Annotated in this window: 51 protein-coding genes, 1 tRNA gene and 2 pseudogenes (1 of these 54 running past the window's edge); 21 read left to right on the top strand and 33 right to left on the bottom strand. The window is 72.3% G+C overall.

The features are described 5' to 3' along the window. Window positions 1–363 carry the 5' portion of a permease-like cell division protein FtsX gene (locus tag ACY34I_RS27275; protein WP_462757880.1) on the bottom strand. It extends 168 nt beyond the left edge of the window, so only the first 363 of its 531 coding nucleotides appear in the window; the start codon lies at window positions 361–363; its stop codon lies off the left edge, out of view. A gap of 128 nt (window positions 364–491) precedes the next feature. On the opposite strand from ACY34I_RS27275, the gene ACY34I_RS27270 reads away from it, so the two are divergent. Then, entirely contained in the window at window positions 492–995 is a 504-nt protein-coding gene (locus ACY34I_RS27270; RefSeq protein ID WP_462757879.1) for an O-acetyl-ADP-ribose deacetylase, read from the top strand. A 268-nt stretch (window positions 996–1,263) separates the two neighbouring features. Then, window positions 1,264–3,435: a hypothetical protein gene (locus ACY34I_RS27265; protein WP_462757878.1), complete on the top strand. Its 2,172-nt coding sequence runs from the start codon at window positions 1,264–1,266 to the stop codon at window positions 3,433–3,435. A gap of 214 nt (window positions 3,436–3,649) precedes the next feature. On the opposite strand, the gene ACY34I_RS27260 is transcribed toward ACY34I_RS27265, so the two are convergent. Continuing rightward, the gene (locus ACY34I_RS27260) at window positions 3,650–4,660 is read right to left on the bottom strand and encodes a DUF3800 domain-containing protein (RefSeq protein WP_462757877.1); all 1,011 of its coding nucleotides are present in this window, start codon (window positions 4,658–4,660) and stop codon (window positions 3,650–3,652) included. 253 nt (window positions 4,661–4,913) lie between these two features. On the opposite strand from ACY34I_RS27260, the gene ACY34I_RS27255 reads away from it, so the two are divergent. Beyond that, the gene (locus tag ACY34I_RS27255; RefSeq protein ID WP_462757876.1) at window positions 4,914–5,408 is read left to right on the top strand and encodes an N-acetyltransferase family protein; all 495 of its coding nucleotides are present in this window, start codon (window positions 4,914–4,916) and stop codon (window positions 5,406–5,408) included. 201 nt (window positions 5,409–5,609) lie between these two features. Here ACY34I_RS27255 and ACY34I_RS27250 read toward each other — a convergent pair whose 3' ends face one another. Next, the gene (locus tag ACY34I_RS27250) at window positions 5,610–6,005 is read right to left on the bottom strand and encodes a VOC family protein (RefSeq protein WP_462757875.1); all 396 of its coding nucleotides are present in this window, start codon (window positions 6,003–6,005) and stop codon (window positions 5,610–5,612) included. A 416-nt stretch (window positions 6,006–6,421) separates the two neighbouring features. Here ACY34I_RS27250 and ACY34I_RS27245 point away from each other — a divergent pair, with 416 nt between their 5' ends. After that, window positions 6,422–7,084: a hypothetical protein gene (locus ACY34I_RS27245; protein WP_462757874.1), complete on the top strand. Its 663-nt coding sequence runs from the start codon at window positions 6,422–6,424 to the stop codon at window positions 7,082–7,084. Between the two features lie 134 nt (window positions 7,085–7,218). Here the strand turns inward: ACY34I_RS27245 and ACY34I_RS27240 are convergent, their stop codons facing one another. From ACY34I_RS27240 to ACY34I_RS27220, 5 genes are all read right to left on the bottom strand, one after another. Beyond that, window positions 7,219–8,187 (bottom strand): hypothetical protein, encoded by a 969-nt coding sequence (locus ACY34I_RS27240; protein WP_462757873.1) that lies wholly within the window; start codon window positions 8,185–8,187, stop codon window positions 7,219–7,221. A 233-nt stretch (window positions 8,188–8,420) separates the two neighbouring features. Further along, window positions 8,421–9,227, bottom strand: coding sequence for a hypothetical protein (locus tag ACY34I_RS27235; protein ID WP_462757872.1), 807 nt, complete (start codon window positions 9,225–9,227; stop codon window positions 8,421–8,423). Window positions 9,228–9,309: 82 nt separating this feature from the next. Then, a complete protein-coding gene (locus ACY34I_RS27230) occupies window positions 9,310–10,305 on the bottom strand; it encodes a hypothetical protein (RefSeq protein WP_462757871.1) in 996 nt (331 codons plus the stop codon). A 159-nt stretch (window positions 10,306–10,464) separates the two neighbouring features. Then, window positions 10,465–11,271 carry a hypothetical protein gene (locus ACY34I_RS27225; protein WP_462757870.1) on the bottom strand — a complete coding sequence of 269 codons (807 nt, stop codon included), beginning with the start codon at window positions 11,269–11,271 and terminating at the stop codon, window positions 10,465–10,467. A gap of 18 nt (window positions 11,272–11,289) precedes the next feature. Further along, window positions 11,290–12,501: a hypothetical protein gene (locus ACY34I_RS27220; protein WP_462757869.1), complete on the bottom strand. Its 1,212-nt coding sequence runs from the start codon at window positions 12,499–12,501 to the stop codon at window positions 11,290–11,292. A 777-nt stretch (window positions 12,502–13,278) separates the two neighbouring features. Between ACY34I_RS27220 and ACY34I_RS27215 the strand changes: the two genes are divergently transcribed. The 13 genes and pseudogenes from ACY34I_RS27215 to ACY34I_RS27155 all read left to right on the top strand — a co-directional run bounded on the left by ACY34I_RS27215 (window position 13,279) and on the right by ACY34I_RS27155 (window position 22,690). After that, window positions 13,279–13,524, top strand: coding sequence for a DUF6284 family protein (locus ACY34I_RS27215; protein WP_462757868.1), 246 nt, complete (start codon window positions 13,279–13,281; stop codon window positions 13,522–13,524). After that, complete coding sequence (locus tag ACY34I_RS27210) at window positions 13,524–13,892, top strand: RRQRL motif-containing zinc-binding protein (RefSeq protein WP_462757867.1); 369 nt, start codon at window positions 13,524–13,526, stop codon at window positions 13,890–13,892. The genes ACY34I_RS27215 and ACY34I_RS27210 overlap by 1 nt, the downstream gene beginning before the upstream one ends. Next, the gene (locus ACY34I_RS27205) at window positions 13,889–14,557 is read left to right on the top strand and encodes an NUDIX domain-containing protein (protein WP_462757866.1); all 669 of its coding nucleotides are present in this window, start codon (window positions 13,889–13,891) and stop codon (window positions 14,555–14,557) included. The genes ACY34I_RS27210 and ACY34I_RS27205 overlap by 4 nt, the downstream gene beginning before the upstream one ends. Before the next feature lie 13 nt (window positions 14,558–14,570). Next, window positions 14,571–15,413 (top strand): ABC transporter permease, encoded by an 843-nt coding sequence (locus tag ACY34I_RS27200; protein ID WP_462757865.1) that lies wholly within the window; start codon window positions 14,571–14,573, stop codon window positions 15,411–15,413. A gap of 93 nt (window positions 15,414–15,506) precedes the next feature. Beyond that, window positions 15,507–15,863: a hypothetical protein gene (locus tag ACY34I_RS27195; RefSeq protein ID WP_462757864.1), complete on the top strand. Its 357-nt coding sequence runs from the start codon at window positions 15,507–15,509 to the stop codon at window positions 15,861–15,863. Then, on the top strand, window positions 15,856–18,030 hold the full coding sequence (locus ACY34I_RS27190) for a cell division protein FtsK (RefSeq protein WP_462757862.1): 2,175 nt from the start codon (window positions 15,856–15,858) through the stop codon (window positions 18,028–18,030). The genes ACY34I_RS27195 and ACY34I_RS27190 overlap by 8 nt, the downstream gene beginning before the upstream one ends. Before the next feature lie 148 nt (window positions 18,031–18,178). After that, window positions 18,179–18,418 (top strand): hypothetical protein, encoded by a 240-nt coding sequence (locus ACY34I_RS27185; RefSeq protein ID WP_462757860.1) that lies wholly within the window; start codon window positions 18,179–18,181, stop codon window positions 18,416–18,418. Beyond that, on the top strand, window positions 18,415–18,708 hold the full coding sequence (locus ACY34I_RS27180) for a hypothetical protein (protein WP_462757859.1): 294 nt from the start codon (window positions 18,415–18,417) through the stop codon (window positions 18,706–18,708). The genes ACY34I_RS27185 and ACY34I_RS27180 overlap by 4 nt, the downstream gene beginning before the upstream one ends. Then, window positions 18,705–19,004 (top strand): hypothetical protein, encoded by a 300-nt coding sequence (locus ACY34I_RS27175; protein WP_462757858.1) that lies wholly within the window; start codon window positions 18,705–18,707, stop codon window positions 19,002–19,004. Before ACY34I_RS27180 ends, ACY34I_RS27175 begins: the two co-directional genes overlap by 4 nt. 8 nt (window positions 19,005–19,012) lie before the next feature. After that, on the top strand, window positions 19,013–19,921 hold the full coding sequence (locus tag ACY34I_RS27170) for a bifunctional DNA primase/polymerase (RefSeq protein WP_462757857.1): 909 nt from the start codon (window positions 19,013–19,015) through the stop codon (window positions 19,919–19,921). Then, window positions 19,918–21,014, top strand: a pseudogene (locus ACY34I_RS27165) (AAA family ATPase). The gene ACY34I_RS27170 and the pseudogene ACY34I_RS27165 overlap by 4 nt, the downstream one beginning before the upstream one ends. 288 nt (window positions 21,015–21,302) lie before the next feature. Continuing rightward, window positions 21,303–21,485 carry a helix-turn-helix transcriptional regulator gene (locus ACY34I_RS27160; RefSeq protein ID WP_462757887.1) on the top strand — a complete coding sequence of 61 codons (183 nt, stop codon included), beginning with the start codon at window positions 21,303–21,305 and terminating at the stop codon, window positions 21,483–21,485. Further along, a complete protein-coding gene (locus ACY34I_RS27155) occupies window positions 21,485–22,690 on the top strand; it encodes a tyrosine-type recombinase/integrase (RefSeq protein WP_462757856.1) in 1,206 nt (401 codons plus the stop codon). Before ACY34I_RS27160 ends, ACY34I_RS27155 begins: the two co-directional genes overlap by 1 nt. 84 nt (window positions 22,691–22,774) lie before the next feature. Here ACY34I_RS27155 and ACY34I_RS27150 read toward each other — a convergent pair. The 9 genes from ACY34I_RS27150 to ald form a co-directional block, all read right to left on the bottom strand. Beyond that, window positions 22,775–22,848: transfer RNA gene (locus tag ACY34I_RS27150), tRNA-Pro, on the bottom strand. A gap of 158 nt (window positions 22,849–23,006) precedes the next feature. Beyond that, complete coding sequence (gene der / locus ACY34I_RS27145; RefSeq protein WP_462757886.1) at window positions 23,007–24,401, bottom strand: ribosome biogenesis GTPase Der; 1,395 nt, start codon at window positions 24,399–24,401, stop codon at window positions 23,007–23,009. Window positions 24,402–24,409: 8 nt separating this feature from the next. Then, a complete protein-coding gene (gene cmk, locus ACY34I_RS27140; RefSeq protein ID WP_462757855.1) occupies window positions 24,410–25,090 on the bottom strand; it encodes a (d)CMP kinase in 681 nt (226 codons plus the stop codon). A gap of 240 nt (window positions 25,091–25,330) precedes the next feature. Further along, window positions 25,331–26,101 carry a pseudouridine synthase gene (locus ACY34I_RS27135; protein ID WP_462757854.1) on the bottom strand — a complete coding sequence of 257 codons (771 nt, stop codon included), beginning with the start codon at window positions 26,099–26,101 and terminating at the stop codon, window positions 25,331–25,333. Continuing rightward, window positions 26,088–27,008 (bottom strand): SMC-Scp complex subunit ScpB, encoded by a 921-nt coding sequence (gene scpB, locus ACY34I_RS27130; RefSeq protein ID WP_462757853.1) that lies wholly within the window; start codon window positions 27,006–27,008, stop codon window positions 26,088–26,090. The genes ACY34I_RS27135 and scpB overlap by 14 nt, the downstream gene beginning before the upstream one ends. Window positions 27,009–27,013: 5 nt before the next feature. Then, on the bottom strand, window positions 27,014–27,970 hold the full coding sequence (locus ACY34I_RS27125; RefSeq protein ID WP_462757852.1) for a segregation and condensation protein A: 957 nt from the start codon (window positions 27,968–27,970) through the stop codon (window positions 27,014–27,016). Window positions 27,971–28,011: 41 nt separating this feature from the next. Beyond that, window positions 28,012–28,935, bottom strand: coding sequence for a ParA family protein (locus tag ACY34I_RS27120; protein ID WP_148802060.1), 924 nt, complete (start codon window positions 28,933–28,935; stop codon window positions 28,012–28,014). Window positions 28,936–29,125: 190 nt separating this feature from the next. After that, a complete protein-coding gene (locus ACY34I_RS27115; RefSeq protein WP_462757851.1) occupies window positions 29,126–30,100 on the bottom strand; it encodes a site-specific tyrosine recombinase XerD in 975 nt (324 codons plus the stop codon). Window positions 30,101–30,123: 23 nt separating this feature from the next. Continuing rightward, window positions 30,124–31,239 carry an alanine dehydrogenase gene (gene ald, locus ACY34I_RS27110; protein WP_462757850.1) on the bottom strand — a complete coding sequence of 372 codons (1,116 nt, stop codon included), beginning with the start codon at window positions 31,237–31,239 and terminating at the stop codon, window positions 30,124–30,126. Between the two features lie 292 nt (window positions 31,240–31,531). Between ald and ACY34I_RS27105 the strand changes: the two genes are divergently transcribed. Further along, entirely contained in the window at window positions 31,532–31,789 is a 258-nt protein-coding gene (locus ACY34I_RS27105) for a TM2 domain-containing protein (RefSeq protein WP_462757849.1), read from the top strand. Window positions 31,790–31,855: 66 nt separating this feature from the next. Here the strand turns inward: ACY34I_RS27105 and ACY34I_RS27100 are convergent, their stop codons facing one another. From ACY34I_RS27100 to recN, 9 genes are all read right to left on the bottom strand, one after another. Continuing rightward, entirely contained in the window at window positions 31,856–32,461 is a 606-nt protein-coding gene (locus ACY34I_RS27100; protein WP_462757848.1) for an NUDIX domain-containing protein, read from the bottom strand. A gap of 37 nt (window positions 32,462–32,498) precedes the next feature. After that, window positions 32,499–34,256 carry a CTP synthase gene (locus tag ACY34I_RS27095; protein WP_462757847.1) on the bottom strand — a complete coding sequence of 586 codons (1,758 nt, stop codon included), beginning with the start codon at window positions 34,254–34,256 and terminating at the stop codon, window positions 32,499–32,501. Window positions 34,257–34,406: 150 nt separating this feature from the next. Next, window positions 34,407–36,737 (bottom strand): hypothetical protein, encoded by a 2,331-nt coding sequence (locus tag ACY34I_RS27090; RefSeq protein WP_462757846.1) that lies wholly within the window; start codon window positions 36,735–36,737, stop codon window positions 34,407–34,409. Next, entirely contained in the window at window positions 36,737–37,870 is a 1,134-nt protein-coding gene (locus tag ACY34I_RS27085; RefSeq protein WP_462757845.1) for a glycosyltransferase family 4 protein, read from the bottom strand. The genes ACY34I_RS27090 and ACY34I_RS27085 overlap by 1 nt, the downstream gene beginning before the upstream one ends. Before the next feature lie 116 nt (window positions 37,871–37,986). Continuing rightward, on the bottom strand, window positions 37,987–39,660 hold the full coding sequence (gene murJ / locus ACY34I_RS27080) for a murein biosynthesis integral membrane protein MurJ (RefSeq protein ID WP_462757844.1): 1,674 nt from the start codon (window positions 39,658–39,660) through the stop codon (window positions 37,987–37,989). Window position 39,661: 1 nt separating this feature from the next. Further along, window positions 39,662–40,525, bottom strand: coding sequence for a hypothetical protein (locus tag ACY34I_RS27075; RefSeq protein ID WP_462757843.1), 864 nt, complete (start codon window positions 40,523–40,525; stop codon window positions 39,662–39,664). 59 nt (window positions 40,526–40,584) lie between these two features. Next, window positions 40,585–41,526 carry a copper transporter gene (locus ACY34I_RS27070; RefSeq protein ID WP_462757842.1) on the bottom strand — a complete coding sequence of 314 codons (942 nt, stop codon included), beginning with the start codon at window positions 41,524–41,526 and terminating at the stop codon, window positions 40,585–40,587. A gap of 29 nt (window positions 41,527–41,555) precedes the next feature. Beyond that, on the bottom strand, window positions 41,556–42,734 hold the full coding sequence (gene steA, locus ACY34I_RS27065) for a putative cytokinetic ring protein SteA (RefSeq protein ID WP_462757841.1): 1,179 nt from the start codon (window positions 42,732–42,734) through the stop codon (window positions 41,556–41,558). Window positions 42,735–42,852: 118 nt separating this feature from the next. Next, window positions 42,853–44,610 (bottom strand): DNA repair protein RecN, encoded by a 1,758-nt coding sequence (gene recN / locus ACY34I_RS27060; RefSeq protein WP_462757840.1) that lies wholly within the window; start codon window positions 44,608–44,610, stop codon window positions 42,853–42,855. A gap of 90 nt (window positions 44,611–44,700) precedes the next feature. On the opposite strand from recN, the gene ACY34I_RS27055 reads away from it, so the two are divergent. Beyond that, window positions 44,701–45,687 (top strand): helix-turn-helix domain-containing protein, encoded by a 987-nt coding sequence (locus ACY34I_RS27055; protein ID WP_462757839.1) that lies wholly within the window; start codon window positions 44,701–44,703, stop codon window positions 45,685–45,687. A gap of 120 nt (window positions 45,688–45,807) precedes the next feature. On the opposite strand, the gene ACY34I_RS27050 is transcribed toward ACY34I_RS27055, so the two are convergent. The 5 genes from ACY34I_RS27050 to ACY34I_RS27030 all read right to left on the bottom strand — a co-directional run bounded on the left by ACY34I_RS27050 (window position 45,808) and on the right by ACY34I_RS27030 (window position 52,737). Further along, window positions 45,808–49,548, bottom strand: a complete 3,741-nt coding sequence (locus ACY34I_RS27050) for a S8 family serine peptidase (protein ID WP_462757838.1) — start codon at window positions 49,546–49,548, stop codon at window positions 45,808–45,810. 631 nt (window positions 49,549–50,179) lie between these two features. Beyond that, complete coding sequence (locus tag ACY34I_RS27045) at window positions 50,180–51,064, bottom strand: NAD kinase (protein WP_148802032.1); 885 nt, start codon at window positions 51,062–51,064, stop codon at window positions 50,180–50,182. Continuing rightward, on the bottom strand, window positions 51,061–51,921 hold the full coding sequence (locus tag ACY34I_RS27040; protein WP_462757837.1) for a TlyA family RNA methyltransferase: 861 nt from the start codon (window positions 51,919–51,921) through the stop codon (window positions 51,061–51,063). Before ACY34I_RS27040 ends, ACY34I_RS27045 begins: the two co-directional genes overlap by 4 nt. Window positions 51,922–51,943: 22 nt before the next feature. Next, window positions 51,944–52,207, bottom strand: a complete 264-nt coding sequence (locus tag ACY34I_RS27035) for a hypothetical protein (protein WP_462757835.1) — start codon at window positions 52,205–52,207, stop codon at window positions 51,944–51,946. Continuing rightward, the gene (locus tag ACY34I_RS27030) at window positions 52,204–52,737 is read right to left on the bottom strand and encodes a phasin family protein (RefSeq protein WP_462757834.1); all 534 of its coding nucleotides are present in this window, start codon (window positions 52,735–52,737) and stop codon (window positions 52,204–52,206) included. The genes ACY34I_RS27035 and ACY34I_RS27030 overlap by 4 nt, the downstream gene beginning before the upstream one ends. 112 nt (window positions 52,738–52,849) lie before the next feature. Here ACY34I_RS27030 and ACY34I_RS27025 point away from each other — a divergent pair, with 112 nt between their 5' ends. Further along, a complete protein-coding gene (locus tag ACY34I_RS27025) occupies window positions 52,850–53,185 on the top strand; it encodes an alkyl sulfatase C-terminal domain-containing protein (protein WP_462757833.1) in 336 nt (111 codons plus the stop codon). A gap of 43 nt (window positions 53,186–53,228) precedes the next feature. On the opposite strand, the gene ACY34I_RS27020 is transcribed toward ACY34I_RS27025, so the two are convergent. Both ACY34I_RS27020 and ACY34I_RS27015 read right to left on the bottom strand, forming a co-directional pair. After that, window positions 53,229–54,248, bottom strand: a complete 1,020-nt coding sequence (locus ACY34I_RS27020) for an HAD-IIA family hydrolase (protein ID WP_462757831.1) — start codon at window positions 54,246–54,248, stop codon at window positions 53,229–53,231. Window positions 54,249–54,597: 349 nt separating this feature from the next. Beyond that, a pseudogene (locus ACY34I_RS27015) lies at window positions 54,598–55,348 on the bottom strand (tetratricopeptide repeat protein); the annotation flags it as partial. Here ACY34I_RS27015 and ACY34I_RS27010 point away from each other — a divergent pair. Then, complete coding sequence (locus tag ACY34I_RS27010; RefSeq protein WP_462757830.1) at window positions 55,325–56,893, top strand: hypothetical protein; 1,569 nt, start codon at window positions 55,325–55,327, stop codon at window positions 56,891–56,893. The pseudogene ACY34I_RS27015 and the gene ACY34I_RS27010 overlap by 24 nt on opposite strands. Window positions 56,894–57,005: the final 112 nt, after the last annotated feature.

The raw sequence follows: 57,005 nt of genomic DNA, 5'->3' as shown, positions 1-57,005 counted from the left end.
CTGCCCGACCAGGTCCGGCCGGTCCTCCACCATCTCCTTGAAGTGCTGCCACGCCTGCTCACGACTCTCGAACCGAATGCCCTCCACCGGTTCCAGGCCGGCCAGCGCCGACTCGATCGCCGCCTTCTGCTCGGCGGTGACATCGTGGGCCAGGAACACGTTGACCGCGTACTGGTGCTGCTCGCCCCGGCCGACGACCAGGAAGACCGTGGTCGCCGCGGCCGCACCGACGAGCATCGCCACCGCGGCGACGACCAGGACCAGGACCCACCGCCGGCGCGGGGTGGGCGACTCCGACGCGACAGGCGGCGTACCCGTGGCTGACGGCCCGTCCAGGGACGGCGGGGGAAACGGCTCCGACACGGCGCACAGTAAACCAGCCACCGCCAGTCCGCGTTGCCCCGCGAAGCTTCCGCCCTCCGCGCCGACACGCAGCCGACCCGTCAATCAGCTGGCCAGCCCGGGGCGAGGCCGAGTGGCATCATCGGCCCATGCCGACAGTCGAAGTGATGCTGGGCGACATCACCAGCGAAGACGTCGACGCCATCGTCACCGCGGCGAACGAGTCGCTGCTGGGTGGCGGCGGGGTGGACGGGGCGATTCATCGGGCGGCCGGGCCGCGGTTGGCCCAGGCGGGCGCCGCGCTCGCACCCTGCGCCCCAGGCGACGCGGTGGCCACGCCCGCGTTCGACCTGGACCCACCGGTACGCCACGTCATCCACACGGTCGGTCCGGTGTGGGAAGGTGGCCGCCACGGCGAGGCCGGCATCCTGGCGTCGTGCTACCGGCGCAGCCTCGAGGTCGCCGATGAGATCGGTGCCCGCAGCGTGGCCTTCCCCGCCATCGCCACCGGCGTCTACGGCTTCCCGGCCGATCAGGCGGCGACGATCGCGATCGCGACCATCCGGGCGACGCCGACGAAGGTCGAGCAGATCCGCCTCGTCGCCTTCGACCAGGCCACGTACGACCTGCTGACCGCGGCGCTGCACAGCTGACGCCGGCGCGGCCGCCACCAGCAGCCCGGCCGGAGGCACGCCTCGCGCCCCCGGGCGTCGCGAACTTCGGGTCAGGCCACCAGCGTGACGGGGCCGCTGTCGAGGTCGTACCGGGCGCCCCGCCCGCAGCGCGCGCTCGTGCACCCTGATCGACTGGCCTCGATCAGCCGCCGGAATCAGCAGGCCGGCAGTGAGTATCGCCCCGGCTCGCCTGGTCCGGCTGTTCGGGTCGTGGCGGCGCTGGTCCCGGTCCGGCACACTGCCTGGCATGTCTGGTAGGCACCGCCGTTGGGTGTGGCCGGCCCTGTTGATCTGGTTGGTCGGCGTCGTGGGCGTTCTGGGCTACCTGTTCCAGGCCAAGGACCGTAGCCTCGCCGGCACGGTGATCCAAGCGGTCACGGCCGTGTTGGCCCTTGCCGTACCGGTCACGCTCTGGCTGTGGCGTGCCCGGACCGCCAGAGCTGCACCGGCAGCGGACGGCCTGGACCGTGCGGCGGACGCGTTGGCGGCTGCGGTTCGGGCAGAGTGGGAGACGCAGGCCAGGGATCGCCTGCTGCGGTATCCAGCGCCGGTTCCGGTGCGCTGGCGCTGGTCGACGCTGCCGGTGACCGGATCGGTGGCCGATGCCGTGTCCAGCGCCAGTGGGCTCGGGTTTGCGCCGCTGCCCGGGCTGCCACGGGTCACCTCGGTCGACCTGGACGAGGGCGGACTGGCCGACCTGCTGGGAGTGTACGGCGGCGTCGACTCGGGCCGGCTGCTGGTGATCGGTGCCCCGGGGGCGGGCAAGTCGGGTGCGGCCGTCCTGCTGACACTGGACGCGTTGGCCCACCGGTTCGAGCTGGCGGACGAGCAGCGGCGACGCACCCCGGTGCCGGTGCTGTTCACCCCGCACGGCTGGGATCCGGCGACCCAACCGGTCGAGGACTGGCTGGCGGGCCGGCTGGGGACGCTCTACCCCTTTCTCAATGCGGCCGAGTACGGCCCCGACGCGGCGGCGGCGCTGGTGCGCCACGGTCGGGTGGCGCTGTTTCTGGACGGATTGGACGAGCTTCCCGAGGCGGTTCGGCCGGTGGCGCTGCGGGCCCTGGATGAGCAGGTCACGGCGATGCGGTTGGTGGTGACGACCCGCAGCCGGGAGATGGTCGACGCCGCCGCGGAACGGCATCTGCACCGGGCCGCGGCGGTGCAACTGCAGCCGGTCCCGCCCAAGCAGGCGGCGGCGTATCTGGCGCGATGCCGCGTACATCCGGCGCCGGCCGCCTGGCAACGGCTTGTCGAGCACGTCCGGGACTGCCCGGACAGCGTGGTGACCCAGGCGTTGGACACTCCGCTGATGCTCGGCCTGGTCCGCGACACCCTGTCCGACGGCGAACAGGTTAACGTCCTGCTGGATGCGAGCCGGTTCACCGGACGGGACCAGGTGGAAGACGAACTTCTGGACCGGGTCCTGCCCGCCGCCTACGCGACCCGGCCGGGCCAGCCGCCATCGCGATACACCGTGGAGCAGGCACAGCAGTGGTTGGGCTACCTCGCCGACCGGATGCGGCAGGACGGCATGCGCGATCTGGCCTGGTGGCAGATCCCCACCTGGGCGCCCGCGTTTCCCCGCGTCATCACCACCATGCTCATGTTCGGGCTCGCGGGCGTCGTGTTCGGACTCGCACAAGGGCTCTCGGTGGGGCTCGCCGGCGGACTCGCCATCGGGCTCGTGATGGGACTCGTCGTTGCGCTCGTGTGCGCCCGGGGCGGCGGCGAGCCGGAACAGCTCGGATCGGTCCGCTGGTCCTCCCTCGGCGCCCGCCGCTACCTGTGGGACTGCCTCGTCGGCGGACTCACGTCCGGGCTGGCGTTCGGGGTGATGGCCTGGCTCTTCGGCGGCCTCGTGTTCGGGCTCATGGTCGGACTCGTGAGCGGTCTCGCGATCGGGCTCACCACCGTACTGGTGTTCGCCATCTCGCGCTCCTCAGTGGAGCCAGGCAGTCCTATCGATCCGATCACCTGCTGGCGACGGGCTCGTCAGCACGGGTTCGGGCTCGGGCTGGTGCTCGGGCTCGGGTTCGGGTCCGTGTTCGCGTTCGTGTCCGGGCTCGTGTTCGGGCTCCTGACCGGGCTCGCGGACGGCCTGCTGTTCGGGCTCGCGTTCGGGCTCGCGGCCGGGGTTTCGTATTCAGAGACCTGGCCGGCCGGGCTGGCCTTCCTCCAGCTGCGTCGATCGGGGGTCGTCCCGGTGCGGCTGATGAGCTTCCTGGAAGATGCCCGCACCCGCCACGTCCTACGTACCGCGGGTCCCGTCTACCAGTTCCGCCACGCTCGTCTACAGGACCGCCTCGCGACGTGGTACGGCGGCACCGCTGCGACTCCCGGCCCTGCTCCTGTGCCGTCCTCCCGGATGCCGTCGAGCCAGCCTTCGCGGAGCGGGCCGGCGCTGGGACCGCCATGACGCGGTCGCCCTCACCTAGCGACTGAGCCACGCGATGCGGCGGTCACACCTGCGTCCCGCCAGATGCTCGCGTAACTGAATCGGCAAGCCGCACCCAGACTCGTAGCGTCCCGAGGATGGGCAGCACCGACGAGCGCGACCTGGTCCGAAGCGGGTACGACGCGCTCTCCTACCACTACCCCACCCGTCCGGTAGCTCTGTCCCCGCTTGGCCGTCAGGTCGGTAGGGCCTCACCGATCGGATCGCGCAGTGAGGTCGGAGAGAGCAACGGCTGGAGTGGGCCGTCGTCGACGATCCCCGGCATCCGCCGGGCCACCCCCGCGAGCAGGTCGGCGACCTGGACCCGCAGATCGTCCCGGGAGTCGACCGTCACCAGCCCGGCCAACGGCGACTCCCCGGCCGGGGGTAGTCCGGCGCCGTCGGCCAGCACCCGCTGGAGGCGACGCAGCCGGTCGGCCGTGAGGGCGCTCTGCTCGTCGTGGGTGACCAGCACCCGCCGCTCCCCTCCGCTCCAGAACAGGACGGTCTCGGCCAGCGCCGGCAGCATCGGTTCCAGCGGTGGCGGGATCGACCGGTCGTAGCCGTGCAGCCGGGCCTGGACGCTGGCCACCCGGGTACGGTCGAGCCCGAGAAGGACGGCCTCGGCCGGCGGGCCCAGCGCGTGTCGTAGCAGCCCATCCCGTGCCTGGAAGAACCGTTCCACGCTGCGGTGATCCGGCCGATCTCGTCGTTTGGTCCGGAGCATCTCGACGAAGGCCGCGAGGAGGAGATTCCAATCGGGACCGGCCGAGCGTCCGGCCCGGTACAGGGCGAGGGCGGCCGGACGGTGTTCCTGGGTCAGGCGGGTGCCGGCCGCGTACGACGGCTCGGTCAGCAGCAGGTCGACGATGCGGGTGACGAGGAAGTACTGCTTGTCGACCAGGTGGACGTGTGCCCGGCCGCGCAGCGCCGCCAGGAACCACTCCAGCGCCTCACCCGCTTCGGGCCGGCGGAGGAACTGCCGGGACTTGAACTCGTTCGGCGAGAATCGGAAGCCGGACCGCAGTGTCGCGACCAGCTCAGCAGCCTCATCGCCACGAAGGTCGACACTCGCGTGTGTGATCACCGGAGTGGCGGGATCGAGCAGATTGGTGCCGGAGAACCCTGACTCGTCACAGGCGATCTCCACGACGGCGCCGGACGTCGCATCCACCGGCGGCAGCCCGCCCTGAAGTGGCAGCCTCATGCCCGGTCCCTCGCCATGCCGACCATGGTCGCCGACCCATCCCAATCGGACCACCCAGTTACGCTCCACGGGCTTGCGCAGCATGCCGCGTTGACCGCGTGCGCACTCGACCGGAAGCGCCACGCCGTATCCCACCACGGGGCGGTGACTCGCGCTACGGCCTGCGCTAGACCGGCGCCGTGTCGTCCTGCGGCAGGCGGGTGGCGACGGCAGGATCCTGGCTCTGTCCGATCTTGTGTGCGAGGCTTCGGCGGTGACTGACCTCGGTATCCGCGCCGCCACCTCGGCTGATTCCGAATTCCTGGTTGACATGCTCGTGGAGGCCGTGAACTGGCTGCCTGAGCGCAACTGGTCTCGCGAGCAGATCCTGGCGAATCCCGCGCTGGCTCACTATGTCACCGGTTGGATGCAGCCAAAAGACTTCGGCATGGTTGCGGTGGACCCGGCTGATCGGCCAGTCGGCGCGGCTTGGTTCCGATACCTGACCGCCGCTGATCCGGGCTACGGGTACGTGAGTGACGACGTGCCAGAGCTGACTATCGGCGTGGTGAAAACCTGGAGGGGCCGGGGTGTGGGCCGGGTGCTCTTGCGCGCTGTCCTGGGCGCCGCACGAGAACGTGGCATCCGCAGGGTGTCGCTGAGCGTGGAGCGGGCGAACTTCGCTGCGAGGCTGTACGCCGCTGAAGGGTTTCGCACGGTTGAGTCGTTCGAGGACGCGGACACGATGGTCGCTGAGATCGGGGCCTGACCCGTGTGGTGCCCCAGTCAAGCCACTGCAAGGCAGGCCTGGACGCACTGCCAGCTCCCTTGACCCACGCGTCGCTCCCACTCCGCACCCCTAGCCATCCCGTCGGCCTTCGTCCGCACACCGTAGAGTGGGTGGGACCTGCCCGTTCTAAACATGGTCTGGTCGTGCCGCGGCGAGTGCGGTGGCAGCACGCGGTACTGTCTAGTTCTGCGGTGCCAGGGTGCGTAGGACGCAGAACTCGTTGCCCTCGGGGTCTGCCATGACCACCCAGTTTCGGTCTGAGCCTTGGCCCACATCCGTCTTGGTGGCACCGAGGCCGAGCAATCTGGTCACCTCGTCCTCAGTGCTGCCGTCGATTGGGCTGACGTCGAGGTGGAGCCGGTTCTTTACGGCCTTGCCCTCGGGCACCTGGACGAACAGCAGGGTGGGCGGCATCTGGCGGGCCCGAACATCTTCAACGGTCGGCACCCAGGAGCCGATCTCGACCTTGCCCTCGCTCCGGTCGATCACCTTGAAATCCATTACCTCGCACCAGAAGGCCGCGAGCATCTCCGGGTCGCGGCAATCAACGACCAACTCGGTGAACCGACTTGTCATGGCTCTCCCAGGTAGTGCGAACGGGGTTCGGAGAATCGGCCAAGGAGCCGTTGCTGTACTTCGTTGCAGTACAAGATCGAAAGGGGCCATCCGGAAGATTCCGAATGGCCCCTGAGCTGCGTCGGGACGGCCGGATTTGAACCGACGACCCCTTGACCCCCAGGACGCTTCGCCACACGTCCACGCACGTCACACACGCCATCCCCAAGATCAGGCCGTGTAGTCGACGGCATGCCGCCCACCATCGCGCACGCCGTGTGGTCCCCACCTGGTCCCCGGCGCTGACAGGCGTGGCGACGGTCGGATGACATGCGCAAGCACGGCGCACATGGGAAGGCTCTCCAAGCCGCACCAGTCATCCACTTTCGACCGACACGATGAGTGCTTTACGCCTTCCGGGCTAGTATTGTACGCGGGTGGCCATCAAGCGCACTCGATCAGAAATCGACGTCCGAGAGTTTGGGCATATACGAGTCTGGCGGGACGACCTCGCTGCGGTTATCAAAACGATAGGCGAGGTCGCGAACGACGTTAGGCTCTCCACCCCCGATTTCACCTTCGATGACATCGAGGACCTCGCCCAACTCGATACACCTAGCATCAATCGTCTGGAATTGGTGGCTGGCCAGGGCAGAGTTATCTTAAGTCTTGGCCCGGACGAAGCGAGTTTGACGGTCAGGGACCCCGACCTTCAGAGTCGCGGCATGGCAACGGAGGTCGAGCGCACACTTTGGACGCGACGACGAGTGTTCCGCCAGCGGAAGACTCTTATTATCGGCGGGTCAGCAGTTCTCTCAGCGGCCGCCGTCCTAGGTCTACTCGAATTCGTCAAACCCGGCATCCTGACCTCTCAGGACAAGGGCGGCATTACGCTTCTGATACTCCCATTAGCCGTGGCATTGGCCACTCTTTTCAAGCCATACTCGGAGCACAAAAGCTCCGCGATCATTTATACGCGTACCCGCGCTGAGGCACCACCCTGGCTGACGAGAAACAAGGATGCGTTGACAACAAACACCATTGTTAGCTTCGTATTTTTGGTTATAGGTGTAATCGTCGGCTATTTCTTGCCCAAATAGCAGCACCACCCGTACTACCAGGTAGCGGTTCTGCGGAACTCCTCGTCGGGCAGTCTCCGACCGGTCCAGTAGTGCCCGACGAGGCGATCCGCCGGCCGCCACGATGACCTCTCGGCCATACGCCTGGCTGCCTCTTACTTGCCATTGCCCGGCAACCCCTTACCTAACAACAAATCTCGCATTTGCTGGACGGTCTCGGTCGCCGCGCCCAGTCCGCCCTCACGTGAGGCATCGGTGGAGGGCGCACCGGAACTGCCGAACACCTTCTCGCCAAGCATCAGCATGACGGATTCCTTGCCCGAATTCGGGAGGGCATCTGAAAATGCCTTCACCGTCCGCAACTGAACCGCAGTAAGCCTCGCCGAACTTTCTTGGTCCCTATGAAAGGTCGCTTGACGGCCAGCGTAAATGGCGAGCGTCAGCAACGGAAACGTAAGAGCGAGGCGGCTTAACTCCTGGGCTGTCAACGCGGCGTCACCAGCCCTTGAGACAAGGAACCAAGCCAGAGAGATCGATGCACAAATACCAAGACCGAGTATGACATTCCAGGTGAGGTACCGGATTTGCTCAAGGCGGGCGTGCGCCAAGTAGAAGGCCGCCATCTCACTGCTAGCGACAATTCCGGCCGCCTCTTCTGCATCCTGGCGTATTTGGGTTATGTATCCAACCTCAATCTGCGCCTCGACGCGGCTGCCGACAAGCTCGAGTGAGTCAATCTGTCTCTTCAGGTCCGCCCTCAGGAACTCGAAGGCCCGCCGATGCACCTCCTCCTGAACGTGTCGCACCGCCTCCTCGGCCAGGATCGAGATGGCCAGCAGAACGTTCAGAACATGCGTTATAGCTTCCCTAGGGCGCGCTTGAAGGATGTTCTTCTCAGCCTCGTGTACTACGTTATCCAAGTTGCGGTAAAAGGAAAGCCTTATTTCGGGGAAAATATCCTCTTGGCCCTCAATATCGTCGAGAGTCGACTTGGCCATATCAAGAGCAGCAAGCAGGTCGCCCGCTATAGGCCGGAGCTTCTCATTCCTACCCACTCCGCGCTTCAGCCGGCGTAGCCCGTCCTCGATCTGCTCCCCAATGTCAATCCACTCGGTAGACGGCAAACCGTTAGAAAAGACTCGAGTATCTGAATCCGCCCCGGATCTCTGGGTTGGCGCACTCGGCTCTGTCATGGTCCCCTGCGTTCTCAAATGATCTGCGTCCTCAGTGTTCACCTCGGCAGTTCCGACGTCCTGCCTACCAGCTCCCGCCAGCGACCGCCATCGGCTGAGACTAGACACCGCACCATCTGCCGCGCCTCATCCTCTCACGCTGCGCCGCCGCCCATGTGCAAGGCTTAGCCCCCATCACCTTCGCTTTTAAGGGCGGCTTCCAGTGAAGGCGGCGCGCTCTCGGGAGGGTTCACGGCTGGGGCCGCGGCTTCCGCGCCCGTCCGCTGCCGCTGCTCCAGGAGGCGTTGCGCCCATTCCCTTTTCCGCTCCCGCATCACAGCGTCCTTCTTGTCTCCATCGCGAACATACACAGTAAGGCCATTCGTGCCCTCGGTCCACCTCTTTACGCTCTTTTGTATCTCCCTTAGCGCGGTCGCAGCATGATGGATGCCGTAAATCTCAATGTAGTGACGCCCATCGTGAACCGACCAGTCCAGTACCGCCTCAGTCGGATCCATTTGACGCCCGCGCGAATCTTTGTACTGGATCGTGACTTCGTATCGATCCTCTATATTCTGGTTTTGTGTGCGCTCAGTGCCAGAGTCCCAGAATGTGCGCCACTCCTGACCAGGGGCTAGGAACGGAATGACCTCGAATAGTTGAACCTCCTCAGACTCCTGCCCGCGTGTCGTGCGCCTCAAAGCCGGAGAAGAAGACATGCGAACATCACGGGCGCCTGTAGTCCCGAAGTTCCGAACTACAAGGTCCATGAAGGCCGCCGAGGCCGGATTCTGTTCCATGTAGGCCACCACGTACGGTTGAGCTTGCTCCTCTCGGCTTCGCCGAGCTTCTCTCACCTGAGAGAAAGCAGCAATACCCGCCACCACCGCGACCGCTAGGGTTAACCATGCGGCGACCGCCGACCAGACGTCGGGATTTGTGCCGGACAGCCAGTGCCCAAAGCCACTTAACCAATCCCAAATACGGGACATCAAGCACCCACTTCTTTGGCGTCAATAATTCGGATTGTTCGGACACTCCCGCCGCTTATCCAGTTCCCTGTGCGGCGAATTCCTATTTTGATGCGCTGCGAAGGACAGACCGACCAGCAGACAGCAGAGCATGCAACTCAGGGGCAGTCATCGCCGATGAGTTTTCGTCTCGTCGCCGAACTATAGAGACAAACGATCCTCTATTCTGCCCTTCTAGCACCGCTCCATGAACAATGAAGGGCTTCGCCGGCTCAGCCTGCTGAGGTATCAATAGTGAGAGGATCGCGCCGCCTCTGACTTGGATTAGATCCACGACCAACCCTTGAATAGCTGGATAGACGCGCCTCCCAATTACTTCCCTGTACCGAACGGCCGAGTTCTCGGGCAAATCCAGCTTGACCACTTTGCTGATTGTGTCGCTGCCGTTCACTCGACTGGTCCTGAACCCTATGGCAAGGATGCCCGCATTTTCTCCGTTCGCAAAGCCCGCAACATCTTGGGCCAATTCCACTTCTCCAGCGAAAGAAGTTAGGTCGTACCCCTGGGACTTCACCTCTAGCACGTGAGATTCGCTGAGGCCAACCAGAACGTCAGGCACCCCGGCCAGCAGGATCTCCCGAATGGCTTCCGCTTCGAGTGTTCGCTCGGGCTTAGGCGCTTCGGGAAGACCGAATAGCTTAAGGCAAACGGCTTGCAGTGCAAACAAGTCGGCGGTAGTGCGCTGATCGGCTCGACAATGAACATGGAATATCCATGCCGCTTCCTCGTACAAGACTCGATCTAGGTGATCACCCTTGGCATCACAGAGGACCTGCATCATCTCTTGCACGCGGTCCAAGTTCCACTCGGGCCCTTCCGCGATTATGTCCACGTCCAGCAAGCCATCGCTACCATTCACTGGCTCAAGCACAATCAGTTCGGAACCGTCGGACACATAGGCGAGGCGACTTGTCGTGTCGTCCTCATGTAAGGCCTCGTACCACTCGGCCAAGGTGACGTCCCGTACTTGATCGAATTCGAACTCCGTCTCGGAGTCGTTCATCCTGACGCCGACCGAGACGCCGTCCGCGACCTCCAACTGGCTACGCGTGCGGTTCCAACGCAAGGGCATGTATCGATGATCGCAGAAAACGTGGCAGCGGCACGCCAGTTGTCACCGAGGTGTCACCCGTCGACTCAGCTTCAGGCAGCTCACGGACCATCGAGTGACACCGGTGACAGGGGTGACAGTCCATCGCTACTCTGGCAAGAACTGAGCCAGCGAAGCATCGTCGTGGCGCTTGGTCCGTGGGTACCGGTCTCCGTGCGGATCGTCCGACTCGATGGACCGGACGTGCCCGATCAGACCCGCCGGCCCGACCTTTTCGAGCAGGTCGAGGTACTCCAGCCACCCGTAAATCTCCATCTGGTCGACAGGCCGGGTAGCGCCGTCCGAGAACGCAGCGGCCCGCCGCATGGCATCAGCCGGGTAGCTGGCGGTGCGTGCATACTGAGCTGCGGTCGGGTCAGCAGCCGCCACCCACCACCCATCGGGACGGTTGCGGGTCGAGGTCTGGCGCGCGACCAGCGCGGCCAGCGCGTTGGCGTGTTCAGGGGTACCGAACCGCATGCCCGCGACCGCGGCCGGCTCGGTGCCACTGATTTCCTCGATGGACAGGTCGCACGTGACTTCCGGTCCGGTGTCGAGGTCGACCACCACACTCACGTCGGACAGCGCCAGCGCGTCGACCCGATCGCGCCCAACACGGAGAATGCCGACCGCAGCACAGGGCGTGCCAGGGTTGGTCAGATCGCAGGTGTCAGCGTGCAGCGCAGCCACAGCGGCGATTCCCTCGGCCAAGCCATCCGCGAGTGGCACATCCGGTGAGGCGACCAGGGCGGCCATCGTTCGGACGCCGAGCTGGCGCGCGTACCACGCCACGCCGTGGTGGCAGCCACCGAACGGGATGCCTGCCCCGTCCACGACCACCGCCAGGTCGGCAGAGGCGATCACGAAATCCTCGTTGGGGCGGCCGGGTGCGGCGTCGGTTGCGAGCGAGAACAACGGTGATGGCCTCTCTGGTCAGGCAGCAGTGGTCAGCAGGTCGCGCAGCTTTGCTACGGCTGGGGACGACGCCCAGGGCCGTAGCTGGCCGAGCAGATTCCGCAGGTCGTTAAGGGTGCGGGACGATCCGGTTGTGACCGCGATGGCGAAGGACTCTTCGGCGCACGCGCAAGCCTCCTCCGGGCTACCTGCAAGCACGTATGCCTGAGCAAGGCGGGAGAGGTACTGGCCACGGTCGCGATGGTAGTCCGGCGGAAGCGTGTCGAGCACCGTCGTGAAGGCCGACACGGCGGCCGAGGCGCGGCCGAGTTCCAGGTGGCACTTGGCTCGGGAAATGGCCAGGTACAGCCGCAGGTCGCAATACCGCCCGTCGGACGGGTCGCCTTCCAACGGCGTGTCTGCACCGCCGTCATCAAGCAGCCTCTCGGCCAGGTCCAGGGCTCGGTCCGTCTCTCCACCTTCCCCGTGGACTGCATACCCGAGCGCTTCTGTCTGAGCAGCGATGGCGCGTATCCGCAGCGTTTCCGGTCCCCGGTCCCGCTGGGCGGCGCTGGCCAGCCGGGCGGCGTGGGCGCCGTTGCGAGCGCTGATGGCTTGAACGGCACGGCGAGTCAGGACGAAGGCGGCCATCCGGTCGTCCTGGCCAGCTTCGGCCCACTCCAGCGCACGGCGATACCACGCGGTAGCGCTCTCCGTGTCACCCGCGTCTTGGTGGAGCCAGCCCGCAAACTCGGCGTACCCAGCGCCCACCCGCAGCAGGTCGTCCAGCGACTGGCCAGACGCATCTCGCGCCATCTGCTCGATGGTGTCAGCGTGGGCCGTGATGGCCGGAAGTAGGGCGCGTGGACCGAGCAGGTTGTCTGCCGTGTAGTGGTCGCGTAGCGAGCGGCGAAGGAACCGGAGCAGGTCTGGTGTCACTCGGCGGGCCATAACGGTTCTCGGCGGCAGCACAGGGGCCGTTGGCGTCTCGGCCGGTGGCTCGGGGGCAGGCTGCGCAGGCTCTTGAAGGAACTGCGCGAACCGCGCCAGCGCGTCGTCGTCCGCGCGCTTCAACGCCACGTCAAGGAGCTGCTGAGTACGCATTGCCAGCTCCGCGTCCGGCTGCGCCTCCCACTTCGTCACGCCCCGGGTAGACACGCCCAGGTGCGCGGCGAAGTCGTCGAACGTCATCCGCAGCGCCAGCCGGAGTGCTCGCGCGCGCTGCCCCGTCCACGTGGCAACGACGTGCATGCGCCCACCTCCCCCGCAGGCTGTGTTTCCGGGGAGTCTAGCGGCGTACGTCAATCGGCGGTTGCCGCCCGAGTTCCATGGTCATGCATCGCCAGTTCCATACGGTTCATGGGAAGTCGACGGTTACTCACGTTGACTAGAACCCATGGAAACGAACTGGACTCGCCAGGAGGACCGAGGCCATTACGGCAGGTTCAGACCTCGACCGAACCCCTGCGAGGGCGGGAGGCTTGCCACTCCCGGACCGCCGCCGGCCGCCAAACCGGCGACCGACCGAACATGCGGTCAGGGGCGGGAGCCTGCCCTCGGGATACGTAGGCCGCCCAGGTAGCACGGCTTACCGGCGCTCCCGCCGCCTTCAGGAACGCCAGTACGTCGGCAGTCGTCCACCAGTCAGTCGGTAGCTCACCCGTCGTCTCAGACATCACCAGCGAGGGTACGCCACCCGCCACCCAATACGCCGAACTGATCAAGGTTCACGCCTTGCGTGAATACAACGTCGAGTTGTAGCGTCCACATCATCGAATACAACGTCGAGTTGTATTCGATCCGCTAGTCAGCCGGGCGGAAGCCGGGGAAGGCAGCGCTTCAGCGCTGCGCGCCTACGGACCACCGCGCACCCGTTCCTTGACAACACAAGGGCTGTCACCTCCCCGGAAAAGGTGGCCACGCACGGCGGAGGTCCGTGCAGCTCATCCCCACGTTGGCGTCGGCGGCGCGGGCGTCCTGGTCCGCGCCGCTGCGCTCCCCCATCGCATCAACTACCGGAGGTTTCCCGTGAGGAAGCGTCTTGCCCCCGTCACCGCCGAGCCGACCGCCGCCGACCTGGCCGCCATCGAGGCGGAGTGGCCGCTGATCGCGGCCGAGCTGGACCTGTTGGACGCCGAGATCACCCTGATCTACGCCGAGGATCACGGCGGACCGACCGCGCTGGACTGGCGTCGGCTGCGTCGGGCGGAGGCCCGCGTGACCCGCGCCGCCGCCGAGCTGGCCGCCCACCCGACCCCGCACCGCGCGGCCTGATGTCCCGGGTCCGCGCCGCCTTTCACGATCCGGACGGGGCGCGGTACGGCATCCCCACCTATTGGTGGCGAGGTGCACCGCCCGGTTACGCCACCCGCCGCCAGCTGGCCGCCGCCGGCCTACGGCCCGGCGGGCAGCCGATCGCCGCTCAGGTGCTCTGGGCCGGTGTCGGCGGTACCCGCGCCGCCTACCTGTACCGGGTCGACCTGGCCCGCCCGAAGCGCACCGCCACACCCGCCCAACTGCGCGCCATCCGCGCCGCGTTGACGGCCCGCCGGACGTGCCCGACCTGCGGCGCTGTCCGGCCCTACTACATCCCGCGCTCGCTCGGCGAGTGCCTGACCTGCGCAACGGAGGTTGCCGCATGATCCCCCGCACCTACACCGATCCGAGCGTTCTGGCCGGCATCGCCGCCGGGGCGAGCTGGGCCGATCCGGAGATGGACCCGACCCGCATCGACTGGCCCGCCCGGCAGGCCGCCGCGCTGATCCCGTTTGCCGTCATCGACGGTCGGCCGGTCAACCCGCACGCCCCGACCGGTGTGCGCTACGGCCGCAACGAACTCGGCCATTGGGGCGAGCAGGTCTGCGCCGATGCGCTCGTGGTCGCCCGCGACGCCCACGGCCGGCACTGGATCGTGATGGTCGAGCGCGCCGACGGTCACGGGTGGGCGCTGCCCGGCGGCTACGTCGACCCCGGCGAGGACCCCACCGACGCCGCCGTCCGGGAGCTGGCCGAGGAAACCGGCCTGATCGTGGACCGCACCCAAGAGCCCTACATCGCGCTCCCGCCCCGCTACGTGCCCGACCCGCGCGCCAGCGATGAGGCGTGGATGGTCACCGTCCCGACCCGCTTCGACATCGGCGACGACTTCTACCTGCTCCCCGAGGTGACCGGCCGCGACGACGCCCGCCGCGCCGCGTGGATCCGCGCCGACAGCTACCCCACCCTGGTCCGCCACCTGGCCGACACCTACGACGGCACCGTCTTCCCCGCCCACCGCGCCCTGCTCGCCGACACCCTCAACCACTGACCGGAGGACACCCATGACTGCCCCCACGATCAACGGCACGAAGTACCCGCAGCCGGTTGAGGCGCTGTTGCCGCCGGCACGCAAGCTGGCCAAAGAGCTGGGCGACCTGCCCTCGCGGAACCGGCTAATGCGTGAGTTCCGCATCGGTGCGCCGAAGGCTGACGAGCTGCTGTCGCGGCTGCGCGACGAGCGCGACCGGCAGGCCCACGTCGACGCTCTGCACGCCGCGATGGTCAAGCGCGGCAGCCTCGCCGAGCGGGTAGAGCTGTTCCCCGCCGACACCGACGAACCCACCGCGGACCCGGCCGACCCGCCGACCGCACCCGAGTCCACCCCGCCCGCCCCCGAGCCGGTGGAGATCACGCCGGACGAGACGGACGCCGAGGCCAGCACGGCCGGACACCCGGACACGCCCACCCCGCCCGCGCCGTCCCGCCCGGCGGTGGTGTGGCCGGTGGTGCTGCTGGCGCTGCCGGCGTTCGTGGCGATCTGGTCCGGGTGGGTCGGACTCGGCGGACTCACCGGGTTCGGCGTGGTCCACCCGCTACCGGGCATCTGGGACAGCTTCTCCATCAACTCCGCCATCACCCTGCCGATCGGGGTCGAGACCTACGGCGCGTACGCGCTCTACGTGTGGCTGTCCGGCCGGGTGCCGAACCGGGCACGCCGCTTCGCCCGCTGGTCGGCCATCGCCTCACTGCTGGTCGGCGCGCTCGGCCAAATCGCCTACCACCTCCTGGAGGCGGCCGGCGTCACCGCCGCCCCCTGGTGGATCACCACCGCCGTCGCCTGCCTCCCCGTCGCGGTGCTCGGCATGGGCGCCGCACTGGCGCACCTCGTCCGCTCGCACGACTAGTTCCGCCCGGCGGCACGGCCCCTGGCTTCCCAACCTGCGCCGTGCCGCCGGCCCTCTTCCGTCCGGCACTCACACCCTCTGGAGAGACCACTGATGTTGTCACCCTTGCGGACGCTGCGGCGAGCAGCGGCCCGCCTGCGTCCCCGCCGGCCGCTCTGGCTCGGCACCCCACTGCGCGCCACCATCGCCCCCGCCGCGTGCGGCGGCTACATCCTGCTCATCGACTACGCGCAGGGCACCGAGTGGGTCGACCTGCCGACCCGCACCGAGGAGTACGACCGGCCCGACGAACGGGAATTCACCGCCGTGGCCGCCGCCCTCGCCGCGCGTGGCCTGACCCGCACCACGCCGTGGCAGATCGACTCCTACGCCCGACTGTGCACCGACATCGCTGCCATCCGCTCCACCTCCCGCACCCCCTCGACCCGCAAGGAGGCCCGCCGTGGCTAGCCCCAACGATGACGACCGCTTCGACTGGCAGGCCGCCGAGCGCGACCTGACCGACTCTCCGGACGCTGAGGTGGTCGACCTGGACGCCGCCCGCGCCGCCCGCACGGCCGACCCGGACGACGACGGCGGGCCGGTGCTGGTCGACTCGCCCGAGGCGCAGCGGTCCCCGCGGTTCACCCTCGACGCCGTGCGCGCCGGCCAGCGCCTCCCGATCCTGCCCGCGTGGCTGCGCTCCCGCGCGGAGCTGCGCGACACGATGCGGTGGGCGGTCGGCCATCTGCTGCACACCACCGCCTACCACCTGACCCGGCTGCCGAAGTACGCCGGCAAGCTGGCGTTGCGCTCCCCTGCGGGGGCGTGGCGGCTGCTGTCCGGGGCGACCCGGTGGGTGTTCGACTGGGAGGGTGAGCGGCTGCGGCAGGCCACCTCCGAGACCCGCGATGGTGAGCTGTACCTGAAGCTGTCGCGGCAGCGTGACCGCCGTGTCCGGTGGCGGGGCATCGTCGCCACCTTCACCCTCTCCCTCTCCCTGGTCGGTGGGCTGGCGATGATGTGGGCGCCCACGTGGGCACAGTGGGCAGTGCCCGCGCTGCTGGTCACGCTGTGCGGGTTGGCTGGTCAGCCGGCCGACAAGCCCCTGTTGGACACCGCTGTGGTCGTACCGAGAGTCGCCCGGCTGACCTCGGATGTGGTGGTGCGCGCCCTGGCCGTGCTCGGCATCGCCGGTATCACCCAGGCGATCGCCAAGCAGGGCAACCGGGCCATCGCGTTCACGGCCCCGATCACCCGCGACGGCCCCGGCTGGCGGGCCGACATCGACCTGCCCCCGGGCGTGACCGCCGGGGACGTGATCGAGCGCCGTGACCGGCTCGCCGCCGGTCTCACCCGCCCCCTCGGGTGTGTGTGGCCCGAGGGGCAGCCGGAGGTGCACCCCGGCCGGCTGTTGCTGTGGGTGGGCGATCAGGACATGGCCGCCACCCCGCCGAAGGCGTGGCCGCTACTGAAGACCACGGGTGGTTTCGACCTGGGGCGGCCGGTGCCGTTCGGCACCGACCCGCGCGGCCGAGTCGTGGCGTTCGAGCTGCCCTACACCAACCTGCTCATCGGCTCGATCCCCGGCTACGGCAAGACCGCCGCCACCCAAGTCCCGATGCTCGCCTCAGCGCTCGACCCGTACGCGGAGCTGTGGTGCTTCGACTTCAAGGGCACCGGCGGCTTGGATCCGTTGGAGAAGGTGTCCGCCCGCTACGCCTCAGGGCAGGACGACGACACCGCCGAGGCCGGCCTATTGGCCCTGCGGGAGCTGCGCAAGGAGTGCCAGCGCCGCGCCGCCGTCATCAAGGGCCTCCCCAAGGCGGTGTGCCCGGACAACAAGGTCACCCCCGAGCTGGCCCGCCGCAAGAAACTCGGCCTTCACTGGCTCGTGGTAGCGCTCGATGAGGTGCAGGAGCTGTTCTCGCACCCGGAGTTCGGCAAGGAAGCCGGGGAGCTGGCCGAGAAGGTCATCAAGCTGGGCCGCGCCCTCGGCGTCATCCTGGTCGTGGCCACGCAGCGGCCGGACGCCAAGAGCCTGCCCACCGGAGTGTCGGCCAACGCGGGCACGCGGTTCTGCCTGCGGGTCATGGGCCAAATCGAAAACGACATGATCCTGGGCACCTCCGCGTACAAGAACGGCATCCGGGCGACCATGTTCGCCAAGAAGGACAAGGGCGTCGGCTACCTGGTCGGCGCGGCCGACGACGCCCAGATCGTCCGCACCTTCTACGTCGACGGCCCAACCGCCGAGAAGATCACCGACCGCGCCCGCGCCCTACGCGAGCAGGCCGGCACGCTCACCGGGCACGCCATCGGCCAGGCCGCACCAACCCCGGCGGCCCGGCGAGACACCCTGTTGGACGACATCCTCACCGTGGTCCCCGCGACCGAGGCGAAGGTGTGGGCCGAGACGCTCACCGAGCGGTTGGCCGAGCTGAACCCGGAGGCGTACGGGGACCTGACCCGCGACCAGCTCACGGCGGCGCTCAAGCCGTACGGGATCACGACCGGGCAGGTGTGGGGCACCGACCCGGCGACCGGCAAGGGCGCGAACCGGCGTGGTGTCGAGCGGCAGCACATCGCCGATGCGGTCGCGGAGCGTAACAAGCGCCGGGGCGACAAAGCGGCGTAAGCCGGACAGCGATCGGGTGCTAGGTCTAGCGGCACCCCCCGCTAGACCTAGCACCCCCGCTAGCAACCCATCCCAACCCTGGCCAGCGCCCTAGTTCCTAGCGGCGTCAGCCTTCCGCACCCAAATTCCGGCCTGTGGAGGCGTTTTCGTGACCACCATCGTCCTGCTCGCTAGCCTCGCCGCCCTCGGTTACACAGTGTGCTATCTGGCCGTATGTGCGGCCTCGCCGTGGGGGCGCTGCCGCCGCTGCCACGGCCGGCGTTACCACCGCACCGCCATCGGCACCCGACGCGACTGCCGCCGCTGCGACGGCACCGGCATACGCGTCCGCATCGGACGCCGACTCATCAACTACATCCGCGCCGAGTACCGGGCAGGCCACCAATGACCGCCCGCGACGGTCACACCGACTGGTGCGGCCGGGACCACCGATGCGGCCTCGGCGAGCACCGCTCCGAGGAAATCGTGGTCGACCTGCCCGGCCGCGCCCGCGCCGTGCTGGTTCGCGTGCGCACCGATGCCGGCCGCGACCACGCCGAGGTGCGCGTCAGGGTGGCGCTCGCCGCCGGGGAGCTGGCCGCCCGCCGCCAGTTGGTGGGGCTGCTCGGCGACGTGCGCGAGGCCGTCACCCGCGCCGCCATCGCTGCCCGACCGCGACCGAGGCGGGCCGCCCGATGACCGGCCCACGGCGCGACGGGGCGTCGCCCCGCGACCCGCACCTGACCGGCCTCGAAATCTGGCTGACCGGCACGCCGGCCGAGCTGGACGCCGCCACCGCCGCCCTGGCCACCACCGGCCATCTGACCCAGCGCGGCACCCGACAGGCGCTGACCGGCAACGACGCCGGTCGCTGCCGCCTCTACCTGCGCCTGACCGTCACCACCACCGCGAAGCGGCCCGGCCGCGCCCCGGACACCACGGGCGGCGCGCTGATCGACCTCGACGCTGCCCGCGCCCACCGCCGACCCGCCTAGGAGACACCATGACTGACCTTCTCGCCGCCGCCCTGGCCCACGCCGAACGCGGATGGCACGTCTTCCCGCTGCGGCCCGACGACAAGCGACCCGCGTTCCCCGACCACGCCGCCGACGACTGCACCGGCCGCGACCCGCGCTGCCGCGCTGCCGGACAGCACCTCGGGTGGGAGACCCGAGCCACCACCGACCCCGACCGCATCCGCCGGGCGTGGTCGACCCGCCCCTACGGCATCGGCCTTGCCTGCGGCCCGTCCCGCCTCGTGGTGGTCGACCTGGACACGCCAAAGACCCCCACCGAGGCGGACGGGCGTGACGGCCCGGCCGTGCTCGCCGAGCTGGCCGCCGCGCACGCCGCCGGCATCGACCCGACCTACACCGTCACCACCGGCCGAGGCGGCACCCACCTCTACTACCGGCACCCGGACGACGGACCGGCGCTGCGCAACACCGCCGGCACCCTCGGCCCGATGGTCGACACCCGCGCCCACGGCGGCTACGTCGTCGCCGCCGGCTCAACGGTCGCCGGCCGCCCGTACGTGGTCGACCTCGACACCGACCCGGTTCCGCTGTCCGGGTGGCTCGCCGCTCTGCTGGCACCCGCACCATTGCCGCCGCAGCGGCCCGTGGTGGTCGACCTCGGCACCGGCCGCCGCGCCGCCTACGTCGACGCCGCGATCCGCGCCCAGGTCGCCGAGGTCACCGGCGCCGCACCCGGCGGACGCAATCACGCGCTCTACCGTTCCGCGGTTGCCCTCGGGCAGCTCGTGGCCGGTGGCGCGCTCGCCGAGCCCGACGCCACCGCCGTCCTCACCGACGCCGCCCACACCGCCGGCCTGCGGCCGGTGGAGACGGCCCGCACGATCGTGTCCGGGCTGCGCGCCGGGGCGCGCCGTCCGCGAAAGGTGGCCGCATGACTGCCCCCGCCGAGCGTCCCGACCTGCGCGTGGTGCAGCCGGGCGACGGCACTGCCGCCGAAGTCATTTCCCCCGTCCGCCGCGAACCGGGGCGTATCCGCACCTCGTGGACCGCCGCTGACCTGATGGCGATGGAGTTCCCACCGCCCCGGTGGGCCGTGCCCGGTGTGCTGTCCGAGGGCGTGAACCTGCTCGCCGGACCACCAAAGGTGGGCAAGTCGTGGTTGTCCCTCGGCCTCGGCCTGACCGTCGCCGAGGGCGGCAAGGCGTTCGGCAGCATCGCCACCGAACCGGGCCCGGTGCTCTACCTCGCGTTGGAGGACACCCCGCGCCGGTTGCAGGCCCGCATGGGGAAGATCCTCGCCGGACGGGCCGCGCCGGCCGGGCTGACCCTGGCCACCGCTTGCCCGCCGCTGCCGCAGGGCGGTGACGAGGCCATCGCCGCGTGGCTGGACCGCAACCGCGACGCCCGCATGGTCATCATCGACGTGTTCGCCAAGCTGCGCGGCACGTCCGCCCCTGGCATGTCCGCCTACGACGCCGACTACGCCGCCGTTGGCCGGGCCAAGAAGGTTGCCGACGCCTACGGCGTGGCGATGGTGCTCGTGCACCACGTCCGCAAGGCCGGGTCGGACGATTTCCTGGAAGCCGTGTCCGGCACCAACGGCCTGGCCGGTGCCGCTGACGCCACCCTCGTGCTCCGCCGGCCACGCGGGTCGGCCGATGGGGTGCTGCACGTGACCGGCCGCGACGTGGACGAGTCGGAGTATCCGCTAGCGTTCGACCCCGCCGTCGGGGCGTGGACCATGCTCGACGGCCCCGCCGCAGAGCACGAAGTCAGCGACACCCGCGCCGCCATCCTGCGGTGGCTGCGCACCTTCCCCGGCAGCACCCCGAAGGCCATCGCCGAGGGCACCGGGCTGAGCGTGGACAACGTCAAGAAGACCTGCGGCCGGATGCTCGACGCCGGCCAGGTCGCCTGCGACCCCGGCGGCCGCTACCGGCTACCCGCATAGGTGTCCCCGCTGTCACCCGAGTCACCGAAGTCACCCGATCGGCCGTGGCCTGCGAAAACGCTGCCGTATCTCGGTGACACCACATGCGACGGACGCCGCACGACTAGATCGGCTGAAACAGGGCGATGCGCCGTGTTTCAGCCCAGACCCTACCCATCACCCTCAGAACCCAAAGATCTTGGCTCTACGGCGCTCTCAGCGGGCCGTCTAAATGCCCGCTGAGAGCGGCCTCCCTCCACCCAGCACCGGACCCGCCCGCACCCGGAAAGGCGCTCACCGTGCGACTCGTGCCGCAGAATCAGCCAGCAGACGCGACCGCCGCCCAGGAAGGAGACAACACCATCCGCCTCTCCCCCAAGCCGTTCATGTCCACCGAGGAGCTTGCCGAGCTGCTCGACGTAGACCCGTCGACCATCAGGCGTTGGCGCACCGCGCCGCCCTTTCAAGGCCCGCCGTTCATCCAGATCTCCGACCGGGTGGTGAAGTACGCGACGGCCGACGTTGAGCACTGGCTGTCCGCCCGGCGCGTCTGCCCGAAGGCAGCATGATGGCCGCGCCTCAGCAACCGCCGATCGGCGTACGACTGGCGACCGATGTGGAATTCCGGCCGGGCCGTGACCGCCCCTACCGCGCACGGGTCCGGTGGGTCGACCCGACCAGCAAGCGCCGGCTGTCCAAGTCCACGACGGTCGCCACGCCCGAAGAGGCGCAGGCGTGGATCGACGGAATGGCCAGTGCGGCGCAGGGTGGCGTCGACCCGCTCGCCGCGACCAAGCGCCTGACGGAATACGGCGAGAGCGTGATGACGCTGGCGCTGCGCGGGTTGGAGCGCAAGACGCTTGATCCCTACCTGGCGGGTTGGCGCAAGCGCGTAGTTCCGACCCTCGGCCACATTCCCGTTCGCATGATTACCAACGGCGCGGTTGACCGCGCTGTTCACTCCTGGATTGCCGACGAATGCAGCCGATCCACGGTGAAGAACAGTCTTGCCGTGCTGGTCCGCGTGATGGAACAGGCCGTACGCGACGGCATCATTCAGCGCAATCCGGCGCAGGTAACCGGGTGGCAACGCGAGTACCAGCGAGCCGCAGACGAATTGGACGATCCCCGCTCGCTGGCGCTGCCTGACTGGGAATCGCTGACCACCCTTGCCGGCGCGCTGGTCGAGCGATCCGCGAACGGCTTCACCGGGTGGGCCGACGTGGTGATATTCGCAGCCTGCACAGCGGCGCGAATCGGGGAAGTATCAGGCGTACGGGCCGAGGACGTCGACCGGGAATCCTGGATGTGGACGGTACGCCGGCAGACCACACCCAGCCCCGGTGGCCTGATCGACAAGGGCACCAAGGGAAAGCGGGCACGCACGGTGCCGCTGATCGAAGAGGTACGGCCGATCGTGGCGCGCCGCCTGGACGCGGCGCCCACGCCCGACGCCCGACTGTTCAAGGGGCCGCGCGGTGGTCGGATCAGCACAGCCGTGCTGCGCGACGCGACGCATTGGGATGAGGTGGTCACGAAGCTGGGCTACGAGCATCTACGCCGGCACGACCTACGGCACACCGGGCTGACCTGGATGGCCGACGCAGGCGTGCCGGTGCATGTCCTACGGAAGATCGCCGGGCACGGGTCGCTGACCACAACGCAGCGGTACCTACACCCGGACCGGCAGTCGATCACGGACGCGGGAACGGCGTTGAGCGCCCACCTGAAGGCCCGCCGGTCCCCAGATGGTCCCCAGCTACGCGCGGTCTAGATCGCAGACTCCCCACTGTTTCAGCACAGCAGAAAGGCCGCTGACCAGAGCATATGCTCCGGTCAGCGGCCTTTCTTCGTGCTGTCGGGACGGCCGGATTTGAACCGACGACCCCTTGACCCCCAGTCAAGTGCGCTACCAAACTGCGCCACGTCCCGATGCTCCCGCGCGGTCGTGCCCGCGGCAGCCGGTACAGCTTAGCGCAGGATCTTCACGGTTGCGCACAGGCCCCTCCCGCGTTGCGCGCCCGGCGCCACTCCCTTTAGAGCGTCCTAGGAAAGAGCGGCGGGGTGGGGTCGCGCGAGCGGCGGGAGGCTCAGCCGTGGGCCTTGCCGCGCCCGCCCGGTCCGACCTTCTTGCGTGGGCGTACCGAGATCTCGATCGGGGTGCCCTCGTAGCCGAACTCCTCGCGGAGCTTGCGCTCGACGAAGCGCTGGTAGCCGGCGTCCAGCGGACCGGTGGTGAAGAGCACGAAGCGCGGCGGGGCCACCCCGGCCTGGGTGGCGAACAGGATGCGCGGGGCCCGGCCGCCGCGCACCGGGTGCGGGGTGGCCTGGACCAGGGCGGTGAGCCACTGGTTGAGTTGCGCAGTGGGGATGCGGGTCTCCCAGCTGACCAGGGCTCTGCGCAGCGCGGGGGCGAGCTTGTCGACCGCCCGGCCGCTCTTCGCGGACAGGTTGAGCCGGATCGCCCAGGGGATACGACGCAGCTCCCGGTCGATCTCCTTGTCCAGGTAGTACCGGCGGTCGGCGTCGACCAGGTCCCACTTGTTGAACGCGATGACCAGGGCCCGGCCGGCCTCCACGACCATGGACAGGATCCGCTGGTCCTGCTCGCTGATCACCTCGCTGGCGTCGAGCAGCACCACCGCCACCTCGGCCGCCTCGATCGCGGACGCGGTGCGCAGGCTCGCGTAGTACTCGGTGCCGCTGGCCTTGCCGACCCGCTTGCGCAGGCCGGCGGTGTCCACCAGCTGCCACGTCTCCCCGCCGATCTCCACCAGGCTGTCGACCGGGTCGACGGTGGTCCCGGCGACCGAGTCGACCACCGCCCGCTCCTCCCCGGAGAAGCGGTTGAGCAGGCTGGACTTGCCGACGTTGGGGCGGCCGACCAGGGCGACCCGGCGCGGGCCGCGGGGGCGGTGCTCCACCACCTTCGGGGCCTCGGGCAGCGCGTCCATGATCGCGTCGAGCAGGTCGCCGGAGCCCCGGCCGTGCAGCGCGGAGACCGGGTACGGCTCACCGAGGCCGAGCGACCACAGCGCGGTCGCCTCCATCTCGATGGCGCTGTTGTCGGCCTTGTTTCCCACCAGGATCACCGGCTTGGCGCTACGGCGCAGCATCTTCACCGCGGCCTCGTCCACGTCGGTCGACCCGACCGTCGCGTCCACCACGAAGAGCACCACGTCGGCCGTGGCGACGGCGGCCTCGGCCTGCGCGGCGATCGCGGCGGCCCGGTCCTTCGCGTCGGGTTCCCAGCCGCCGGTGTCCACCACGGTGAACGCCCGGCCGTTCCACTGCGCGTCGTACGGGACCCGGTCCCGGGTCACGCCGGGAATGTCCTCGACGACCGCCTGCCGGCGGCCGATGATCCGGTTGACCAGCGTCGACTTGCCCACGTTGGGCCGGCCGACCACGGCCACCACGGGCTGCGGGCCGGTCAGCTCCGCGCCGTCGAGTTCGGGCTCGCGCAGCTCGACCCAGCCCCCCATCTCCTCGGTCACGCCACACCCCGCTCGGTGAGCAGGTCCCGCAGCCGGGCGACGACCTGGTCGATGCCCAGCTCGGTGGTGTCCAGCACGACCGCGTCGGGGGCCTGCTGCAGCGGGTTGACCTTGCGGGTCGAGTCGAGCCGGTCGCGGCGGGCCAGGTCGGCGGCGGTCGCCGCGACGTCGGCGGCGTCCTCGGCGCTGCGCCGCTGGGCGCGGGCCGCCTCGGACGCGGTCAGGTAGACCTTCAGGTCGGCGTCCGGGGCGACCACCGAGCCGATGTCGCGGCCCTCGACCACGATCCGGTCGGAGTTGGTGATCATCTCCCGCTGCCGGGCGACGAGCTGCTCGCGGACGGCCGGCACGGCGGCCACCGCGGAGACCGCGGCGGTCACCTCCGGGCCCCGGATCTCCTTCTCCACGTGCACGCCGTCGGCGGTCACGCCGTACCCCTGGGGGTCGGTGCCGATGCGCAGGTCGACCTCGCCGGCGACCTTGGCCACCGACTCGGCATCGGTCAGTTCGACGCCGGAACGCAGCACTGCCCAGGTGATCGCCCGGTACATGGCGCCGGTGTCGAGATAGCGGGCACCGAGGGCGACGGCGAGCCGCCTCGAGACGGTGGACTTACCCGAACCGGATGGCCCGTCCACCGCGACCACGCACCGTCCGGTCCGTTCGTTCTGCCCCACCGTGTTCCTCCTCAGCCCGTACCTCGCGGGTCACCGGTTCCTCCGGCGCCGTTGAGCGGTTGTCCATCATCAATGATGCCCGCCGTCGCGGAACGGCCCGCGTACGACGCCGCCAAGCGCGATCCGCGCCACGACGCCCCTGCGGCAACTCCAGCTCGGCGCGCCTGACGCCGCGCCACGACCGGAGCCGTCGCCGGGCCGCGACGAAGCCTACCGTCAGCGGTACCCGAAACGTCCGGGTCAGTCACCTACCGCCTTGAACAGGGCGGCCACCTCGGCGTTGGTCAGCCGGCGGGTGCGCCCGGCGCGCAGGTCGCCCAGCCGGATCGGCCCGATCGAGGTCCGCACCAGCCGGCTCACCGGGTGCCCGACCTCGGCCAGCAGGCGCCGGACGATGTGCTTGCGCCCTTCGTGCAGGGTCACCTCCACCTGGGCGGTCTTGCCCAGGGTGTCCACCACCTTGAACGAGTCGACCTTGACCGGGCCGTCCTCCAGCTCGACCCCGGCGGCCAGCCGCTTGCCCAGGTTGCGCGGGATCGGCCCGGTCACCTCGCAGAGGTACGTCTTCTGCACCCCGTACGACGGGTGCATGAGCCGGTGGGCGAGGGTGCCGTCGTTGGTGAGCAGCAGCAGGCCCTCGCTGTCCGCGTCGAGCCGTCCGACGTGGTAGACCCGCTGCTCCACCCGGTTGCCGAGGAAGTCCGACAGCGCCGCGCGTCCCTTTTCGTCCGCCATGGTGGAAACCACCCCGCGGGGCTTGTTCATGGCCAGGTAGACGAGGCGGGTGTCGGCCTGGAGCCGCTCGCCGTCGACGTGGATGACGTCGCGCGCCGGGTCCGCCTTGTCGCCGAGTTGCGCGACCCGGCCGTTGACGGTGACCCGGCGCCGAAAGATCAGGTCCTCGCAGGCGCGCCGCGAACCCACCCCGGCGGCGGCGAGCACCTTCTGCAGGCGCTCGGCACTCTCGTACACGGGGGCGTCGGGCTTGGGGGCACGGTCATCGCGTCGCATCGGCAAGCTCTTCTACGTCGTCGGGGAGGAAGGGGGCCAGCGGCGGCAGGTCGTCCACCGAGTTCAACCCCAGCTTCTCCAGGAACATGGTGGTGGTCCGGTAGAGGAAGGCACCGCTGTCCGGTTCGGTGCCACACTCCTCGACCAGGCCGCGGGAGACCAGGGTACGGATCACTCCGTCACAGTTGACGCCCCGGATGGCGGAGATCCGCGACCGGGTCACCGGCTGCTTGTAGGCGACCACCGCCAGGGTTTCCAGCGCGGCCTGGGTGAGCCGCACCGACTGCCCGTCCAGTACGAACCGCTCCACGTAGGTGGCGTATTCCGGGCGGGTGTAGAGCCGCCAGCCACCGGCGGCCCGGCGCAGCTCGAAGCCGTGCCCGGCGGCGGTGTAGCCGGCGGCGATCTCGTCGAGCATCGGGCCGATCCGTTCCGGGGACTGCTCCAGCACCTGGGCCAGGGTCAGCTCGCTGACGGGCTGGTCCACCACCAGCAGGATCGCCTCCAGTGCGCCGCGCAGCTCGGCGTCGCTGAGTTCCGGCGCGGGCTCCGGCGCGGCCGTCACCCGCCGCCGCCCCGCCGCCTGCTTCGGAGGTACGCCCGCAGCCTCCCCCACCGTCCCGGTCTCCTCCGCGATCTCGGTACGGTCCGGCCCCGCCACGGCCGCCTTCGCACCAAGATCCGGCCCGGCATCCGGCTCCGCCACGGCTGCCGTGAAGATCTTGGCAGTAGGCGGCCCCTCCAGGGGCCCTTCCCTGCCAAGATCTGCCGCAGTCTCGGGCTCCGGCTGCTCGGCGGGCTCGGCGGAGGGCTGCGGGGGGCCGGGGCGCTCCCATGGGGGGATCCAGGCGGCGGCCTGGTCGGCCAGGGAGTCCCGGCGTTCCTCGTCGCTCTGACGCTCGCTCATCGGGGTCACTCCTGCGTCGTTGCCGGGTCGTCGGCGGGTGCGGGCGCCGCCGGGGCCGGCTCCGGGGAGCCGGCGTACTCGTCGATGGTCAGCTCGGTGTCGCCGTCGGCCGAGCCGGTCCAGCGGACGGTCAGCTCCTCCAGCGCCTGCTCCTGCACGAAGGCGACCAGTCCCTGCCGGTAGAGCTCCAGCAGGGCGAGGAACCGGGCCACCACCTCCAGGGTGATCTCGCAGTCGGCGCAGAGCAGCGAGAAGGTGGCCGTGCCGGCCCGGCGCAGCCGCTCGGAGATGATCTCCGCGTGCTCCCGGACGCTGACCCGGACCATGTGCACGTGCGCGATCGACACCTCGGGCACCGGCTTCGGGGTCATCGCCTTGAGCGCCAGCTTGAGCAGCCGCTCCGGGCCGATGCCGAGCACCAGGTCGGGCAGCGCCTCGGCGTACCGGGGTTCGAGGGTGACCGCGCGGGGATAGCGGCGGCCACCCACCGCCTCCAGCTCGGCGAGGTGCGCCGCCGCCTCCTTGTACGCCTTGTACTGCAGCAGCCGGGCGAAGAGCAGGTCCCGCGCCTCCAGCAGGGCGAGGTCCTCCTCGTCCTCCACCTCGGCGGCGGGCAGCAGCCGGGCCGCCTTCAGGTCCAGCAGGGTGGCGGCGATCAGCAGGAACTCGCTGGTCTCGTCCAGGTCCCACTGATCGCCCATGGCCCGGATGTACGCGATGAACTCGTCGGTGACCTTGTGCAGGGCCACCTCGGTGACGTCGAGCTTGTGCTTGCTGATGAGCTGGAGCAGCAGGTCGAACGGGCCGGTGAAGTTGTCCAGCCGGACGGTGAAGCCGGTGTCCTCCTCGACGGTGGCCGGGTCCGCGGGCACCACGCCGTCGACCTCGGCGGCCAGCTCGGCGGCGGCCACGGAGTCGCCGGCGTCGCGGGGCGCGGGCGGGTCGAGGGGCGGTGCGGTCACCGGAAAACCGTAGTCCACGGCCCGGACACCCGGCGTTCGGCCTACCGCTCCGACTCGGCGGCGATCACCTCACGGGCCAGCTGGCGGTAGTTGCGGGCGCCGGAGGAGGCCGGATCGAGGGTGGTGATCGGGGCGCCGGCCACGGTCGACTCGGGGAACTTCACGGTCTTGGTGATCACGGTCTGGTAGACCTTGTCGCCGAACGCCTCCACCACCCGCTGCAGCACCTGCCGGCAGTGGGTGGTGCGGCTGTCGTACATGGTGGCGAGGATGCCTTCGAGCTCCAGGTCGAAGTTGAGCCGCTCGCGCACCTTGTCGATGGTATCCAGCAGCAGGGCGACCCCGCGCAGGCTGAAGAACTCGCACTCCAGCGGGATGAGCACGCCGTGCGCCACGGTCAGCGCGTTGATCGCCAGCAGGCCCAGTGAGGGCTGGCAGTCGATCAGGATGAAGTCGTACTCCTTGCGGATCGTCTTGAGCACCCGGGCCAGGGCCATCTCCCGGGCGACCTCGTTGACCAGCTGGATCTCCGCGGCGGAGAGGTCGATGTTGGCCGGGAGCAGGTGCAGCCCGGCCACGTCGGTCTTGATCAGCACGTCGTCGGCGGTGACGTCGTCCTGCATGAGCAGGTTGTAGACCGACAGGTCGAGGTTGTGCGGGTTGACGCCGAGGCCTACGGAGAGGGCGCCCTGCGGATCGAAGTCGACCAGCAGCACCTTGCGGCCGTACTCGGCCAGCGCGGCGCCCAGGTTGATGGTGGTGGTGGTCTTGCCGACGCCACCCTTCTGGTTGGCCATCGCGATGATCCGCGCGGGGCCGTGCCGGTCGGTGGGCATCGGCTCCGGGATCGGCTTGCGCATGGTGTACGCGGCCGGGTCGGCGGGGCCGAGGTCTGAGCCGAGCGTCGCCTGCTGCTCGCGGAGCTCCGACGTCCAGGTCTCGGCACGGTCCTCGTTGCCAGCCATGTCCTCGTTGCCCCCTCCCGACGACCACCCGGTGTCGGAGCCGTCCGACGTCCCTCGCGGCGCCGCTGCGCACCCCGGTGTCGCCCCATGAGGTCCGCGCCGATGCCGACTGTACGCCACCCGCCAGCAGCGCGTTCGGTACCGGGTCGGCGTGTCGGCCGGCCCGAGGCGGCCAGGCGGTCCGAACAGGTCAGCCGCGCGCCCGCGGGTGGGCCGTCGCGTACACCTCACGCAGCCGCTCCACAGTGACCAACGTGTACACCTGGGTGGTGGTCACCGAGGCGTGGCCGAGCAGTTCCTGCACCACCCGGACGTCGGCGCCGCCGTCGAGCAGGTGGGTGGCGTAGGAGTGGCGCAGGGTGTGCGGGGAGACGGCGTCGCTGCCGTCCACCGGCAGGCCGGCCCGCTCGGCCGCGCGGCGCAGGACGGTCCAGGCGCCCTGCCGGGTCAGCGGCCCGCCCCGGGCGTTGACGAAGACCGCCGGCGTGCCCCGCCCCGCCGCGAGCAGCGCCGGACGACCCCGGACCAGCCAGGCGCGCAGCGCCTCGACGGCGTACCCGCCGATCGGGACCAGGCGGGTCCGCCCGCCCTTGCCGCGCAGCAGCACCGTGCCCGCGTCGGGGTCCAGGTCGTCCACCGCGGCGCCGACCGCCTCGGAGATGCGCGCCCCGGTGCCGTACAGGAACTCCAGCAGCGCCCGGTCACGCAGCGCGCGGGGCGCCGCGTCGCCGGTGGCGATGACCGGGCCGGCGGTCTCCAGCAACCGGACCACGTCCTCGACCGGCAGGGCGCGGGGCAGCCGGCGCGGCGGGGTGGGCGGGCGGACGTCGCGGCTGGGGTCGGCGCCGGCCAGGCCCTCGCGCAGCGCGAAGCGGTGCAGGCCGCGGACGGCGCTGGCGGCGCGGGCGGCCGAGGACACCGCCAGCGGCGGGTGCTCGGCGTCGCCGGCCCGCAGCCGGGCCAGGTGCCCCTCGACCTCGGCGGCGCCGACGGCGGCCAGGTCGGTCACTCCGGCGGCGGCCAGGGTGGCGAGGTAGCGCGCCAGGTCACGGCGGTACGACGCGAGGGTGTTCGCGGACAGTCCCCGCTCGACGGTGAGGTGGTCCAGGTAGCCCCGGACGGCACGGCGCAGGGCCGGCGCGGGTTCCGCGCCGACCCCGTCCACAGTGCTGGTCAGCTTGCCACCCCTCAGCCGATCACCTCGGCCAGCGGCAGGACGTCCATGCCGTGCGCCTCGGCGACCGGGCCGTAGACCACCTGGCCGGCGTGCGTGTTCAGGCCCAGGGCCAGCGCCGGGTCGGCGCGCAGCGCCTCCCGCCAGCCGCGGTTGGCCAGCTCCAGCGCGTACGGCAGGGTGACGTTGGTCAGCGCGTGGGTGCTGGTGTTCGGCACCGCCCCGGGCATGTTCGCCACGCAGTAGAAGATCGACTCGTGCACCTTGTAGACCGGGTCGGCGTGCGTGGTGGGACGCGAGTCCTCGAAGCAGCCACCCTGGTCGATGGCGATGTCGACGAGCACGCTGCCCGGCTTCATCCGGGAGACCAGCTCGTTGGAGATGAGCTTCGGCGCCTTCGCGCCGGGCACCAGCACCGCGCCGATCACCAGGTCCGCGTCGAGCACGGCCCGCTCGATCTCGTACGCGTTGGAGGCGACGGTCTGCAGGTGGCCGCGGTAGATGGCGTCGGCCTGGCGCAGCCGGGCCACGTTCTTGTCCAGCAGCAGCACCTCGGACTGCATGCCGAGCGCGATGGCGGCGGCGTTCATGCCGGAGACGCCGGCGCCGATGACCACGGTCTTGGCGGCGTACACGCCGGAGACGCCGCCGGGCAGCACGCCCCGGCCGCCGCCGGTGCGCATCATGTAGAAGGCGCCGACCTGCGGGGCGAGCCGGCCGGCCACCTCGGACATCGGGGCGAGCAGCGGCAGCGAGCGGTCGGGCAGCTCGACGGTCTCGTACGCGATGCCGGTGACCTTGCGGTCGAGCAGCGCGTCGGTGCACTCCCGGGACGCGGCCAGGTGCAGGTAGGTGAAGAGCACCTGCCCCTCGCGCATCCGGTGGTACTCCTCGGCGATCGGCTCCTTGACCTTGAGCACCAGCTCGGCGGCGTCCCAGACCTCGTCGGCGGTGGGCAGAATCTTCGCGCCCGCGGCGGTGAACTCGTCGTCGGTGATGCTGGAACCGACGCCCGCGCCGGACTCGACGAACACCTCGTGGCCGTGGCGGGTGAACTCGTTGACGCCCGCGGGCGTGATCGCCACCCGGTACTCGTGGTTCTTGACCTCGCGGGGGATTCCGACCTTCACGATGCAGACACCTTCCTTCGGGGCTGCTCACCCCCGAATGCGCGGCGCCGCGGCGGCCCCATTGCCGACGCGGTCCACCGGTCCCGCCCGGCGGCAGTCTAGGCCCGTACGAACTCCGCGGAGGGCAGCACAGTGACATCCGGTGCCCGGTGGTCCTGACGATGTGTCAGGCATGAACCGGACTGGGCGGTGGAGTCCGCCTCAGCCGTCAGGACACTATTGGATAAACATCGTCCCACCGTTGGCGTTCGAATGCGGACAGGACGGCAGTGGATCACTATGGTGTCCGCTCATGACCACTCCTCCTTACCAGCAGTACCCGCCGCAGGGCGTCTCCGACAAGAGCAAGGTCGTCGCGGGCATCCTCGGCATCCTGCTCGGCTGGCTCGGCGCCGGCCGCTTCTACATGGGCGACACCAAGATGGGTGTGCTCCAGCTCGTGGTGAGCCTCGTGACCTGTGGTGCCGGCGGCATCTGGGGCTTCATCGACGGCATCCTGATCCTGATCAACGGCGGTGTCGACGGTCAGGGACGCCCGCTGCGCGACTGAGCGGCGATACAACGAAAAGGGGCCGCGCGGTGTCACCGCGCGGCCCCTTGGTCTGTCCGGTCCGGCTCAGCGAGGCGGCGGCGCCCCCGGCCGGCGCAGCTCGGTGAAGCCGGTCTCCCGGGCCCGGGCGGCGGCGAGCAGCCCCGCCACGGCGGCCGCGTTGGTGATCTCGCCGGCCAGCACCATCCGCACCGCCTCGTCGAGACCGACCCGGACCACCTGCAGGTCGGCCTCCTCGTCGCGCCGGTCGTGCCGCTGCTCGGCGGGCACGTCGGCGAGGTCGCGGGCCAGGAAGACCCGGACCGCCTCGTTGGAGAAGCCGGGCGAGGTGTGCAGGTCGACCAGGACGTCGACGGTGCCGGCGGTCAGATCGGCCTCCTCGGCCAACTCCCGGGCCGCCGCGGCGGCCAGGTCCTCGCCGCTGACGTCCGTCAGCCCGGCCGGCAGCTCCCACAGGTGCCGGCCGACCGGGTGCCGGTACTGCCGGATCAGCACCACCTGGCCGACGTCGTCCAGCGCCACCACGGCCACCGCGCCGACGTGGGTGACGTAGTCGCGGGCCGCGGTGCCGCCGCCGGGCATGGTGACGTCGTCGCTGACCACCTGGAAGATCCGGCCGGACCAGATCTCCCGGTGCGCGGTCACCTCGTAGCGGTGCTCGACGCCGCTCACGCCGCCGCCTCGCTGCTGAGCCGAATGGTTCGCTCGCTCACGACGCGGACGCCGCCTTCGCCGTGGCGGCGGCGCCGTTGCGGCTCGCCTTCGCGGCCGCGGCCTCCGGCGGGGCGGTCTCCAGGTCGACCGGGAGCTGGTCGGCCTGGGAGTACGCGACGGCGGCCTTGACGAACCCGGCGAACAGCGGGTGCGGCCGGGTCGGCCGGCTCTTCAGCTCCGGATGCGCCTGGGTGGCCACGAAGAACGGGTGCAGCTTCCGGTCCAGCTCGATGAACTCGACCAGCCGGCCGTCCGGCGAGGTGCCCGAGATCTGCAGGCCGGCCTTGGTGAGCTGGTCGCGGTAGGCGTTGTTCACCTCGTACCGGTGCCGGTGCCGCTCGCTGACCTCGGTGCTGCCGTACGCCTCGGCGACCAGCGACCCCTCGGCCAGCTTCGCCGGGTACGCCCCGAGCCGCATGGTGCCGCCCAGGTCACCCTTGCCGGCGACGATGTCCTCCTGGTCGGCCATGGTGGCGATGACCGGGTGCCGGGCCTCCTCGTCGAACTCCAGCGAGTTCGCCCCGTCGAGGCCGGCCAGGTGGCGGGCCACCTCGATGGTCATGCACTGCAGGCCGAGGCAGAGGCCGAGCAGCGGGATGCCGTTCTCCCGGGCGTACCGGGCGGTGCCGATCTTGCCTTCGATGCCGCGGACGCCGAACCCGCCCGGGATGACGATCCCGTCCACGCCGGCCAGCGCGGCCGCCGCGCCGGCCGGGGTGACGCAGTCGTCGCTGGGCACCCAGCGCAGCTGCACCCGGGCCCGGTGGCCGAAGCCGGCCGCCCGGATCGCCTCGCTCACCGACAGGTACGCGTCGGGCAGGTCGACGTACTTGCCGACCAGCGCCACGGTCACCGTGTGGCGCGGCTGGTGCACCCGCTCCAGCAGGTCGTCCCAGCGGGACCAGTCGACGTCGCGGAACGAGACGCCGAGCCGGCGCACCACGTACGCGTCGAGGCCCTCGCGGTGCAGCACCTTGGGGATGTCGTAGATGCTGGGCGCGTCCGGGGCGGCGGTGACCGCCTCCCGGTCCACGTCGCAGTAGAGGGAGAGCTTCTCCTTGACCTTGTCCGGGATGTCCCGGTCGCAGCGCAGCACCAGGGCGTCCGGCTGGATGCCGATGCTGCGCAGCTGCGCCACCGAGTGCTGGGTCGGCTTGGTCTTCAGCTCGCCGGACGGCGCCAGGTACGGCACCAGCGAGACGTGCAGGTAGAAGCAGTTGTCCCGGCCCAGGTCGTGGCGGACCTGCCGGATCGCCTCGAGGAACGGCAGCGACTCGATGTCGCCGACCGTGCCGCCGACCTCGGTGATCACGATGTCGGGCACCTGGCCGTCGGCGTCCGGCTCGCCCATGCCGAGGATCCGCGACTTGATCTCGTTGGTGATGTGCGGGATCACCTGGACCGTGTCGCCGAGGTACTCGCCGCGCCGCTCCTTGGCGATCACCGCCGAGTAGATCTGCCCGGTGGTGACGTTCGCCTTGCCCGACAGGTCCCGGTCGAGGAACCGCTCGTAGTGGCCGACGTCGAGGTCGGTCTCGGCGCCGTCCTCGGTGACGAAGACCTCGCCGTGCTGGAACGGGTTCATCGTCCCCGGGTCGACGTTGAGGTACGGGTCGAGCTTCTGCATCACCACGCGCAGCCCGCGCGCGGTCAGCAGGTTGCCGAGGCTGGAGGCGGTGAGGCCCTTACCCAGCGAGGAGGCGACGCCCCCGGTGACGAAAATGTGCCTGGTCGTCCGTGCTGAAGGGGCCAAGGCCTGCTCCCGTGTCGTCCGTAGCGGTCGTGCGAACCGCCGTGCCGATCACCGAAGTGATCACGCGATCCACGGGATTCCACGGTAACACGTTTCCCGGCCCGGACCGGTGTCGCACCCGGCGTCGGCGCACGTGAAGCCGGGTCCGGCTCACGCCGTGGGGAGCTCCGTCGATGCCCGGCGGGCCGGGGCGGGCACCCGGACCGGGCGCGCCTGGGCCCGCGCCCCCGTACCGTCGTCCGGCCCGGAGTCGTCGGACCGGCCGGCGCCGGCGGCCGGCCGGGCGCCCGGGTCGGCGGATCGGGGCGAGTGACCACCCCCGTAGCCGCCGTCGCCGGGGCCGGCCAGCCAGGTGCCGCTCTCGTCACCCGGTCGGTCGGTGCCGGGCTGGGTGCGGTCGGTGGAGTGGTCGAGCACCCGCAGGGCCGCCAGGGCCGCCATCGGCACCACCAGCGCGCCCGCCGCGCCGGCCACGTCCAGCGCCGAGCCGCCCAGCAGCCCGCCGACGCCGGCGGCCACGCCGGTGCCGGCCATCGCCGCCCGGACCGCCGGGTAGATGCCGAACAGCCGCATCAGGCCGCCCCAGGGCTGGAGCAGGGCCAGCCAGACCAGCGCGGCGCCGGCCAGGGCCAGCACGGTGAGCGGGCTGTCCACCAGCGTCTGCAGGTTGGCGGCGCTGGAGCGGTGCACGGTGAGCCCGCCGGTGCCGTCGCCGAGGGCGGCGAGGAAGCGGCCGACACTCCCCCGCTCGACCGCCGGGCGGCGCAGATCCACGACCGCGTAGCCGATGGTGAGCGCCAGCCCGGCCATGGTGGCCCAGGCCAGCCGGCTCACCGTCAGCCAGCCGCCGGTGCAGATCGCGGCGGCGACGCTCACCCCGGCGGTGAGCGCGATCGCACCGATCGAGTCCGCCCCCAGGTACGGGCTGCCCACGATGACCACGGCGGCGCCGCCGACCGCGACCATCACCATGGGGCGCCAGGCGCGGCGCACCCGCTGCGCCAGCCAGCCGCCGCACAGCAGCGAGCCGGCGATGAACACGCCGAGCCCGACGGTGCCGAGCCCGGTGTACCGGCCGCCCTCCAGGGCCGAGTAGCCGACCACGCCGTTGAGCTGCAACCGGGAGCCGGTGAGCACGTCCACCCCGACCACCAGGGTGGCCAGGCCGGCCACCGCGCCGAGCGGGCCGAGGGTGCGGTCGTGCCCCGGACTGAACCGGACGGCGGCCGTGCCGCCGACGATCAGCAGGGCGGTCACCAGGGCGAACCACCACCCGGCGTGCTCGCCCCGCCACCACGGCGCCGCGTCGGCGAGCAGGGCGGCCGGCACGGCGAGCGCGGCGGCGATCAGCAGCAGCTCCACGGCCGCCACCACCCGCCGGGACACCGGTTCGGGTCCGTGCGGGCCGGCGTGCCGGCGGGCCCGGCGCAGCAACGGCAGCACCGCCACGGCGAGGGCCACCTGGGCGGCGGCGAGCAGGCCGAAGAACCAGCCGGCGACCCGGCGCTGCGCGGCGGCCTCGCGGTCCGCGTCGGCCGGCGCGTCGATCGCGGTACGCAGGTCGTCCGGCCGGTCGCCGACCGAGACGGCGGCCCGGCCGAGGAAGAGCCGCTCGGGCACCGGCCGGCCCAGCACGGCGAGGGCGGTCGGCGCCAGGTCGACCAGTTGCAGGTAGCCCTCCCGGCCGGTGCTCGGCGAGGTCAGCCAGCCCCGCTCCCAGCCCGGGCCGTCGGCGACGGCCACGTGCAGCCGGGACGGCGGGTCGGTGTCGCCGACGCCGGCGACCAGCACCGTCGAGCGGGCGGGCCGAGCGGCGAGCACCCGGGCGAGCTGGGCGTCCACCTGCCGGGCCTGGGCGGCCCGGGTCGCCGGGTTCTCCCCGTCGACGCTGCCGAGGTCGACGATGCTCAGCACGCACGAGCCGAGCAGCTGCGCCGGATCGGCGGGCAGGACCGGCTCGTACCGGTCGACCCGGCCGAACGGGCGGGCGGCGGCCACCGCGGCGCCCGGCCCGACCGCCACCGAGCAGCGCACCGACTCGGACAGCGCGCCCGGGGTGGCCCCCCAGGTCAGCTTGTCCTGGTTGTACGCGACGACGCTCTCCTGGTCGGGCAGGTTGGCGCCGATGCCGTCGGGCTGCTCGACAGTCACCCCGGTGGCCGGGCAGCCGGCCGCCGAGCGGCTGCCGTTCCAGGCGGCGAAGTTGCCCGCCCCGAGGGTGAGCCAGCCGTCGACCGGGCAGGTGGGCCGGTGCGCGGAGCGTACCGAGAGGGAGCCGATCGAGCCCTGCTCCGCCATCCGCCACAGCGTGGGGGTGGTCTGCGGGTCCACGTCGTCCCAGCGCAGCCCGGCCGCCCCGGCCAGCACCACGAAGTCGGCGCTGCGGCCAGGGTTGCCGGCCGGTGGCCGGGCGGCCAGCGCGGTGACGCCGAGCACCACCACCAGCAGGGTCAGCAGGACCGGGGTCAGTCGACGCAGCATCACCGGGTCCTCGTCGACGGCTCGGGCGCCAGTTCGGCGTAGAGGGCGGCCAGGGTGGCCACCGTGTCCGCCTCGGTCGGCCAGGTCGCCGCCCGGGCGGCGCCCCGACGGGCCAGGTCGGCCCGCCCGGCCTCGTCGTCCAGCAGGGCGCGGACCGCCTCGTCCACCGCGTCGACGTCGCCCGCGGGAATCATCACCGCGCCGTCACCGACCAGCTCCGGCAGGCCACCGACGGCGGTCGCCACCAGCGGTACGCCGGCGCGCAACGCCTCCTGGGCGAACAACTGGCGGGCCTCCCAGTCGCTGGTCACCACGGCCAGGTCGGCGCCGGCGAGCAGGTCGGCCACGTCGGTGCGGTGCCCGAGCAGGGTCACCGGGGCCCGGACGGCCGAGATCCGCGCGGCGAGCTGGAGGTACGCGGGCCCGCTGCCGGCGATCACCACCACCGGCGCCGGGTTCCGGGTCCGCCACCGGGCGGCGGCGTCCACCAGGATGTCGTACCGCTTCTGCGGGTGCAGCCGGCCCACCGACAGGATCAGCGGACGGTCGGGGGTGACCCCGAACTCGGCGCGGACGGCGGCCCGGCGGCGGCGCGGCGGGGGCAGCGTCGGCGCGGCGACCGGGGCGAGCCGGGCGTCGGCGGCGCCCAGGGCGGCGGCCCGCTCCACCAGGTCTGCGGAGGCGCCCAGGGCGACCCGGGCGGAGCGGGCCACGATCCGCTCGACGAGCCGGGACAGCCGGCCGCGCAGCCCGCCGGCGAGGACGGCGTTGTGCCAGGTGACCACCACCGGGGCGGCCGGCCGGGCGAGGACGGCGACCAGGCCGGCCCGCAGCCCGTGGGCGTGCACGACGTCGACCTCGGCGCCGGACAGCGCCTGACGCAGCGCGGCGACCGCCCGCGCGTCGGCCGGCGTGGGGCTGGCCGGGATCTCCACCGGCGCGAACCGGGCACCCACCCCGGTGAAGTCGAACTGGTCCTGCGTGGCGGCCGGGCCGCAGACCAGCACGGAGGCGCCGGCGGCGGTCAGACCGCGGGCCACCGAGCGGACGTGCTGACCCACCCCGCCGGTGCTGGAGGCGAGCACCAGGGCCACCGAGCCGTGCCACCGCGGCGCAGACGAGGCGTCCGTCATCGCCTCGCCTCCGTTCGCGACTGCGGGGCTCGCAAACCCGGCTCACTCCTCGCGCGCACCGTGCCTGCCCTCCGTTCGCGACCGCGGGGCTCGCGGACCCGGCTCACTCCTCGCGCTCACCGCGTAAGAGTCTCCTTCCCGTCGCCCCGCTCCGGGGGGCGTTGCTCCTCCGGCGTGTCGGCCGGCGACCGGCGTCGCCCGAGCCGACGGGTCACGGCCGCGAGCAGCGGCCGCACGTCCCGCGCGTCGGTCAGCCAGGCTACGGCGAGGAACACGGCGCCGACCACGACCCCGGACAGCATGCCCTGCACGAGCGCCGCGGGTGTCGTCGGGGTCACGAGGCCGGCGAGCCAGCGGGCGGTGGCGGCCCCGCCGAGCCCGGCGACCGCCGCGGCGAGCAGGCCGGCGGCCCCGGCCCGACCGACGCCGGCGAGGGCGGCCCGGCCGGCGGAGCGGGCCACGGCGGCGAGCAGCAGGCCGCCGAGGAGCAGCATCCCGACCGAGTTGGCCAGGGTCACCGCCAGCACCCGGTCGCTTTGGTGCAGCACGGCCGACAGCGGCACGGCCGCCACCGGGACGGCCAGCCAGCCGATCGTGATCGCGGCGGTGGCCGACCGGGTCGCGCCGCGCGCGTAGAGCGCCCGCGACAGGATCGCGAAAAGCCCGTAGCCGATCAGACCGGGCGCGAAGCCGACGATGGCCGCCGCCGTCTGCCCAGCCCCGAGCGGGAAGAAATGGCCCACCGCCTCGGCGGTGCCAACCAGAGCCGCCGCACCCAGACAGCTGAACAACAACACGCCTCGCGTGGCGGATGCCAACGTCTTCCGGTATCCCGCATCGTCCCCGCCGACGGCGGCAGCAGCGAGAGTTGGGTAGGCCGCCACCGCCAGCGGCACGGCCAGGACCGACCACGGCAGCAGGTACATCGTCTGCGCCAGGTTGTAGACCTGGGGGGAACCGACCGGGCCGCCGGAAACCCGCTTCAGAATCACCGCCAGGGCCAGTTGCTGGGCGGTCACCGCCACCGCGCCCGCCACGGCCAGCCCGCCGACCTTCATCCGGGCCTCGGCCGGAAAGGCGTACCCGGGTCGTAGCCGCAGCCCCAGCCGACTCAGCGGCACCAGCAGCGACAGCGACAGCACCACCACCCCGATGGTGGTGCCCCCCGACAAGATCAGCTCGCCGGCACGGCTGACCCGGGCCACGCTGACGTCCCGCCCTTCGACGAAGCCGAAGGCGACGTAGGCGAGGATGACCGTGACGCTGGACAGCAGCGGGGCGATCACCGGCCAGGCGAACCGGCGGTGTGCCTGGAGCACCCCGGTCAGCACGATGCCGACGCCGTACAGCGGCAGCTGCGGGGCGAAGACCTGCAGCATCCGAGCACCCGCAGCCAGCTCGGCCGGTGAGCGGCCCTCGCTGAGCAGCCCGACAATCGGTCCGGCCAGCAGTGCGACCAGGATGGCGAGCGGCACGAGGAGGGTCAGCGTCCAGGTCAACAGGGCTCCGGTGATGGCAGCCACCTCGCGGCGGTCGCCCGCCTCGACCGGTCGGGCCAGCAGCGGCACGACGAGGCTGGCGAGGGCACCGCCGGCGACGATCTCGAAGATGATGTTCGGGACCGTGTTGGCGATCACGTACATGCCGCCGAGGTCGCTGCGCTCGACAACCCAGGTGAAGACGGCGGTCCGGCCGAAGCCGGCGAGCCGGCTGACCACGGTGAGGACGGCGATGAGTGCGGCCGCCCCGGCCACCCGGCCGGCGCCGGCGAGGGGTGCCGGTTTCGTCACGTCAGGCGTCGAGCCGGCCCAGCGCGTCCAGTTCCCGCAGCCCCGGGGTCCGCTGGATCACCTGCGTGAAGCTGACCTTCTCGCTGGCGGCGGTGAGGGCGGCGAGCACGGCGAGCACGCCGGCCCGGCCCAGCGGCCCGGTACGCGCGGCCAGGCTCACCCCGAGCAGCGCGCCGAGCGCGTTCGCGCCGCTGTCGCCGAGCATCACCCGCTCGTCGAGGTCCTCCCGGATCAGCCCGGCGGCGGCGCCGACCGCGCCCGCGGCGATGCCGCCGTACGGGCCGGTGGCCAGCGGCGTGCCGAGCAGCATCCCCGACTTCAGCGCCCGGCCGGGGCGCAGGTCGAGCAGGTTGACCAGGTTGGCGGTGCCAGCCACCACGCCGGCGCCGAGCAGCACGTCGAGCCCGCGGCCGAAGGCGCTGGCGCGCTGCCGGCGGGGGTGGGCGGCGACCCGGCGGTCGGCGGCGAGCAGCGCGGCCGCGCCGAGACCGGCCGCCCCCACCCCGATGATCTTGACGAGTCCGGCGGTGACCCGGCCCTCGCGCAGCGCGGCGAGGTGCCCGGCGAAGCCCTTGGCCGCCTTCTGCTCGGGGCGCGCGCCGACGATGTCGTCGTACAGCCCGACCGTGCCGGCACCCACCCCGGCGACCAGGGCGGCGGCGCCGGCGGGGGCGCTGCCCGCGCCGAGCGCGCCCGCGGTGGCGGCCCCGACCGCCAGGGCCGGGCCGGCCGCCAGGGTGACCGTGCGGCCGCGGAAGTTGGTGCGTTCGAGCGCCGGCGCGCCCGGGGAGGTACGCACCTCCCGCAGCACGTAGCGGGCGGCGACCGCCCCCGCGCCGACGGCCAGCAGCCGACCCAGTCTCACGCGACCCCTCCGATCCGGATACCCAACGCGACGCGGTGCAGAACGGACACCCGCCCCGCTCACTGCGGCAGTTTAGGCAGCAGCGCCGCGGCGTTGTCACCGACGCCGTACTGGCCGGCCTTCTTCTCCGTCAGCTGCTGCACCATGGCGAGCGCGGTGACGACCTGACCCTGCACGGTGTTGGCGTTGTCGACCGTCGAGATGTTCTGCGACAGCACCGGGTCGCCGCGGACCACGGCGACCACGTTTCCCCCGGCCGCGCCCATGCCGCCGACCACGACCGCGCTGTTCTTGTCGAACTGCTCGGCCATCTTCACCACCGACTCGTCCTTCTTCGCCGAGTCCTTGTCGACGTACGGCTGCCCGCTGACCAGCACCACCGCCTCGGCCGCCCCGGAGACCTTGTCCTGCGGGGTGAGGTAGCCGGCGGTCGCGTACACCTGCAGCACCGCCCGGCGGTCCGCGTCGGTGACCGGCGGGCTGCCCTGCGGCCGGTCGAGCAGGACGCTGGCCAGCAGCGCGCTGGAGGTCTCCACGCCGTGCAGGTTGGCCGGCAGGCCGGAGGTGGGCACGCTGGCCGGGCGGGCGGCGGTGACGGCCAGCTCCAGCAGGCTGTTGTTGCTGTCCGGGTTGATGAACTTGTCCTGGATGTCGATCCGGCCGGTGACGTTGGCCCCGGCGAGCTGGAGCATCTTCACCACACCGTCGGTGTGGTCCCGGCCGCTGGGCAGGTCGACCACCAGCACCCGGCGGCCGTTCAGCTTGCCGGGGAGCAGGATCTGCGCCGTCTGGCCGGCGAACTCCTCCTCCATGTCCAGTTCCTTCTGGAGGCTGTTGACCGTCTGGCGCATCTGCTGGTTGTCCTTGCGCAGCGCGTTGACGTTCTCCTTGAGCGAGTCGGCGACCGGCCCGTTCAGCGCGGCGGTGCCGACCACCAGGCCGATCGCCAGCGCCAGGAACACCGCGGTCAGGGACACCACGTGGTAGCGGAAGTTGATCACGCTTGCAGCCTCTTGATCGGTCGGGGGAGCTAGAAGAGCTGGCCGAGCTGGAACACGAAATTGTCCCACCATTCGGAGACCACGCCCAAATACGCCTTCCCGACGGTGGAGACCGCCACCGCGGAGGCCATCGCGGCCACCGCCGACAGGACCAGCAGCAGCAGCGAGGAGCCGGAGATGCCCTGCCGGTAGAGCCGGCTCACCCCCTTGGCGTCGACCAGCTTGCCGCCCACCTTCAACCGGGTCAGGAAGGTCGAGGCCATGCCGCCCCGGCCCTTGTCCAGGAACTCCACCAGGGTGGCGTGGGTGCCGACGGCCACCAGCAGCGAGGCGCCCTTCTCGTCGGCCAGCAGCATGGCCAGGTCCTCGCTGGTGGCCGCGGCCGGGAAGGTGATCGCCGGCACGCCGAGGCCGTTCACCCGGGCCAGGCCCGGCGCCCGGCCGTCCGGGTAGGCGTGCACGATCACCTCGGCGCCGCAGCGCAGCACGTCGTCGGTGACCGAGTCCATGTCACCGACGATCATGTCGGGGGTGTAGCCCGCCTCGACCAGGGCGTCGGCGCCGCCGTCCACGCCGATCAGCACCGGCTTGAACTCCCGGATGTACGGGCGCAGCACGTCCAGGTCGGCCTTGTAGTCGTAGCCCCGGACCACGATCAGGCAGTGCCGGCCCTGGATCTGGGTCTCGATGTCCGGTACGCCGACGCCGTCGAGCAGCAGGTCGCGTTCTTGCTTGAGGTAGTCCATCGTGTTGGCGGCGAACGCCTCCAACTGCACCGACAGCCCCTCCCGGGCGTCGGCCATCGACTTGGCCACCGTCTCGGCGTCCTGGAGGGCGCCGTGCGCCACCGGCTCCTCGCCGACGTAGACCGTGTTCCCCTCGATCCGGACCAGGTCGCCCTCGCGGATCTGCTCGAAGACGCTCTCGCCGAGGTCGTCCAGGAGCGGGATGCCGGCGGAGATCAGCACCTCGGGGCCCAGGTTCGGGTAGCGACCGGAGACCGAGGGCTTGGCGTTGAGCACGGCGGCGACCCCGACGGCGACCAGCGAGTCGGCCGCCACCCGGTCCAGGTCGACGTGGTCGATGACCGCGATGTCCCCGGGCCGGAGCCGGCCGACCAGCCGCTTCGTCCGGCGGTCGAGGCGCGCGGTGCCGAGGACTGAGCCCGGTTCCGCGTGTCGGGTCCGGCGCAACGTGGGTAGACGCATCGTGACCATCCTGGCATGTGAGGCAGGTATTGCTGTCGCGACATGCCTGAGCAGGGCCGCCTACCCAGGGAAGCACACCGGAGCGCAGGCCGGTGTGCTTGCGCTCACAATCCCGGCATCACGGGCGTCTTTCCTTGGCCGCCACGGCCAGGAGTTCCTCGGCATGAGCGATACCCAGATCGGAATCGGGCAAACCCGCCAGCATCCGGGCCAACTCCCGGGCCCGCTCCGTGTCCTCCACCACACGAACCCCGCTGGTGGTCACCGCCCCCCCGGTGTCCTTGGCCACCACGAGGTGGCGGTCGGCGAACGCGGCGACCTGCGGCAGGTGGGTGACCACCAGCACCTGGTGGCTGCGGGCCAGCCGAGCGAGCCGCCGGCCGATCTCCACCGCCGCCTGGCCGCCCACGCCCGCGTCGACCTCGTCGAAGACCAGGGTGGGCGGGCCGCCGGAACCGGCGAAGACCACCTCGATGGCGAGCATCACCCGGGACAGCTCACCGCCGGAAGCGCCCCGCTGCAACGGCAGCGCGGGCGCGCCCGGGTGGGCCAGCAGGCGCAGTTCCACCTCGTCGGCGCCGTCCGGCCCGACGCCGGCCTCCACCCCGTTGACCGACAGGCTCGGCTCGGCCCGTCCGGCCGGGCGCGGCAGCACCGCCACCTCGATCCGGGCGTGCGGCATGGCCAGCCCGGCCAGCTCGACGGTGACCTGCTCGGCGAAGCGGACCGCCGCCTCCTGACGCGAGGTGGAGACCCGCCCGGCCAGCTCGGCCACCTCCCCGGCCAGCCGGGACGACTCCTTCTCCAGCTCGTCCAGCAGCTCGTCGGAGGTGTCCAGGTCGGACAGTCGGGTGCGAGCCCGCTCGGCCCAGGCGATCACCCCGTCGACGTCGTCGGCGTACTTGCGGGTCAGCCCGCGCAGCGCGGCCCGCCGCTCGTAGACGGTCTGCAGGCGGGCCGGGTCGGCGTCCAGCGCGGCCAGGTAGGCGGACAGCTCCGCGGAGACGTCGGCGACCAGGGTGGCCGCCTCCTCCAGCCGGACCGCCAGCTCGCCGAGGGCCGGGTCGGTGCCGGCCTGCGCCTCCAGGGTGCGCCGGGCGGTGCCCAGCAGCGCGGTGGCGTCGGGGGTGTCGTCGGTCGCCTCCACGCCGCCGGCCACGCACTGCTGGGCGAGCTGGGCCGCCGTGCGCAGCCCCTCGGCGTGCTCCAGGCGCTGCGCCTCCGCCTTCAACTCGTCGTCCTCGCCCGGCTGCGGGTCCACCCGGGTGATCTCGTCGAGGCCGAGGCGGAGCAGGTCGGCCTCCTGGTTGCGCTCGCGGGCGTTGCGCCGCCGGTCGGCCAGGTCGTCCACCACCGCCCGCCACCGGGTGTACGCCTCGCGCAGCGCGTCGAGCAGCTTCTCGTGCTCCGGCCCGGCGAACCGGTCCAGCGCGGCCCGCTGCTCGGCCGGGCGCAGCAGCCGGAGCTGGTCGGACTGGCCGTGCACGGCCACCACCTGCTCGCCGACCTCGGCCAGCATCGACACCGGCATGCTCCGGCCGCCCAGGTGCGCCCGGGAGCGACCCTCCACCGTCACCGTACGGCTCAGCAGCAGCGAACCGTCCTCGTCGGGCTCGCCGCCGGCGTCGGTGATCCGGGCGTGCACCGTCTCGGCCACCCGGCCGTGCAGGCGCAGCCGGCCCTCGACCACCGCGCGGCCCGGTTGGGCGCGCACCCGGCCGGCGTCGGCCCGGCCGCCGAAGAGCAGGCCGAGGCCGGTCACCACCATGGTCTTGCCCGCACCGGTCTCGCCGGTGATGACGTTCATCCCGCCGGTCAACGGCAGCGTGGTGTCCTCGATGACGCCCAGTCCGGTGATGCGCAGCTCTTCCAGCACAGCACCTGACAGTAGACGCGGCCCCCGACAGTTGACCAGCCGGCGACGCCGCATCGGGGCATGGCGCGGGACGTCGTACAGTTCTGCCCCGTGTTGGACGTGATCGGCCTGAACCCGGGCGAGGAGGAGCTCTACCGCTCCCTGGTCCAGCTCACCACGGCCCGGGTCGAGGAGCTCGTCGAGCGGCTGCGGCGGCCGCGCGCGGAGGTCGTCGCGCAGCTCGACGCCCTGCGCGGCAAGGGACTGGTGCTGCCGACCGGGCCGGAGCCGGACGCGCCGCTGCGGCCGCTGGCCCCCGACGTCCCGCTCGGCGAGGCGCTGCTGCGCCGGCAGGAGGCGTTGGAGGCGGCCCGCGCGGCGGTCACCCAACTGACCGAGGAGTACCGCGCCGGGATGCGGCGGCACGACGCCGACCACCTGGTGGAGGTGATCACCGGGGCGCGGGTGCTCCGCGAGCGCCTGCGGGACGCGCAGAACGGCGCCCGGGTCGAGGTGCTCTGGTTCTGCCGGGCCAACCCGCTGGCCATGCCCGGCCAGGACAACGTCGAGGAGTTCGACGCGCTGGCCCGCGGGGTGCGCTACCGGGCCATCTACGAACGCGAGATGCTTCTCGAACCGGGCGGGCTGGAGGACGTCGAGCGGGGCGTGCACGCCGGCGAGCAGGCCCGGGTGCTGGACCGGCTGCCGGTGCGGCTGGCCATCGTGGACGCCCGGACGGCGATCTGCCCGCTGGTGCCGGAGCGGGAGAGCGGCGAACCGAGCGCCGCGGTGATCGGCCGCAGCCAGCTGCTCGACGCGCTGCTCGCCCTCTTCGAGAGTTACTGGCGGATCGCGACGCCGCTGCGCTCGGGCGTCCCGCCGGCCGACGCGCCGGCCGTCGACGGCTACCGGCCGGACGCCGACGAGGTCCGGTTGCTCTCGCTCTTCGTGGCCGGGGTGCCGGACAAGTCCATCGCATCCCAGCTGGGGGTGAGCCGCCGTACCGTGCAGCGGCGGCTGGCCGACCTGATGACCGTGGCCGGGGTCGACACCCGGCCGGGTCTGGCCTACCAGGCCGCCCGCCGCGGCTGGCTCTGACCCGCCGCCGCCACCGTCCGCGCAGCCGTCCGGGGTGCCCGCCACCCCCTGGCGGGCACCCCGGACGGACCGAGAGTGACGTCCGCGCGGGCGAAGGGGTTCACCCGCGCGGACGTCGGCTCAGCGCAGGCCGTACGCGTCGAGCACGGTCTGGTCGACGCTGTTGCCGGCACGGTCGCCGGCGTGCACCCGCAGCGACACCGTGCCGTGCCCGGCCGGCACCATGGCGGTGAACCGGGTGCCCGAGCCGCGTACCGGCACCGTCGTCCAGCTCTGCCCGCCGTCGAACGACACCTCGACCCGCACCCCGACACCGGTCGGCGCCGGCACGCCGGCCGGCTGGCGCACGGTCAGCCCGAGCTGGTGCGGCCGACCGCCGGGCACCTCGCCAAGCAGGTCGGCGGGGACCTGGTAGTCCACCTGCAGCAGCGGCAGCGGCTGGGCGGCGTCCCCGGCCGGCCGGGCCGAGGTGAACTCCCAGGCCGTCTCGGTACGCGTGGCCCAGCGCCACTCCTCCGAGGACCGCTCGGTGCTGAGGTCCAGCCGGTAGCGGGCCGCTCCCGGGGTGGTCAGCACCGGTGCCCAGTCGCGGGAGAGGTCGGCGACCTGCTGCCCGTCCCGGCTCAGCCGGGCCTGCACCTTGTCCCACTCCTCGCTGACCCGGGCCGGGCCGTAGTGGCCGTCCGCGTCGACGAACTCGGCCACCCGCAGGTTCAGGGTGTCGCCGGTACGCGTGGGCACCGGCACCCCGCCGCCCGCCGGCACGGCCGGCCGGACCACCGCGCCGTGCCACGTCTCGGTGACCCGGTCGTCGGCGGCGTACCGCCGGGCCGGCTGGGCGAGCCCGCCGGTCAGCGGGCCCCAGTCGGACCAGGGGAGCCGGTGCAGCACCCGCTGCTGCCACCAGGAGTCCCCGGCGCTGACGAACTCCTGCCGCACGGTGCCGGTACGCACCATCCGCTGGTCGTCGTTCCAGGAGTAGTCCTGCCAGGGGCGCCACCCGAACCGCTGCTCGCTGGCCCAGTCGAACCCGCCGGTGTCGGCGTAGCGAGCGGTCACCTCGGCGGTGTTGTCCGCGGTCACCCGGTGCACGATCCGGTCCGGGACCCGCCCCTTCGACACCTGCCACACGTCGTACAGGTAGGGGCTGTCCACGGTCAGCGTCACGTCCAGGGTCACGCGGCCGCTCTTCGCCGCCGCGATCATCGGCTGCCCGTCGTCGTACGCGACCACCAGCGACGGGATCGGCAGTCGGTCCCCGTCCGGGCGCCAGACCGTCCACGCGCTCTGGTCCGCCGTCCGGACGATGAGCACCATCGCGGCGCCGGCCGCCGTGGCGTCGGCGATCTGGTCCTCCTCGGCCCGGTCGTAGCTACCGGCGACCAGCGCGGCCGCGCCTCGGACCCCGGCCCGGGCCAGCTCCGCGGGGGTGCCGTCGCCCGCCCAGACCAGCGGCAGCTTCCGCCGGCCGGCCGGGGCCGGCGACCGGCCCAGCAGGTTGATGTCCAACGGACCGGAGACCTTGCTGACCTGGGCGTCCACCATGGGCGCGACCAGCTGCCAGCGGGAGGCGAACTCGAACTCGCCCTGGCGCACCGGCCGGGTCGGCGTGACGTTCACCTGCTGGACCGTGCTGAACGCCATCACGCCGTGGTCGACCTGCCGGCCGTTGCCGAAGACGCGGTGCTCGTAGAAGCTGAGCGTGTCCCGCTGCTCGGTGGGCTTCGGCGTCTCGATCCGCACCGGGGTGCCCTTGCGCGGGTCGAGCACCACGGTCAGGTCCCGGTCGACCGTCAACTCGGGATCGGTGACCAGGGTGAGCTGCTCGTCCAGCGGGGCGCCGTGCTCGATCAGCCCCTCCACCAGGTACGGGCCCTCCTCGACCTGCACCCGCCACTCCATCCCGGTGAAGAGGAAGCCGAGCCGGTCGGACTCCTGGTGCTCGCCGAACAGGGTCACCACCGGCGCCCCGCCCGGCTGCCCCTGCAGGTCCAGCGCCTTGAAGGTGACGAAGTGCAGCGGACCGCTGAGGGTCAGGCCGACGGCGGTCCGCACCGCGACACCGTCCGCACCGGTCGCCACCAGCCACCCGCCGTACACCCCGCGGTCCAGCTTCGCCGGGTCGGCGTGCAGCGGGACGTTCACGCTGCCGCCGGCCGGCACGGTCACCTCCGTGCCGTCGAGCGACACCCCGTCCGGCTCGGTCGCATTGGTGTCCAGGTTGCGCAGCTCCAGCGCCAGCCGCAGGGTCTGCGCCGCGCCGGTGCCGTTGGTGTACGTCACGGTCCGCTCCACCGCCGCACCGCCGGTGGCGATCCGGCCGAAGTCGGCGGTGGCCGAGCCGTACACCCGCTGGCTCAGCGCGCGGGCCACGTCGACCCGACCGCCGCCCTGCTCGAAGACGGTCAGCGCGGGGTTCGCCTTCGTCGTGCTGACCAGCGCGTCCTTGAGCTTCCCGGCGGTCCAGTCCGGGTGCTCCTGGGCGAGGATCGCCGCCGCGCCGGCGACGTGCGGGGTCGCCATCGACGTCCCGGACGCCCGCGTGTACGCGGCGTCCACCGGCGTACCCATGGCGGTGCCGGCGGCGCGGGCGGCGACGATGCCCACGCCCGGCGCGGTGATCTCCGGCTTCAGGCCGTTGTCGCCCAGCCGCGGACCACGGCTGGAGAAGTCGGCCAGGTTGTCGTCGCGGTCCACCGCGCCGACGGTGAGCGCCGCGGCGGCCGCGCCGGGCGTCCCGACGGTGCCCGCCGCGCCCTCGTTGCCGGCGGCGATCACGAAGAGCGTGCCGGTCTCGGCGGTGAGGTCGTTGACCGCCTGGCTCATCGGGTCGGTGCCGTCGGTGGCCGGGCCGCCGAGGCTCATGCTGACCACCTTGGCACCGGAGTGGGCGGCCCACTCCATGCCCGCGATGATCCCCGAGTCGTAGCCGCTGCCACCGTCGTCGAGCACCTTGCCGATGAGCAGCTTCGCGCCGGGCGCGACGCCCTTGCGCAGCCCGTCGGACGCGGCGCCGCTGCCGGCGATGGTGGCCGCCACGTGGGTGCCGTGGCCGTGCCCGTCGCGGGCGCTGCCGCCGCCGGTGAAGTCCTGCGCCTCGGCGATCCGGCCGGCCAGGTCGGGGTGGGTGGCGTCGACTCCGGTGTCGAGGACCGCGACCCGGACGCCGGTGCCGTCCCGGCCGGCCGCCCAGGCAGCGGGGGCCCCGATCTGCGGCACGCTGTGCTCCAGCGCCGGGTGGACCCGCCCGTCGAGCCAGACGCGGGCGATGCCGGCGCCGAGCCGGACCGGCCCGGTCGCCGCGGTCCGCGCGGCCGGCGCGTCGCTCAGCGTGCTCCACAACTTGCCGAGGTCGCCCTTGGCCACCCGCAGCGCCGCGCCGTTGATGCTCTCGAGCGGCCGGGCGGCGGTGGCCGCGGCCAGCGGCCGGAGCCGGCCGGCGGTCGGCTCCTGGTAGCGGACGATCAGCGGCAGTGCGCCCTGCGCGGCGTCGCCGTACCCCTCGGCGACCAGCTCCTGCACGTCGAACAGGTCGGCGTCGAGCACCCCGGCGGAGACGTACGGCACGACGTCGCTGGGCAGGACGCGCAGCCCGCCGTCGGCCGACACGGTCTGGAAGGTGATCCGCTCGCGGCCGGGGCCGGGGTGGACGGTGGCGGCGACTCGGCCGGGCGCGGCCTGGGCCAACTCGACCCGGTCGCCGGTGATGAGGGTGATGCGGACGGGCGCGGCGCCCGGGATGGACGCGGCCGGTGCCGGGGCGACGGGTCGGGCGGGCGGTTCGGCGGACGCCGGTGCGGCGAACCCGACCACCAGCGCGCCGACCGCGCCGGCGGCGAGCCAGCGTGGGGGCCAGTGCATGCGATGAGCTCCTCTACTCCGAGGATCGGTCCCAGGAGACCAACCGCTCGGAGTCTGCGACGGAGATCATCGGAAGGTCACTAGCTGCGGCCTGCCGCATCGGCGACATGTCGCCAGGTGGACACCGGCCGGCCGGGATCGGACCGCCGGATGTCCGGCGGGTTGCCGACCGGCGGCGACCGGAAACGGTACGGGCTGATGGTCGGGGTGCCGGACGAGCGCTTCGCCGCTCGGCTGGTGAGCCGTCGCTTCCTCCGGCGACGGCTCGCCGATCCATCGGCCTGGCCGGGGTCGACACCCGACCGGGCCCGGCTCACCGGTCCGCCCGCCGCGGCCGGCCCGCGACTCCTCCGACACCCCGACCGCCGCGGTCCCGACCACCCCCTGGCCAGGCCCACGGCCGCCGGACCGCGCGTCCGGGCGGACACGGGCCTCACCGCCCCGCCCGGACTCCACCTCAGCGCAGCCCGTACGCCCCGATGACCGTCGGCTCGGACGGTCGCTGCCGGCCCCGGCGGCGGCACACCGCCGCCGGGGGAGGCTCCTACCGTAACCCGTCTGTCCACGCGGTACGGGTCCCCGACCATCCGGCGCCGCGTGCTCGATCCCACCCCGGCCGCTGAGCCGCACCTCAGCGGCGGCTGCCCCGCCAGCCCTGCACCGGCAGGTCGAACTTGGCCACGAGCCGGTCGGTGAACGGCCGCGCCTTGAGCCGGACGATCCGCACCGGCAGCGCACCCCGGCGCACAGTGACCCGGGCCCCCGGGGGCAGGTCGTACACCCGCCGCCCGTCGCAGCTGAGCACCGCGAGGGTGGTGAACGGGTCCACCGTGATCGCGAAGGTGGACGTCGGCGCGGTCACCAGCGGGCGGCTGAACAGCGCGTGCGCGCTGATCGGCACCAGCAGCAGCGCCTCCACCTCCGGCCAGACCACCGGCCCGCCACCGGAGAACGCGTACGCGGTGGAGCCGGTCGGGGTGGCGCAGACGACGCCGTCGCAGCCGTACCGGGACAGCGGCCGGCCGTCCACGTCCACGAGCAGCTCCAGCATCTGGGCCCGCTCGCCCTTCTCCACGCTGATCTCGTTCAGCGCCCACGACTCGATGGTCGGGCCACCCTGGAACTCCGCGGTCACGTCCAGGGTGAGCCGTTCGTCCACGGTGTAGTTGCGCCCGACCACGTCGCGTACCGCGCTGTCCAGGTCGTCGATCTCCGCCTCGGCGAGGAAGCCGACCTTGCCGAGGTTGATGCCGAGCAGCGGCGCCTTCGCCGGGCGGGCCAGCTCGGCGGCGCGCAGGAAGGTGCCGTCCCCGCCCAGCGCGAAGACGATCTCGGCACCCTCGGCGGCCTCCGGGCCGGTCACCGGCACCACGCCGGGCAGGTCCACGTCGTCGGCCTCCTCGGCCACCACCCGCACCTCGAAGCCGGCCGCGATGAGGTCCGCCGCCACCGCCCGGGCGTGCTCGGTGCTGCGCCGACGCCCGGTGTGCGTCACCAGCAGAGCAGTCCGGCTCACCCGGGAACCTCCTCGGTCGTGGACTCCGGCGGGTCGGCCGGAGACGGGAATCCCTGCGGGCCGGCGGCCACCACCGCGCGTACCCGCTCGGGGTCCGCGGCGGGCGCGTCCCGGCGTAACCATACGAAGAACTCGACGTTGCCGCTCGGCCCCGGCAGCGGGCTCGCCGCCACGTCGGCCAGCCCCAGGCCGAGCGTGGCCGCCGCGGCGGCCACGTCGAGCACCGCCTCGGCCCGCAGCTCCGGGTCGCGGACCACGCCGCCCGCGCCGACCCGCTCCTTGCCGACCTCGAACTGCGGCTTGACCATCAGCGCCAGGTCGCCGTCCGACCGCGTGCAGCCGGCCAGCGCCGGCAGCACCAGCCGCAGGCTGATGAACGACAGGTCGGCCACGGTCAGGTCGACCTCGCCGCCGATGACCTCCGGGGTGAGGGTACGGACGTTGGTGCGCTCGAACACGCGCACCCGGGCGTCGTTCCGCAGCGACCAGGCCAGCTGCCCGTACCCGACGTCGACCGCCACCACCTCGGCGGCGCCCGCGCGCAGCAGCACGTCGGTGAAGCCGCCGGTCGAGGCGCCGGCGTCCAGGCAGCGCCGGTCGGCCACGGTCAGCCCGCCCGGTGCGAACGCGGCGAGCGCCCCGGCCAGCTTGTGGCCACCCCGGGAGACGTACTCCAAGACGGGGTCCGCGCCGGTGACCAGCAGCGGGTCGGCGGGGTCGACCATCGCGGCGGGCTTGCGGGCCGGCACCCCCCGCAGCTGGACGCGGCCGGCCTCCACCAGCGCGGCGGCCTGCTCGCGGGAGCGCGCCAGGCCGCGGCGGACGAGTTCGGCATCCAGCCGGGTACGACGTGCCATGGGTGGTTCTTCTCCGCCTCTGTCAGGCCTGGTCGATGCTGGCCAGGGTCTCGCGCAGCGTCTCGTACGCCGCCTCGTACTGGGCGATCTGGTCCGCCGGGGAGAGCGCCTCGGCGTTGATCATGGCGTGCACCGCGGCGTCCACCGCCGGGTGCCGGGCGTCCTCGACGTCCTCCACGGGGGCGGGCGCCGGCCGTACCCCCGGGGGTGGCCCGGGGCGGGGTCCCCGGGGCGGCGGACCGGGACGCGGGCCGGGCGGCGGCCCGGGGCGGTACGGGGCGCTCACGACCCGGCACCGCCGGCCTGCTTGCGGCCGGCCGCCTTCTTCGCCGGCCTGGCCGGCGACTCCTCGGTACGCGCCACGGTCGCGGCCGGCTTCTTGGCGATCGCCTTCTTCGCCACCGCCCTCTTCGCCACGGCCTTCTTCGCCACCGCCTTCGTGGGCGTGGGCGCCGGGCGGTCCGGCGGAGCGGAGACGGGAGCCGCGGCGGTCGGCCCGGCCGGGGTCGGGGCCGTCTTCGCCGCGCGCAGCTGCCGCTCCAGCTCGTGCACCCGGCGGGTCAGCTCGGCGACCTCGTCGGCGGTGGCCAGCCCGACCGCGCCCAGCGCCCGGTCCACCTCGAAGCGGATCAGCTTGGTCAACGCCTCCCGGTTCGCCATGCCGGTGGAGACCAGCTCCTCGGCGAGCGCCTGGAGCTGGGCGGCGGTGGCGCCGCCCTGGCCGACCACGCGTCGCACGGCGTCCTGGGCCTTCTTCCGGGGCGCCTCCGTCAGGCCCATGGCCAGCTCGAGATAGGCGCGCCACGCGTCCTGCATGCCTGAGTCCTTCCGCGGGCGGAGTAGTGCAGGTGTTCACGCTACCGGGCGTCCCGGACGCCCCATTGCGGTACGGTGCCGGGGGAACGGCGTGGCGTGGTGAGGAGACGATGTGGCCAGCGTGGACGAGTGCCGGCAGGCGTTGCAGGAGCTGGCTGCCCGGCTGAACGGCCACGCCGGAGCGCAGGAGCGGATCGACCTGGACCGCACCCTGGCCTGCCGGATCACCGACCTGGACACGGCGTTCCACGGCAGACTGGAGGGCGGCCGGCTGGTCGACCTGGTCGACGGCGACGACCCGCAGGCGAAGATCGCGCTCAACACCACCAGCGACGACCTGGTGGCGCTGGTGCACGGCCAGCTCGACATCGCCAGGGCGCTCGCCGCCCGGCGGGTGTCCATCAAGGCGAACCCGTTCGACCTGATGAAGCTCCGCAAGCTGCTCTGATCCGGGCGGCGCCGATCGGCCGCCCCGCCCCCGCGAGGGCTCGTCAGTCCGCCCGGCCCAGCGCGGCGAGGGCCTGCGTCGCCGCCGGGGACACCGGCCGCACCCGCGGGCCGGCCCCCGTCGACCAGGCCACCGCGCAGAGCGCGGCGAGCGCGTCGAGCGGGCGTCCCGCGCCGTCCAGCACCAGCCCGCCGTCGGCCACGGACGCCGACCAGCCGCCGCCGTCCGGCACGCCCGGCACCCGGACCACCGCCGCCGGGTCGAAGAGCCCGGCCAGGTCGACCGAGACGTACGTCGGCCGGCGCTCCTCGGGGGCGGCCAGCAGCTCGGGCAGGCCGCTGACGCCGGTGAGCACGAGCAGGCTGTCCAGCCCGGCCCGGCGGGCGCCCTCGATGTCGGTGTCCAGCCGGTCGCCGACCACCAGGGTCCGCCCCGCGCCGGCCCGTCGGGCCGCCGTGGCGAACAGCGCCGGTTCCGGCTTGCCGACCACCACGTCCGGCCCCCGGCCGAGCGCGGTGCGCAGCACCGCCACCAGGGCACCGTTGCCCGGCAGCGGACCACGCGCGCTGGGCAGCGTCCGGTCGGTGTTCGTCGCGTACCAGGGTGCACCCGCCCGGACCGCCAGGGACGCCTCGGCCAGGTCGACCCAGTCGACCTTCGGGCTGTACCCCTGGGCCACGGCGGCCGGCTCCTCATCGGCCGTCGCCACCGGGCGCAGGCCGACGGCGCGCAGCTCGGCCCGCAGCGCCTCCGCCCCGACCACCAGCACCGGCGCCCCGGCCGGCAGCCGGTCGTGCAGCAGCTCGGCGGTCGCGGCCGCGGAGGTGAGCACCTCCTCCGGCCGGGCCGGCACGCCCATGCCGGTGAGCAGGTCGGCCACCTCGCTGGAGCGGCGCGAGGCGTTGTTCGTCGCGTACGCGACCGCCCGGCCCTCGGCGTGCAGCCGGGCGACCGCCTCGACCGCGCCGGGGATCGGCCGGTCGATCAGATAGATCACCCCGTCCAGGTCGAAGACGACCAGGGCGTACCCGTCGACCAGCCGCTCCCCGGCCGCTGCCGTCACCGGCGGTCCGCCTCCTCGCCGGCCACCTCGGAGGTACGGACCGACTCGTCGCCGGGCCCGGCGTCGGCCGGATCCTGCACCCGGGCATTCCCGCCCGTGGCCGCGCGGGTGTCGTCGGCGAGCGACCGCGCCGCGGCGTCGGTCAGCTCGTCGTCGCCGAGGTCGGCGGCGTTGCGGTCGCGGTATCCGACGGCCTCGGCGGGGCGGTCCTGGCCACGCAGGCGCGCGTCGCCGTCCACGTCGTCGTCCAGGTCGCCCTCGTCGTCCTCGTCGTCCAGGTCGCCCTCGTCGTCGGCGTCACCGTCGAGGTCGTCGTCCTCGTCGAGCTCGTCGTCCTCGTCGAGCTCGTCGTCGAGGTCGTCCGCGTCGTCGGCCCGGCGGTCGAGCAGGTCGTCGGCGTCCCCGTCCGCGGACCCGCCGGTGAGGTCGGCGTCCGGCCGGGCCGGCACGGCACCCGGGGCGCCCGGTCCGGCCGCGAGCTCCTCGTCGTCCTCGTCGTCCTCGTCGTCACCCTCGATGATGACGCCGTCGAGCTCCAGCAGCCGCTCCGCGGCGTCGGTCTCGCCCTCGGCGTCCACGTCCGCGGCCCGGGAGAACCACTCCCGCGCCTCCTCGCGCCGGCCCACCGCGAGCAGCGCGTCCGCGTAGGCGTAGCGCAACCGCGCGGCCCACGGCTCGGTCGAGTCGCTGGTCAGCTCGCGCACCTGGAGCATCGCCACGGCGGCGTCCTTCTGCCCCAGGTCACCCCGCGCCCCGGCGGCCACGATCAGCAGCTCGATCGCGACAGCCTGGTCGAGCTTCTCCCGGTCCGCGCCGCGGAACAGGTCGATCGCCCGCTCCGGGCGACCCAGCGCCCGCTCGCAGTCGGCCAGCACCGCCAGGTGGCTCTGCAGCCCGGTCATCCGGTGGTACGTGCGCAGCTCCGCGATGGCGGTCTGCCACTCCCCGGCGTGGTACGCGGCCAGCCCGACCGCCTCCCGCACCGCCGCGATCCGCGAGGCGAGCCGGCGAGCCGCCATGGCGTGCGCCAGCGCCTCCACCGGGTTGTCGTCGATCAGCAGGCCGGTCGCCACGAGATGCCGGGCGACGGTCTCCGCCACCGGCTTGGCCAGCGACAGCAGCTCGGCCCGAACGGTCGGGTCGAGGTCGCTGGCGACCACCTCGTCCGGCAGCGCCGGCGCCTCACCCGTACGCCCCTCGGCGCGCTCGTCCTGCCGCTCGCGGTACGCACCCTCGGGCCGGCGGTCGTCCCGGCCGTAGCCCCAGCGCTCCCCGTCCCGCTCGGTACGCTCCCGCCCGCCGCGGAAGCCACCCTCGCGCTCCTCGCGGCGGAAGCCCCCGGGCCGCTCGTCACGGCGGAAGCCCTCACGGCGCTCGCCGCCGAAGCCACCCTCGCGGCGCTCGCCACCACGGAAGCCGCCCTCACGGCGGTCACCGCCGCGGGACCCGCCTGCGCGGTCGTCGCGGCGGAAGCCCTCACGGCGCTCACCGCCAGCGAAACCCTCGCGGCGCTCACCGCCGAAGCCACCTTCGCGGCGCTCGCCACCACGGAAACCGCCCTCGCGGTCGCCGCCGCGGAAGCCGCCCTCACGGCGGTCACCACCGCGGAACCCGCCTGCGCGGTCGTCGCGACGGAAGCCTTCGCGGCGCTCACCGCCGGCGAAACCCTCACGGCGCTCGCCACCACGGAAACCGCCCTCGCGGCGTTCACCGCCGCGGAAGCCGCCCTCACGGTCGCCACTGCGGAAGCCGCCCTCACGGCGCTCACCGCCGAAGCCACCCTCGCGACGATCACCGCCACGGAAACCGCCCTCACGGTCACCGCCGCGGAAGCCACCCTCACGGCGCTCACCACCGCGGAAACCCTCGCGGCGTTCACCGCCACGGAAACCGCCCTCACGGTCGCCGCCGCGGAAGCCACCCTCACGGCGCTCACCACCACGGAAGCCCTCGCGGCGCTCGCCACCGCGGAAGCCGCCCTCACGGTCGCCACTGCGGAAGCCGCCCTCACGGCGCTCACCGCCGAAGCCACCCTCGCGACGATCACCGCCACGGAAACCGCCCTCGCGACGGTCGCCACCACGGAAGCCGCCCTCACGGTCACCACCGCGGAAGCCACCCTCACGGCGCTCACCACCACGGAAGCCCTCGCGGCGCTCGCCACCGCGGAAACCGCCCTCGCGGTCATCCCGGCGGAAGCCCTCGCGACGGTCGCCGCTGCGGGGGCCACCCTCGCGGCGCTCGCCGCCGAAGCCACCCTCACGGCGATCACCGCCACGGAAACCGCCCTCGCGACGGTCGCCACCACGGAAGCCGCCCTCACGGTCACCACCGCGGAAGCCACCCTCACGACGGTCACCGCCGCGGGAGCCACCCTCGCGGTCGCCACCACGGAAGCCCTCGCGACGGTCGCCGCCACGGAAACCGCCCTCGCGGTCATCCCGGCGGAAGCCCTCGCGACGGTCGCCGCTGCGGGGGCCACCCTCTCGGCGGTCGCCGCCGAAGCCGCCCCGCGGGCCGCCCGAGCGGTCGTCGCGGCTCCCCCGGTACGAGGGACGGTCGTCGCGGCCGGCGTCACCGCGCCCCTGCCCGCGCTCGGCGCGGTCCTCGTAACGGCGGGGGCGATCTCCGCCCTGCGGTCCTGAACTCACAGGTACATCCTTCCTGATTGCGTCGCCTTGGACGCTAACGCAGTCGAGGGCCGACCCTGCTGGGGCGGCCCTCGACTGGAAAGATTGTCCGGCGGTGTCCTACTCT

Source organism: Micromonospora sp. RTBAU3-60, assembly GCF_054963695.1.
Note: the sequence above shows the minus strand (reverse complement) of the source record. Positions and strands in the feature narration are given on the sequence as shown.

What these genes read in the sequence shown, in the direction of transcription:
- ACY34I_RS27250 (WP_462757875.1), bottom strand. Translation starts at nt 6,005, where the DNA reads ATGACAAGTCGGTTCACCGAGTTGGTCGTTGATTGCCGCGACCCGGAG.
- ACY34I_RS27220 (WP_462757869.1), bottom strand. Translation starts at nt 12,501, where the DNA reads ATGCACGTCGTTGCCACGTGGACGGGGCAGCGCGCGCGAGCACTCCGG.
- scpB (WP_462757853.1), bottom strand. Translation starts at nt 27,008, where the DNA reads ATGAGCGAGCGTCAGAGCGACGAGGAACGCCGGGACTCCCTGGCCGAC.
- ACY34I_RS27105 (WP_462757849.1), top strand. Translation starts at nt 31,532, where the DNA reads ATGACCACTCCTCCTTACCAGCAGTACCCGCCGCAGGGCGTCTCCGAC.
- ACY34I_RS27270 (WP_462757879.1), top strand. Translation starts at nt 492, where the DNA reads ATGCCGACAGTCGAAGTGATGCTGGGCGACATCACCAGCGAAGACGTC.
- ACY34I_RS27210 (WP_462757867.1), top strand. Translation starts at nt 13,524, where the DNA reads ATGTCCCGGGTCCGCGCCGCCTTTCACGATCCGGACGGGGCGCGGTAC.
- ACY34I_RS27200 (WP_462757865.1), top strand. Translation starts at nt 14,571, where the DNA reads ATGACTGCCCCCACGATCAACGGCACGAAGTACCCGCAGCCGGTTGAG.
- ACY34I_RS27085 (WP_462757845.1), bottom strand. Translation starts at nt 37,870, where the DNA reads ATGACGGACGCCTCGTCTGCGCCGCGGTGGCACGGCTCGGTGGCCCTG.
- ACY34I_RS27180 (WP_462757859.1), top strand. Translation starts at nt 18,415, where the DNA reads ATGACCGCCCGCGACGGTCACACCGACTGGTGCGGCCGGGACCACCGA.
- ACY34I_RS27030 (WP_462757834.1), bottom strand. Translation starts at nt 52,737, where the DNA reads ATGCAGGACGCGTGGCGCGCCTATCTCGAGCTGGCCATGGGCCTGACG.
- ACY34I_RS27260 (WP_462757877.1), bottom strand. Translation starts at nt 4,660, where the DNA reads ATGAGGCTGCCACTTCAGGGCGGGCTGCCGCCGGTGGATGCGACGTCC.
- ACY34I_RS27175 (WP_462757858.1), top strand. Translation starts at nt 18,705, where the DNA reads ATGACCGGCCCACGGCGCGACGGGGCGTCGCCCCGCGACCCGCACCTG.
- ACY34I_RS27195 (WP_462757864.1), top strand. Translation starts at nt 15,507, where the DNA reads ATGTTGTCACCCTTGCGGACGCTGCGGCGAGCAGCGGCCCGCCTGCGT.
- ACY34I_RS27010 (WP_462757830.1), top strand. Translation starts at nt 55,325, where the DNA reads ATGCCGGGCGACGGTCTCCGCCACCGGCTTGGCCAGCGACAGCAGCTC.
- ACY34I_RS27235 (WP_462757872.1), bottom strand. Translation starts at nt 9,227, where the DNA reads ATGTCCCGTATTTGGGATTGGTTAAGTGGCTTTGGGCACTGGCTGTCC.
- ACY34I_RS27090 (WP_462757846.1), bottom strand. Translation starts at nt 36,737, where the DNA reads ATGCTGCGTCGACTGACCCCGGTCCTGCTGACCCTGCTGGTGGTGGTG.
- ACY34I_RS27040 (WP_462757837.1), bottom strand. Translation starts at nt 51,921, where the DNA reads ATGGCACGTCGTACCCGGCTGGATGCCGAACTCGTCCGCCGCGGCCTG.
- ACY34I_RS27205 (WP_462757866.1), top strand. Translation starts at nt 13,889, where the DNA reads ATGATCCCCCGCACCTACACCGATCCGAGCGTTCTGGCCGGCATCGCC.
- ACY34I_RS27135 (WP_462757854.1), bottom strand. Translation starts at nt 26,101, where the DNA reads ATGCGACGCGATGACCGTGCCCCCAAGCCCGACGCCCCCGTGTACGAG.
- ACY34I_RS27050 (WP_462757838.1), bottom strand. Translation starts at nt 49,548, where the DNA reads ATGCACTGGCCCCCACGCTGGCTCGCCGCCGGCGCGGTCGGCGCGCTG.
- ACY34I_RS27120 (WP_148802060.1), bottom strand. Translation starts at nt 28,935, where the DNA reads ATGGCTGGCAACGAGGACCGTGCCGAGACCTGGACGTCGGAGCTCCGC.
- der (WP_462757886.1), bottom strand. Translation starts at nt 24,401, where the DNA reads ATGGGGGGCTGGGTCGAGCTGCGCGAGCCCGAACTCGACGGCGCGGAG.
- ACY34I_RS27155 (WP_462757856.1), top strand. Translation starts at nt 21,485, where the DNA reads ATGGCCGCGCCTCAGCAACCGCCGATCGGCGTACGACTGGCGACCGAT.
- ACY34I_RS27265 (WP_462757878.1), top strand. Translation starts at nt 1,264, where the DNA reads ATGTCTGGTAGGCACCGCCGTTGGGTGTGGCCGGCCCTGTTGATCTGG.
- ACY34I_RS27170 (WP_462757857.1), top strand. Translation starts at nt 19,013, where the DNA reads ATGACTGACCTTCTCGCCGCCGCCCTGGCCCACGCCGAACGCGGATGG.
- ACY34I_RS27160 (WP_462757887.1), top strand. Translation starts at nt 21,303, where the DNA reads ATGTCCACCGAGGAGCTTGCCGAGCTGCTCGACGTAGACCCGTCGACC.
- steA (WP_462757841.1), bottom strand. Translation starts at nt 42,734, where the DNA reads ATGCGTCTACCCACGTTGCGCCGGACCCGACACGCGGAACCGGGCTCA.